This window comes from Streptomyces sp. NPDC008139 (assembly GCF_042957025.1).
Taxonomy (GTDB): domain Bacteria; phylum Actinomycetota; class Actinomycetes; order Streptomycetales; family Streptomycetaceae; genus Actinacidiphila.
Genome location: NZ_JBIBHM010000006.1, coordinates 430,992 through 487,931, shown reverse-complemented (window position 1 = coordinate 487,931; position 56,940 = coordinate 430,992). Strand labels below are relative to the sequence as shown.

At 71.9% G+C, this 56,940-nt stretch carries 51 protein-coding genes and 1 pseudogene (1 of these 52 cut by a window edge); 21 read left to right on the top strand and 31 right to left on the bottom strand.

The annotated features are described in order from the left end of the window. The 9 genes and pseudogenes from ACFZBB_RS15690 to ACFZBB_RS15650 all read right to left on the bottom strand — a co-directional run. Positions 1-896 carry the 5' portion of a hypothetical protein gene (locus ACFZBB_RS15690; RefSeq protein ID WP_391122152.1) on the bottom strand. The gene continues 166 nt to the left of window position 1, outside the view, so 896 of the gene's 1,062 nt are visible here — the first part of the coding sequence; the start codon lies at positions 894-896; the stop codon falls past the left edge of the window. A 114-nt stretch (positions 897-1,010) separates the two neighbouring features. Next, entirely contained in the window at positions 1,011-3,140 is a 2,130-nt protein-coding gene (locus tag ACFZBB_RS15685; protein WP_391122149.1) for a hypothetical protein, read from the bottom strand. Further along, positions 3,133-3,906, bottom strand: a complete 774-nt coding sequence (locus ACFZBB_RS15680; RefSeq protein ID WP_391122146.1) for a hypothetical protein — start codon at positions 3,904-3,906, stop codon at positions 3,133-3,135. The genes ACFZBB_RS15685 and ACFZBB_RS15680 overlap by 8 nt, the downstream gene beginning before the upstream one ends. Before the next feature lie 80 nt (positions 3,907-3,986). Further along, positions 3,987-4,613, bottom strand: coding sequence for a cyclic nucleotide-binding domain-containing protein (locus ACFZBB_RS15675; protein WP_391122143.1), 627 nt, complete (start codon positions 4,611-4,613; stop codon positions 3,987-3,989). A gap of 285 nt (positions 4,614-4,898) precedes the next feature. After that, the gene (locus ACFZBB_RS15670) at positions 4,899-5,651 is read right to left on the bottom strand and encodes a helix-turn-helix domain-containing protein (protein ID WP_391122140.1); all 753 of its coding nucleotides are present in this window, start codon (positions 5,649-5,651) and stop codon (positions 4,899-4,901) included. A 220-nt stretch (positions 5,652-5,871) separates the two neighbouring features. Beyond that, positions 5,872-7,236 carry a pyridoxal-phosphate dependent enzyme gene (locus ACFZBB_RS15665; RefSeq protein ID WP_391122137.1) on the bottom strand — a complete coding sequence of 455 codons (1,365 nt, stop codon included), beginning with the start codon at positions 7,234-7,236 and terminating at the stop codon, positions 5,872-5,874. 115 nt (positions 7,237-7,351) lie between these two features. Next, a pseudogene (locus ACFZBB_RS15660) lies at positions 7,352-8,468 on the bottom strand (LLM class flavin-dependent oxidoreductase). A gap of 97 nt (positions 8,469-8,565) precedes the next feature. Next, complete coding sequence (locus ACFZBB_RS15655; RefSeq protein WP_391122134.1) at positions 8,566-9,855, bottom strand: NtaA/DmoA family FMN-dependent monooxygenase; 1,290 nt, start codon at positions 9,853-9,855, stop codon at positions 8,566-8,568. A gap of 658 nt (positions 9,856-10,513) precedes the next feature. Then, complete coding sequence (locus ACFZBB_RS15650; protein ID WP_391122131.1) at positions 10,514-11,671, bottom strand: beta-propeller fold lactonase family protein; 1,158 nt, start codon at positions 11,669-11,671, stop codon at positions 10,514-10,516. A 267-nt stretch (positions 11,672-11,938) separates the two neighbouring features. On the opposite strand from ACFZBB_RS15650, the gene ACFZBB_RS15645 reads away from it, so the two are divergent. Next, a complete protein-coding gene (locus ACFZBB_RS15645) occupies positions 11,939-12,568 on the top strand; it encodes a methyltransferase domain-containing protein (protein ID WP_391122128.1) in 630 nt (209 codons plus the stop codon). A gap of 130 nt (positions 12,569-12,698) precedes the next feature. Here the strand turns inward: ACFZBB_RS15645 and ACFZBB_RS15640 are convergent, their stop codons facing one another. Together ACFZBB_RS15640 and ACFZBB_RS15635 are read right to left on the bottom strand one after the other, a co-directional pair. Next, positions 12,699-14,186, bottom strand: coding sequence for a hypothetical protein (locus ACFZBB_RS15640; RefSeq protein WP_391122125.1), 1,488 nt, complete (start codon positions 14,184-14,186; stop codon positions 12,699-12,701). Positions 14,187-14,327: 141 nt separating this feature from the next. Beyond that, positions 14,328-14,753 (bottom strand): hypothetical protein, encoded by a 426-nt coding sequence (locus tag ACFZBB_RS15635; protein ID WP_391122122.1) that lies wholly within the window; start codon positions 14,751-14,753, stop codon positions 14,328-14,330. A gap of 198 nt (positions 14,754-14,951) precedes the next feature. Here ACFZBB_RS15635 and ACFZBB_RS15630 point away from each other — a divergent pair, with 198 nt between their 5' ends. The 3 genes from ACFZBB_RS15630 to ACFZBB_RS15620 are packed head-to-tail and all read left to right on the top strand — an operon-like array spanning position 14,952 to position 20,863. Continuing rightward, positions 14,952-16,355, top strand: a complete 1,404-nt coding sequence (locus ACFZBB_RS15630) for a hypothetical protein (protein ID WP_391122119.1) — start codon at positions 14,952-14,954, stop codon at positions 16,353-16,355. After that, entirely contained in the window at positions 16,355-17,818 is a 1,464-nt protein-coding gene (locus ACFZBB_RS15625) for a hypothetical protein (protein ID WP_391122116.1), read from the top strand. Before ACFZBB_RS15630 ends, ACFZBB_RS15625 begins: the two co-directional genes overlap by 1 nt. Positions 17,819-17,821: 3 nt before the next feature. After that, positions 17,822-20,863: a hypothetical protein gene (locus ACFZBB_RS15620; protein ID WP_391122113.1), complete on the top strand. Its 3,042-nt coding sequence runs from the start codon at positions 17,822-17,824 to the stop codon at positions 20,861-20,863. Between the two features lie 38 nt (positions 20,864-20,901). Here the strand turns inward: ACFZBB_RS15620 and ACFZBB_RS15615 are convergent, their stop codons facing one another. Then, positions 20,902-21,270, bottom strand: a complete 369-nt coding sequence (locus ACFZBB_RS15615) for a metalloregulator ArsR/SmtB family transcription factor (protein ID WP_391122111.1) — start codon at positions 21,268-21,270, stop codon at positions 20,902-20,904. A gap of 198 nt (positions 21,271-21,468) precedes the next feature. Here ACFZBB_RS15615 and ACFZBB_RS15610 point away from each other — a divergent pair, with 198 nt between their 5' ends. Then, positions 21,469-22,863 carry an NAD(P)-binding domain-containing protein gene (locus ACFZBB_RS15610; protein WP_391122108.1) on the top strand — a complete coding sequence of 465 codons (1,395 nt, stop codon included), beginning with the start codon at positions 21,469-21,471 and terminating at the stop codon, positions 22,861-22,863. A gap of 158 nt (positions 22,864-23,021) precedes the next feature. After that, a complete protein-coding gene (locus ACFZBB_RS15605; protein ID WP_391122105.1) occupies positions 23,022-24,242 on the top strand; it encodes an MFS transporter in 1,221 nt (406 codons plus the stop codon). Positions 24,243-24,264: 22 nt separating this feature from the next. On the opposite strand, the gene ACFZBB_RS15600 is transcribed toward ACFZBB_RS15605, so the two are convergent. Further along, positions 24,265-25,050 carry a helix-turn-helix domain-containing protein gene (locus ACFZBB_RS15600; protein WP_391122103.1) on the bottom strand — a complete coding sequence of 262 codons (786 nt, stop codon included), beginning with the start codon at positions 25,048-25,050 and terminating at the stop codon, positions 24,265-24,267. A gap of 100 nt (positions 25,051-25,150) precedes the next feature. Then, on the bottom strand, positions 25,151-26,386 hold the full coding sequence (locus ACFZBB_RS15595) for an acyltransferase family protein (RefSeq protein ID WP_391122100.1): 1,236 nt from the start codon (positions 26,384-26,386) through the stop codon (positions 25,151-25,153). Between the two features lie 317 nt (positions 26,387-26,703). Here ACFZBB_RS15595 and ACFZBB_RS15590 point away from each other — a divergent pair, with 317 nt between their 5' ends. Continuing rightward, positions 26,704-27,135 (top strand): anti-sigma factor antagonist, encoded by a 432-nt coding sequence (locus tag ACFZBB_RS15590; protein ID WP_391122097.1) that lies wholly within the window; start codon positions 26,704-26,706, stop codon positions 27,133-27,135. A 99-nt stretch (positions 27,136-27,234) separates the two neighbouring features. Beyond that, positions 27,235-28,116 carry a SigB/SigF/SigG family RNA polymerase sigma factor gene (locus ACFZBB_RS15585; protein WP_391122094.1) on the top strand — a complete coding sequence of 294 codons (882 nt, stop codon included), beginning with the start codon at positions 27,235-27,237 and terminating at the stop codon, positions 28,114-28,116. A 138-nt stretch (positions 28,117-28,254) separates the two neighbouring features. Here the strand turns inward: ACFZBB_RS15585 and ACFZBB_RS15580 are convergent, their stop codons facing one another. Then, positions 28,255-28,875 (bottom strand): sigma factor, encoded by a 621-nt coding sequence (locus ACFZBB_RS15580; protein WP_391122091.1) that lies wholly within the window; start codon positions 28,873-28,875, stop codon positions 28,255-28,257. A gap of 269 nt (positions 28,876-29,144) precedes the next feature. Between ACFZBB_RS15580 and ACFZBB_RS15575 the strand changes: the two genes are divergently transcribed. The 3 genes from ACFZBB_RS15575 to ACFZBB_RS15565 all read left to right on the top strand — a co-directional run bounded on the left by ACFZBB_RS15575 (position 29,145) and on the right by ACFZBB_RS15565 (position 32,422). Next, positions 29,145-30,491: a SpoIIE family protein phosphatase gene (locus tag ACFZBB_RS15575; RefSeq protein ID WP_391122088.1), complete on the top strand. Its 1,347-nt coding sequence runs from the start codon at positions 29,145-29,147 to the stop codon at positions 30,489-30,491. Positions 30,492-30,788: 297 nt separating this feature from the next. Next, positions 30,789-31,658 carry a GAF domain-containing protein gene (locus tag ACFZBB_RS15570; protein WP_391122085.1) on the top strand — a complete coding sequence of 290 codons (870 nt, stop codon included), beginning with the start codon at positions 30,789-30,791 and terminating at the stop codon, positions 31,656-31,658. A gap of 5 nt (positions 31,659-31,663) precedes the next feature. Beyond that, a complete protein-coding gene (locus ACFZBB_RS15565) occupies positions 31,664-32,422 on the top strand; it encodes a GAF domain-containing protein (protein ID WP_391122082.1) in 759 nt (252 codons plus the stop codon). Between the two features lie 61 nt (positions 32,423-32,483). Here the strand turns inward: ACFZBB_RS15565 and ACFZBB_RS15560 are convergent, their stop codons facing one another. The 6 genes from ACFZBB_RS15560 to ACFZBB_RS15535 form a co-directional block, all read right to left on the bottom strand. After that, positions 32,484-33,398 (bottom strand): PIG-L family deacetylase, encoded by a 915-nt coding sequence (locus tag ACFZBB_RS15560; protein ID WP_391122078.1) that lies wholly within the window; start codon positions 33,396-33,398, stop codon positions 32,484-32,486. Then, positions 33,398-34,186, bottom strand: coding sequence for an ANTAR domain-containing protein (locus tag ACFZBB_RS15555; protein WP_391122075.1), 789 nt, complete (start codon positions 34,184-34,186; stop codon positions 33,398-33,400). The genes ACFZBB_RS15560 and ACFZBB_RS15555 overlap by 1 nt, the downstream gene beginning before the upstream one ends. A gap of 4 nt (positions 34,187-34,190) precedes the next feature. Next, positions 34,191-34,973: a GAF domain-containing protein gene (locus tag ACFZBB_RS15550; protein ID WP_391122072.1), complete on the bottom strand. Its 783-nt coding sequence runs from the start codon at positions 34,971-34,973 to the stop codon at positions 34,191-34,193. 260 nt (positions 34,974-35,233) lie between these two features. Beyond that, positions 35,234-35,437 carry a hypothetical protein gene (locus ACFZBB_RS15545; RefSeq protein WP_391122069.1) on the bottom strand — a complete coding sequence of 68 codons (204 nt, stop codon included), beginning with the start codon at positions 35,435-35,437 and terminating at the stop codon, positions 35,234-35,236. After that, a complete protein-coding gene (locus ACFZBB_RS15540) occupies positions 35,434-35,646 on the bottom strand; it encodes a hypothetical protein (RefSeq protein WP_391122066.1) in 213 nt (70 codons plus the stop codon). Before ACFZBB_RS15540 ends, ACFZBB_RS15545 begins: the two co-directional genes overlap by 4 nt. A 176-nt stretch (positions 35,647-35,822) precedes the next feature. Then, positions 35,823-36,860, bottom strand: a complete 1,038-nt coding sequence (locus tag ACFZBB_RS15535; RefSeq protein WP_391122283.1) for a family 43 glycosylhydrolase — start codon at positions 36,858-36,860, stop codon at positions 35,823-35,825. Between the two features lie 581 nt (positions 36,861-37,441). Here ACFZBB_RS15535 and ACFZBB_RS15530 point away from each other — a divergent pair. Next, positions 37,442-39,505 carry a phosphocholine-specific phospholipase C gene (locus ACFZBB_RS15530; RefSeq protein WP_391122063.1) on the top strand — a complete coding sequence of 688 codons (2,064 nt, stop codon included), beginning with the start codon at positions 37,442-37,444 and terminating at the stop codon, positions 39,503-39,505. A 100-nt stretch (positions 39,506-39,605) separates the two neighbouring features. Here ACFZBB_RS15530 and ACFZBB_RS15525 read toward each other — a convergent pair whose 3' ends face one another. The 3 genes from ACFZBB_RS15525 to ACFZBB_RS15515 form a co-directional block, all read right to left on the bottom strand. After that, entirely contained in the window at positions 39,606-40,676 is a 1,071-nt protein-coding gene (locus ACFZBB_RS15525; protein ID WP_391122060.1) for a hypothetical protein, read from the bottom strand. Next, positions 40,673-41,347, bottom strand: coding sequence for a hypothetical protein (locus tag ACFZBB_RS15520; RefSeq protein ID WP_391122057.1), 675 nt, complete (start codon positions 41,345-41,347; stop codon positions 40,673-40,675). The genes ACFZBB_RS15525 and ACFZBB_RS15520 overlap by 4 nt, the downstream gene beginning before the upstream one ends. A gap of 207 nt (positions 41,348-41,554) precedes the next feature. Beyond that, on the bottom strand, positions 41,555-41,950 hold the full coding sequence (locus ACFZBB_RS15515; RefSeq protein WP_391122054.1) for a GNAT family N-acetyltransferase: 396 nt from the start codon (positions 41,948-41,950) through the stop codon (positions 41,555-41,557). A 59-nt stretch (positions 41,951-42,009) separates the two neighbouring features. Here ACFZBB_RS15515 and ACFZBB_RS15510 point away from each other — a divergent pair, with 59 nt between their 5' ends. The 3 genes from ACFZBB_RS15510 (at position 42,010) to ACFZBB_RS15500 (ending at position 44,458) form a co-directional block, all read left to right on the top strand. Then, entirely contained in the window at positions 42,010-42,534 is a 525-nt protein-coding gene (locus tag ACFZBB_RS15510; protein ID WP_391122280.1) for an ATP-binding cassette domain-containing protein, read from the top strand. 9 nt (positions 42,535-42,543) lie between these two features. Next, complete coding sequence (locus tag ACFZBB_RS15505; RefSeq protein WP_391122051.1) at positions 42,544-42,900, top strand: Imm51 family immunity protein; 357 nt, start codon at positions 42,544-42,546, stop codon at positions 42,898-42,900. Positions 42,901-43,159: 259 nt separating this feature from the next. Further along, positions 43,160-44,458: an SLC13 family permease gene (locus ACFZBB_RS15500; RefSeq protein WP_391122048.1), complete on the top strand. Its 1,299-nt coding sequence runs from the start codon at positions 43,160-43,162 to the stop codon at positions 44,456-44,458. A gap of 48 nt (positions 44,459-44,506) precedes the next feature. On the opposite strand, the gene ACFZBB_RS15495 is transcribed toward ACFZBB_RS15500, so the two are convergent. Next, positions 44,507-46,600, bottom strand: coding sequence for a cellulose binding domain-containing protein (locus ACFZBB_RS15495; protein ID WP_391122045.1), 2,094 nt, complete (start codon positions 46,598-46,600; stop codon positions 44,507-44,509). 740 nt (positions 46,601-47,340) lie between these two features. Between ACFZBB_RS15495 and ACFZBB_RS15490 the strand changes: the two genes are divergently transcribed. The 6 genes from ACFZBB_RS15490 (at position 47,341) to ACFZBB_RS15465 (ending at position 50,442) form a co-directional block, all read left to right on the top strand. Next, positions 47,341-47,607 (top strand): GlsB/YeaQ/YmgE family stress response membrane protein, encoded by a 267-nt coding sequence (locus ACFZBB_RS15490; protein ID WP_355339983.1) that lies wholly within the window; start codon positions 47,341-47,343, stop codon positions 47,605-47,607. Between the two features lie 73 nt (positions 47,608-47,680). Next, entirely contained in the window at positions 47,681-47,851 is a 171-nt protein-coding gene (locus ACFZBB_RS15485; protein WP_355339981.1) for a hydrophobic protein, read from the top strand. Positions 47,852-47,930: 79 nt separating this feature from the next. Continuing rightward, a complete protein-coding gene (locus tag ACFZBB_RS15480; RefSeq protein WP_391122042.1) occupies positions 47,931-48,131 on the top strand; it encodes a CsbD family protein in 201 nt (66 codons plus the stop codon). A gap of 417 nt (positions 48,132-48,548) precedes the next feature. After that, a complete protein-coding gene (locus tag ACFZBB_RS15475) occupies positions 48,549-49,550 on the top strand; it encodes a trypsin-like serine peptidase (RefSeq protein WP_391122039.1) in 1,002 nt (333 codons plus the stop codon). Between the two features lie 64 nt (positions 49,551-49,614). Next, complete coding sequence (locus ACFZBB_RS15470; protein ID WP_391122036.1) at positions 49,615-49,758, top strand: hypothetical protein; 144 nt, start codon at positions 49,615-49,617, stop codon at positions 49,756-49,758. A gap of 264 nt (positions 49,759-50,022) precedes the next feature. After that, a complete protein-coding gene (locus ACFZBB_RS15465; RefSeq protein ID WP_391122033.1) occupies positions 50,023-50,442 on the top strand; it encodes a hypothetical protein in 420 nt (139 codons plus the stop codon). A gap of 399 nt (positions 50,443-50,841) precedes the next feature. Here the strand turns inward: ACFZBB_RS15465 and ACFZBB_RS15460 are convergent, their stop codons facing one another. From ACFZBB_RS15460 to ACFZBB_RS15435, 6 genes are all read right to left on the bottom strand, one after another. Further along, a complete protein-coding gene (locus ACFZBB_RS15460) occupies positions 50,842-51,555 on the bottom strand; it encodes a type I-E CRISPR-associated protein Cas6/Cse3/CasE (protein WP_391122030.1) in 714 nt (237 codons plus the stop codon). 23 nt (positions 51,556-51,578) lie between these two features. After that, positions 51,579-52,478: a type I-E CRISPR-associated protein Cas5/CasD gene (cas5e, locus tag ACFZBB_RS15455; RefSeq protein ID WP_391122027.1), complete on the bottom strand. Its 900-nt coding sequence runs from the start codon at positions 52,476-52,478 to the stop codon at positions 51,579-51,581. Next, positions 52,475-53,818 (bottom strand): type I-E CRISPR-associated protein Cas7/Cse4/CasC, encoded by a 1,344-nt coding sequence (locus ACFZBB_RS15450; RefSeq protein WP_391122024.1) that lies wholly within the window; start codon positions 53,816-53,818, stop codon positions 52,475-52,477. The genes cas5e and ACFZBB_RS15450 overlap by 4 nt, the downstream gene beginning before the upstream one ends. Next, positions 53,815-54,399 (bottom strand): type I-E CRISPR-associated protein Cse2/CasB, encoded by a 585-nt coding sequence (gene casB / locus ACFZBB_RS15445; protein WP_391122021.1) that lies wholly within the window; start codon positions 54,397-54,399, stop codon positions 53,815-53,817. Before casB ends, ACFZBB_RS15450 begins: the two co-directional genes overlap by 4 nt. Beyond that, positions 54,392-55,921, bottom strand: coding sequence for a type I-E CRISPR-associated protein Cse1/CasA (locus ACFZBB_RS15440; protein WP_391122018.1), 1,530 nt, complete (start codon positions 55,919-55,921; stop codon positions 54,392-54,394). Before ACFZBB_RS15440 ends, casB begins: the two co-directional genes overlap by 8 nt. 335 nt (positions 55,922-56,256) lie before the next feature. After that, positions 56,257-56,436 (bottom strand): hypothetical protein, encoded by a 180-nt coding sequence (locus ACFZBB_RS15435; protein WP_391122015.1) that lies wholly within the window; start codon positions 56,434-56,436, stop codon positions 56,257-56,259. Between the last annotated feature and the right edge of the window lie 504 nt (positions 56,437-56,940).

Sequence of the window (56,940 nt, the reverse complement as noted above, 5' to 3'; positions counted from 1 at the left end):
AGCAGCGGCTGGGGATCGGACAGAGTGCCTTCCGCACCCATTTGCCGCACCAGCTCGAGGATCAGGTCCCGCTGGGTCTGCGCCGAGAGCATCTCCCTGGCCTCGGCGTGTGCGCGCTTCTCCTCGTCGATCCTGGCCGCGCGGGCCTCCCGGGCGGCGGCGAGGCCGTGGATGCGCGCGGCCGCGTCGGCGACATCGACGCGTTCGCGCACGATGCCGATCGCGTCGGCGTAGTCGGACCCCTGGGCCAGCAACTCGGCTATTCGCTGGGCGTCGTAGGACTCGAAGTCGTTCTGGCCCCGCAGCAGTTCGTGTGAGCGGCGCTGCTCGCGCAGTTTCTGCTCCCACGCACGGAGTTCGTCGGCCACGTACACCTCGACGCCGACGAACTCCACGCTCATTCCCGAGACACGGGGAGGTACGACGGTGCTGTACGCGGTCATCCAGCGAGCCGCCTCCGCTCGGACGGCGTTGACCTCTTCGACGCGATAGCCGGCGCTCACTCGGGGGAGGTCGTCCTCCCCCGCCAGGTAGGCGCGGAGCGGCACCGTCACATCGACCACGCCCTGGCGGGCGATCAGGGCCGGGTCGGTTACCTGGCACGAGAAGGACACGCTGACGGTGAACTGGTCCGCCTCGCTCACCGAGGGCACTGTCCGACGGACATCGACGACGCGCACTCTGGTGTCGATCAGGCTGACGGACGAGGCGTCGAGCACATCCGCGTGACCCGGGTCGAAGACCAGACCTTCCGGGTACTGGCGGTACTCTCCGCCGACGCGGAAGACATGGACGGTGCCGGGAAGAAGCGGCGGCACGTCCTCACGTCGGCGGCGGGACCACAAGCGGCTGCTGACCACGCCAAGGACGTGCTCGGACACAACGGGATAATTCACTTGCCTCGATCTCCTTGATGTACGAGTTGAGGTGCGACTTGAGGCGCGCCTTGATGTACGGCTTGAGGTGCGCCTCGGCCTGCGAGCGGAACAGCGACCTGTGCCGAGGAACGGCTAGACCCCCAGCGTCCCGAGGAGCACGTGGGCCATCTGACGGGTGCTCGGCGTGGCGAGGTCGGGGTGGCGGAGCACCGCGAGCAACCGGGAGCTCAGCGCCTGCCATTGGGCCGGCGTCATCTCCTCGCGCATCGCCTCGCCCAGGGTCCGTACGGCGTCGGCGACGGACGGTTCGTCGCGGACGTCGACGAGGGTGTCGCAGAGCGCCTCGAACGCGGTACGGCGACTCCGGCTGAGCAGCAGCCCGGCCCAGAGCTTCCCCAATTGCCGGGCGTTCTCCCGGCGCTGTCGGAGCAGGGCTCCGGGCAGGGTGCCCGGCTGGTTCCCTAGCCTGGGCGCCACGAGCACCTGGGCGGCGATCAGCGTAGTTCGACGGTGATCCCAGGTACCCGCGCGGGCGTTGGCCATCCGCGTACGTATGTAGCGCAGTGTGAACAGCGCCCGCTCGGGTTCCTGCTCGGCCGTCTGCAACAGGAGCACGACAGAGCGACGTGCGGCGGCCGCCATACGCTCTCCCCGACCGGTGAGGCGCCACAACCAGTTGAGCACCTCAAGGCGGTAGACGGAGCCGAGCGTTCCCGACAGCGCCATCGCCATCGTGATCGCCCGGGCCTGTCCCCTGTTGCTGGCCCAGCCCAGGGCGATGCTCAGGGCCGCCGGGGCCAACCGGTCCGTCTCGGCCATGTGCTGAAGGGTGAGGGCCGCGGTCACTCGCTGGTTGGTCAGGCCGTCCGCCCACTCCTGGAGGAGCAGGTCATCGACCTCTGCCAGGGAGTGGCCGGCGAACAGGGCGGTGCCCCGGGCGACTTCGGTGCGGACCGCGAGGTCCGGGTGCTGCGCCAGGTCGTGCAGCCAACGGCGCAGCGGGTACCACAGTTCGTATCCGTAGAGGGTGTGGAGTTCCCCGATGACCAGTTCGCGGATGCCCGGTGAGATGAAGACCATCCGGCGTTCGCTCCGGTCCGCGCCCAGCCCCGGCTCGGGCCGTCGATCGACGCGGACGAGTCCGGTCGCCCGCTTGCGCCACAGGGCCCGGCTCTGGCGGAACACCGTCGTGCCGGCGCCAGGTACCGGCACGGCGTCGCGCTCACCGGGAGCGGACTCACCGCTGAGCTCCCAGTCACGTACGAGTCCCTCCAGCGTGGCCAGGTGCTCCTCGAAGCTGCGTTCCGGGATGCCCTCCAAGAAGGCCAGGGCGGCCAGCGGCAGCAGGTCCTCCAGCAGCGGCACCTTGCGGAACCACGTCCGGACGGCATCCGCATCGCTGCCGCTCATCGTCTTCATCGCCGTGGGCGTCCCCCCGGCGGAGAACCCGGTCGCGGCGGCGACCACATCGGCGGGCCGGCGCTGTTCGCCGACCCGTTCCATGAGTGCCGAGGGCAGTTCGGCCGCTGGGAGCGGATCCAGGCAAGCCCGGAACAGCTCCTGCGGGTCGGGAGCCCGCCATGGCACGCAGTAGCCGTCGAAGGCCAGTCTCCGCAGGCTGCCCTCGGTCGCGGTGATCACCAGATAGCTGTCCTTGCGGCGCAGTTCCTCCGCCAACCGTCCGACGTCGTACGACTGCACGGGATCGGCGTTCGTCTCTCCGACGTAGTCCAGGATGACGAACGCCTGGCGCTCCTTGAGTGCGTTCGGCGCCGTCAGCCCTGCCAGGGAGTTCGCGGGCGAAAGGCTTCTGAGGCCGACACCCGGCCCGGTCAGTTCCCGCAGCAGCGCGAAGGCCCCGGCGCGGCGACCGGTGTCCTCGTGGCCGGAGAGCACCACCAGGTGATCACGGCGGATTTTGGCGAGCGCCTCGCTGAAGCACGGCTGAGGGCGCAAGTAGTGCCGCAGCGCGTGGCCGACCTCTTCCGGACGCACATTGCCCGGGGCGAGTCCGGGCGCCCGTGGAGCGCCGAATCCGAACGTGGCCCCGGAAGCCTCGACGGTCGAGTGGAAGTGGTTGTGCACCTGTTGCCCGAAAGCACGGTGGAGCTCCGCGAATCCCTGGGCGTCGCCCTCCTTCTCCGCGGAGTCGGATACGACGTGCACCTCCGGTGTTCCGCCCGCGGCGAGCGGTTCTTGCGGAACTCCCTCAGGCGGCGCCGCTTCGGCCTCGTCGGTCGGAGTCTCACCGTCGTCAGCCATTGGAGCCGCCAAAGCCCACGGTGCCTCCTCGCAGATCAACCGGACCCGCGAAGTTGTTCACATTCAGGCGATCGGCCCGGTAATGATGGCCGGAAGCGCTCTCGGTGGCCGAACCGTGGGATCGGCTCGGCGACACGGACGAAGCCGTCGCCGTATCAGCGGGACGGGGCCCGGGGCCGAAACCGTTGCCGCCGGGTATCCGCAGCCAGGCGACGGACTCGTATTCCTTGACCTGTACGGCAACTTCCCGGAAGTCCTCCCGCGACAAGGTGGTGTGACCGCTTCCCACCGTCGACCGGTACACGTGGTCGGACAGCAGGACGGCGAGGTCCGCCGGCTCGTGCTGACGCAGTGCCTCATAGAGATGGGCCGAGTTGAGCAGCCGGGAGACCGACACCACGGTCGCGCCCGCGAAACCGTTGGGCGCCACCTCCACGGGCCCGTGGTCGACGGCGAGCCTCAGCCGTAGCCGGGACGCGGAGATCCTGCTCCGGTTGTATTCCCCTAGTTCCCAGACCAGATGGCGTACAAAATCGTCGACCAGGCGTGGCTCCGTCCCGTCCATCGGGTAGACGGCCAGTTCCTCGTCGCCTTTGGGCTGGAGGTGCCACTGGGAACGGTTCAATCCCGCACCGTCGGCCGCGCGGGAGAGAAGTCGTGGGAGGTCGTGCTGAATCTCGGACTGTCTGCGGTCGTCATTGCGGCTGTACGCCTGGGCATCGACGGCAATACACGTACAGGGATGGAACCCGGACCATGCGGCCATGTGACCATTCCTCTCTGGCCTGGAACGGAGTAGATGCTGCGTTTTCCTGGACAGTAGGCGGACTCCGGCGGACGGACTCCCTACCAATACGGGATCTCGTCGCCGACTTTCGCGAACTCGACCAGGCTCGGCATATCGCAGAGCGTTATGCGGCGGTAACTACGCTCGACCATCCCCTTTCGAGAAAGGGAGGCGAGGGCTTTCTCCGTCGTCGGGAGGGCCAATCCGCACAGCGACGCCAACTCGGACTGGCTTATCGTCACGCCGAGAACCTTGCGCACCGCGATGCCCTCGGGCGGCGTACGGCCGTGTGCGCGGCCGAGTTCCACCAGTACCCGCGCCAGACGGACCGGCGCGTCGTAGGACCGAGAGTCGATACGCCGCTGGTTCGCCCAGCGCAGACGAGCGCTCAACGTGGCGACCAACGCCTTGATCGCCTCGGGGTGGCGGGTAAGGAAGCCCTCCAGAACCTCCAGAGGGATGATCCGCGCCGAGACCTCGCCGCACGCAAAGACAGACCCGGACCGCGGCTTCTCCTCGAACACGGCCATCTCACCGACCAGTTCACCTGCCACGCGAATCCCGAGCAGTACGTCCATCCCGTTCTCCGAAGAGGCGAGGACTTTCACGACCCCGCGGGTGAGCAGCAAGAGGTGCTTCCCGCCGTCTCCCTGCCTCAGGAGCATCCGGTGCTTGGGATACAGCATCGGTGTGCCCTCCTCCAGGAGGAGATCCCTGGTGGTCCGGGGCAGCCTGCCCAGAAGGGTCGACGCCGGCCAGTCACGCGGAGCAGGCGCGCTCGCACGGACAGGGGGGACGGGAGGGGCGGCTAGATCGCCGGAACGACCGGACGGGCTGGACTGCGTGACCACGCGACGCTCCATGAAGTGCTGCGAACCGGCACATGAGGCCCGGCATCGTGAGGGTTGGGGCGAGCAGTATGTCCAGCCGCCGGTAATCGCCCACAGACTCCCGCCAATTGGCGGGATCGCTCACTCAGAGTTCGCGAGAGCTCGCAGTCCCTCCATGTCATGGATGGTGATGCGCTTCATTCCCGACCCTATGAGCTTGTTGTCCCGCAGGGTCGCGATCGCCCGCTCGGCGGTCCGTTTGCTCACCCCGATGAGGCTGCCCCACTCGAGGCGGGTGACATCGATGCCGATCACCACGTTGTCGCGGTACGTCGTGGCGCCATGGTCGTCAGCCATTTCCACCAGCACGCGGGCAAGCCGAACCGACGCGTGCCCCCCTTGGTGGTCAATGCGCCGCTGCGTCGCGCTGCGCAGCTTGCGGGCCACGGACTCGGACAGGCCGAGCATCGCCTTCGGCGACGTGGAGAGCGCGCGGAGGAAGAGTTCGGCGTCGATACGCAGAGTGTCCACCGGCTCGACGCCACAGGCGATGACCGTCCCGGTCCGCCGCCCGTTGTCCAAGGCCGCCAACTCCCCTACGAGGTCACCGCCGACGCGCACCGCGAGCAGCGCCCGTGATCCGTTCGGGAGCAGCGTGGTGACCTTGACGTATGAAGTGAGCAGGAGGAACACATCGGACCCGACGGCCCCTTCGGCCACCAGCACGTCGTCACGGTCGAAACGCACGGATTCGGAGGAGTCCACCAGCGCGGCGAGAATGTCCTCCTCAAGCCCTGCCAGGAAGCTGGTCTGCGGCCATCGGGAACGCAACGACCAGACCTTGCTCTTGAGCTTCGCCCTGTCACCTGTGCCGGCATCCCGTGCAGAGCTCACGCTCTCCCCCATCGACCACGCGGAAGTTCCTGTGCACATCGCCCACCATCGTCACCTCCCACCACGCTGGCATGCGGTGAAATCGCTCAACCTACGACATCCGGTGTAGCGGCGGCCAAGTGCGACGGCGCTCGCCGGGGACGGTGCGAAACGAGGTGCGGAACGCCGCGACAGTACGGACCCGATGCGACTGGGTACTCCGGCGGGAGAGGAGCTGGGGTCAGGGGTGGAGGGCCGGCCAGGGGACGGTGTGGGTGGCGCGGCCTTGGGTGAGGACGGGGGCGATGTGGGCGGCGGAGGGGGGCCAGGTGGTGACGGCGGGGGCGGTGAGGGGGAGGGCGGCGCCGAGGCGGGGGGCGAGGGGTTGGGCGGATTCGGCGACGGTCGTGGCGGTGCGGAGGCGGGCGGGGGTGGTCCAGCCGAGGAGGTCGGTGGGGTGGGGGGCGAGCAGGCGGCGGTCGCGGCGGTACGCGACCAGCACCACGTCGTCGTCGCCGAGGCCGTCTGCGGTGAGCCGCCGTACGGCGTCGGCCGGGTCCTCGTCCCGCTCCACCACCGGCGCCGGGGTGGCGTGGTCGCCGACGGTCGGGCCGTCGGCCGGGGCCGGTCCTAGGAAGCCGTTGGCGGTGAGCCAGTCGTCGTTGAAGTACGTCGACAGGTAGGCCCGGCCCGAGTCCGGCAGCAGGGCCACCACGGTGTCGTCCTCGGTGAGGTGTTCGGCCACCCGCAGGGCCGCCGCGAGCGCGACGCCCGACGAGCCGCCCGCGAGGATGCCCTCGGTGCGGGCCAGCCGCCGCACGGCGTCGATCGCGTCCTGGTCCTCGACGGCGAGGTAGCGGTCGATCACGGCGGAGTCCAGGGCGAGCGGCCAGACGTCGGCCGTGGCCTCGGGGTGCAGGAAGTGGCCCGCGCCCTCGATGTACTTCTGGCTGCCGTCGCCGCCCGCGTACATCGAGGTGACGGGGTCCGCGCCGACCACCCGGACCCGGCCTCCGCTCACCTCCCTGAGGTAACGCCCGGTCCCGGAGATCGTGCCGCCGGTGCCGACGGTGGCGACGAAGTGGGTGACCGCGCCCTCGGTGTCCGTCCAGATCTCGGGGCCGGTGGTGGCGTAATGCGCGGCCGGATTGGCCGGGTTGTCGTACTGGTCGACGAACCAGGCACCGGGCGTCTCGGCGGCGAACCGCGTGCCCTGCGCGCGCATGCTGTCCGGGTGGTCGCGCGGGACGAAGGCGTCGACCAGCCGCACCTCGGCTCCGTAGGCGGCGAGTTGGTCCCGCTTCTCGCGCGAGGTCGCGGAGCCGGTGAAGACCACCGTCCGGTAGCCGAGGTGGGCGGCGGCCAGCGCCAGGCCGATGCCGGTGTTGCCGCTGGTCACCTCGACCACGGTGCCTCCCGGACGCAACGAGCCGTCGGCCTCCGCCCTGCGGAGCATGGACAGCGCGGCCCGGTCCTTCACGCTGCCACCGGGGTTGTGCCACTCCGGTTTGACGTACACGCGCGGGCGCAGTCCCTCGGCGGCGCGGGTGAGGCGGATCAACGGTGTCCCGCCGATGGCGTCGAGCACCGACTCGTATCTGGCCATGCGATCTCCTTGAGTGGTGGGCGCCGGGCGGGCGGGAGCGGGGTCAGCGGTACGGCCCGCGCACCCGTACGCCGATCCGCCGATACGCCCGGTGCCTGCCGTCACCGCCCCGCCGTCACCGCGCCGCCGGCACCGGCCCCGCCGCCCGCTCGGCGTCGCGCCGGGCGACCTCCGCCCGTACCAGCGGAATGACGTGGCGGCCGAAGTCGATGGCGTCGCCCAGCAGGTCGTAGCCGCGAGCGGAGATGATATCGACGCCGAGGTCGATGTAGTCGAGCAGCGCCTGCGCGACGGTCTCCGGCGTGCCGACCAGGGCGTTGGAGTTGCCCGCTCCCCCGGTGACCGCCGCGGTGCGGGTCCACAGGGCGCGGTCGTAGCGCTCGCCCTGCTCCGCGATGCCGATCAGCCGCTGCGAACCGGTGTTCTGCGGGGCGTCGCCGCCGCGCCGTCGCCACGCGCCCGCCGCCCGGCGCTGCTCGATGGCGGCGACCGTGCGGTGCGCCTTCTCCCAGGCCAGTTCCTCGGTGGGCGCGATGATCGGCCGGAAGGCGACCTGGATACGCGGCGGGGTGCCGCGGCCGGCGGCCAGCGCGGCGGCCTTCACCGCCTCGATCTGCTGGGCGGTCTCGGCCAGCGGCTCGCCCCACAGCGCGTAGATGTCGGCGACGGCGCCCACCTGCGGCGTACGCGGCGGGTGACGAACCGCCGAAGGAGACGTCCGGGTGCGGCTGCCGCACCGGGAACACGTCGGAGACGTAGTCGCGGAAGCGGTAGTGCGCGCCCTCGTGGTCGAACGCCTCGTGCTCGGTCCACACGCGTTTGACGATCTCGATGTACTCACGGGTGCGCGCGTACCGCTCGTCCTTGCTCAGGACGTCGCCCTCGCGCTGCTGCTCGTGGTCGCTGCCCCCGGTGATGAAGTGCACGGCGAGCCGGCCGTCGCTGATCGCGTCGAGGGTCGCGAACTCCCGTGCGGCGAAGGTCGGATACGACACGTTGGGGCGGTGCGCGAGCAGGATCTCCAGGCGCTCTGTGCGCGCGGCGATGTACGCCGCGGCCGTACCGGGCTCCGGCGAGGCGGAGCTGTACGCGAACAGCACCCGGTCCCAGCCGTGGTCCTCGTGGGCGCGGGCGAGTCGCAGCGTGTAGTCCTTGTCGAAGGACGCGCCGCTGCGCGGTGTGGTCTCGGAGCCGTCGTTCGTGGCGGCGATACCGAGGAATTCGACGGGCACGGCAGGGCCTTTCGTCGGGGTGGACGGGCGGTGGCAGGTGGTGACATTCAGTGACAAGCGGTGACAGGTAGGGGGAGCGGAAGCCGAACCGGGCGTCTCACGAGGGCAGTTCGAGCCCCAAGTTCTCGCGCAGCGTCCTCCCGGCGTAGTCCTCGGCGACGACCTTCCGCTTGCGCAGCTCGTGCAGCAGGCCGTTGACGACGAAGTCGTGCTCGCGCGGGTCGGCGAGGCCGCCGAGCGTGATGACGTCCAGCACTCCGGCCCGGAAGCGCTCCTCCACCGCGTCGGCCAGTTGCTCCGGCGTGCCCGCGGCGGCCCAGTGGCCGGTGTCCTGCGCGGCGACGATCAACTCCCGCAGCGTGTAGCCCTGTCGGGCGTATCCGACGAAGATGTCGACCCGGCCGCGCCGCCGGTTCACCGACGTGACGTCCGGCAGCAGGCTGTCCGGCAGCTTCGCGTCCAGCGGCAGCTCCGAGAGGTCGACGCCGCCGCCGAGCATGTCGGCCACCTGCACCCGGCCGCGATCGAAGTCGATCGACTCGCGCCGCTCGCGCACCAGTCGGCGCGCTTCCTCCTCCGTCGCGCCAAAGGTGGCGTGGAAGGAGCTGAAGATCAGCGGCAGTCCGCCGGGGCGGCCGAACTCCGCCGCCTGGGCGCGAATCCGGCGGGTGAAGTCCAGCGCGACGTCCAGCGTGGGCAGCGAGGTGAACACCACCTCGGCGTACCGCGCGCCCAGTGCCCGGCCCGCTTCGGACTGCCCGGCCTGGAACTGCACCGGGCGGCGCTGCGGCAGCGGCGGGATGTTCAGCGGACCGGCCACCGAGAAGTACGGGCCGCGGTGGTCGACGGGGCGGATCTTGGCGGGGTCCAGCACCGCCGCGCCGTCCGGCCCGCGCGTCAGCGCGCCCGGTTTCCAGCTGTCCCACAGCGCGTTGACGACCTCGAGCGTCTCCGCGGCGCGCGCGTAACGCTCCTCGGGGCTGGGCAGCGCGCCGGGTCCGAAGTTCTCCTCGCCGAGCGAGGACGTCACCAGATTCCACGCGGCCCGCCCGTTGCTGACGTGGTCGAGCGTGCCGAACAGGCGCGCCAGGTTGTACGGGTGGTGGAAGGTGCTCGACACGGTCGCGATCAGGCCGATCCGCGACGTGACCTGGCTCAGGGCCGACACGAACACCAGCGGCTCCTGCGAGCCGATCGCGCCCTGCGCGCCGAAGCTCAGCAGGTCGGCGGTGAACAGCGCGTCGATCCGCGCCGCCTCGGCGAGCGCCGCGACCCGCACGGCGGTGTCCAGGGTGGACCGCTCCGGGTCGACGGCCAGGTCGTACGTCTCCGACACACCGCCGGCCCCGGTCACGGTCTTCAGCGTCCTCGGAGGCTGCGCGCTCACAGGTCGTCCCTTCTCACCGGCGGCGACGGCACCGGTGCGTCATGTGGCTGAGGATCGGTGTCTTCTCCGGCGCGGGCCGACGGGCCGCGCGGGTGCCCGCCCCTGTGCGCGGACGCGCTGCCGCAGGGTGCGGAGGCGCGCGAAAACGCGCGGCGGTACCCGGAGAAGAGGGGGAGAAAGCCGTCGTGGACGGCGGATCGTCAGCGACAGAGCGTGGTGTGAATCCGGCACAGATCGACGTGCCGACGCTTCGTCCGGCCGGGCCGCAGAAGGGCGGACCCAACCGATACGGCGCGCGATCCCTTCACGACGACTCCGATCGGCCCGGCCGCGAAAGCCGGGCACAGCGACGCGGCCGGGAGAACGCTCCGGCCGCGTGATGCGGGTTGACGGTGCGGAATGAACGTACGTGCCAGGCGGCGGGCCTTGTCAAGACCCCCCGGGCGGCGGCGGGCGGTCGTCACCGCCGAGAACGCCGTGGGGCCCGCCGAAAAGTCGCTTCGGCGGGCCCGATGCCGCGCGCCGCGCGGCGTGCTCCGGTCGGGTGCCGCCCGGCGATGACTCTCCGGGCGGTCCCAGGCTTCACAGGCGGTCCCGGGCTCTACAGCCGGTCCCGGGCTCTACAGCCGGTCCCGGGCTCTACAAGCGGTCCCGGGCTTTACAGGGCGACGATTCCCTCGCCGCCGACGGCGTCCGGGACGATGACGGTGCCGACCTTGTGGAGCGAGCCGTTCCGCTCGACGCGGAAGGCGTCGACACCGCCCGTACCGCCGGTCTGGACGTACAGGAAGTGCTCGTCGGGGGTGACGGCGGAGTCCGTGGAACCCGGGCCGGTCGCGGTGTTGCCGAGCGGTTCGAGCGTCGCCCGGCGGGTCTGCCGGAAGCCGGAGACCGTGTTGCTGCCGGCGTTGGAGGCGTAGAAGCGGTCCCCGGCGCGGGAGATCCAGCAGGTGGCCTGCTCGCCGGTGAGCACCTTGTCGAGCCGGACGACGCGGCCGTCCTCGCGGACCGCGAAGGTCAGCACGGCGTTGGTCCCGGCGTCGGTGACGACCAGGCGGCCGTGGCCGTCGAAGGTGAAGCCGAAGGGAACCGCTCCGTTCTCCACGTTCACGACGGGACGGGCGGACAGGGCGCCGGACGGGCGCACGCCGAAGACGTCGACGCTGCTGCCGCCGGCCTTCGTGGTGACGATCAGTTGGGACCCGTCGGGGGTGAAGGACACCTGGCCGGGGGTGTGGGTGAACTCCGGTGCCGTCGTGGTGTCGAGGTGGAGCTCCCGCCTCCACCCGCCGACGCGCTCCAGCTTCTTGCCCCCGGCGATCCGGTAGCCCTGGACGGAGCCGCCGTCGCGGGCGTTGAGGACGTAGACCCGGTCGTTGTGGACGGTGAGGCTGACGGGGAAACGTCCGCCGGAGGTGATGACCTGCTCGCGGTGGAGCCTGTCTCCGTCGACCGAGAAGACGGTGACGGTGTCGCTGCCCGCGTTGACGGCGAAGAGGAGGTGATGGGCGCAGTCGTGGACGAGCGAGCCCTGCGAGGCGAGGTGGTCGACGACCGAGCCGTCGAGGACTCCGCCCTTGCCGCCGGTGGCGAAGGTGCCGCGTCGGCTGAGGGAGCCGTCGGGGGCGCGGTGGTAGGCGACGATCTCGTTGTGGGCGGTGTTGTCCGTCTGGACGAACACCGGACCCTCGGACCGGCTCGGGTACGGGGCGGGTGACGCCGCCGCCGACGCGGACGGGAGGGCGAACACCGCCATGGAGCCCGCCACAGCTGCGGCGGTCCAGGCGGCGTGAGTGAGCGTGAGAATGCGCTTCATCGTTCCCCTTCGGGAGATGGGTCGGCGAGATGGTCCCCTGCCCACGGTCTGGGCAGATGCGGTCCGCCGCCAGGATCGGGCCGGTGGCGGACACGAACCGTGACCGACGGGGCCAAGTTCGGCCGTTGTGGTGAGCGGCCCAGCCGAACGGCCCCAGGCCCGTAAAAGTCCAGGTGGACGGGGTGGGGCGGGGCGGTCCGTGAGCGCCGGGCGGGGCTCCGACACGGGGGCGGCTGCCGCGGAGGCGGAGGTGTTAGCTTCCTTCGCGTGGTGGAACACCAGGACGGGACCAGGGCGGCCTACGACGGGGTCGTCGAGCTGTACGCGTCGCTGTTCGCCGACCGGCTGGAGACGCAGCCGTTCGCGCGGGGCATGCTCGGCACCTTCGCCGAGTTGGTGCGCGGGACGGGGAACGTGCGGACGGCCGACCTCGGGTGCGGGCCAGGGCACATGACGGCCATGCTGCACGACCTGGGGCTGGACGCCTTCGGGCTCGACCTCTCGCCCGGCATGGTCGGCCACGCCCGGCGCGCTCATCCGGCGCTGCGGTTCGACGAGGCGCGGATGGAGGCGCTGCCGGTCGAGGACGGGGCCCTGGGCGGCGTGCTGGCGCACTACTCGATGATCCACACCCCGCCGGAGGAAGTGCCCGCGCTCCTCGCGGAACAGGTACGCGTCCTGGCCCCGGGCGGCCTGCTCATGGCCTCCTTCTTCGCCACCGAAGGGCCGGAGCCGGTCCGCTTCGACCACAAGGTCACGCCCGCCTACAGCTGGCCGGTGGACCGCTTCGCCGAACTCCTGGCCGGGGCAGGGCTGTTCAACCTCGCCCGCCTGGTCCACGACCCGGCCACCGAACGGGGTTTCCTCGACGCCCACTTGCTGGGACGCCGCCTCTAACGGCTGTTGTCGGCGTCGGCGGTTGCCCCGGCGGAGGCGGCGCGGTGGGAAGCCCGCACCGACTTCGCCCGCCCTCTCGACCCCGACCGCCGGCGCGGGCCGGACACTCGGCGGATCTCGGCTGCCGGGGTCAGCGGGGAGGTGCCGAGTCCAGGATCCGCAGGGCGAACGGCGCGATGGGGGCCATACGGCGGCGGCGGAGGTCGAGGGTCGGGGTGGGGGCGGACAGGCCGTGGGCGGCGAGGAGGGTCATCAGGGGCCAGATGAGGTCGGGGCGGCCGGTGAGGGGGAGTTCGGCCGAGTCGGGGGTGATGACCTTGGCGGGGGTGACGCCCGCGAGGAGGTTGGTGCGGGGCCAGTCGACGACGTAGGACGTGCCGCGCGGGGCGACGCACAGGACGACGTCCCGGGTGCGGTGGAGGACGGCGAGGTAGTTCATCGGGAGCGTCAGACGGCGGGCGGCGTCGAACGGGGGTGTGCCGTCCTCCGGTTGCACGCGGACGACGGTGTCGAGGACCGGGCCGTGGTCCTGGAAGGTGGTCGTGCCGCGCAGTTCGACGAAGCGGGCACGGATCAGGTGGCCGCCGCGACGGGACCAGCGGCGGCCCGAGGAGCCGAACTCGCCCGTGGCGCCGGGCAGTTCGTCCACGATCCAGCGGGACTCCTCCCCCGGTTCCGTGACCGGTGCGCGGTCCTCGGGGTGGGCGCGGATCCGCTCGGCCAGGGCGGTGTAACGCCCGGCCGTGTGCGGGTCCAGTCGCCGGAGGTCGATGGTGTCGCCGGTCATCACGACTCCTCCGGCCGCCCGCGAGATCCGCATCTGCTCCAGCAGGCGGCCGGGGCGCCGGGTGACGTCGGTGCGATGGCGGTCGAGGTCGAGCAGCCGACTGGTCCTCGTCCCCGCGAGCAGCAGGCTGCGCGGCCATTGGGCGGTGACCTCGCCGGGGGTGGCCGGGGCAGCGTCGGAGGCTGCGTCCGGGGCGGCGTCCGAGGAGCCGGACGGTCCGGCGGCAGGTCTGGCGGCAGGTCCGGTGGACGGTCCGGCGGCAGGTCCGGTGGAAGGGGCCGGGTGGACGAGGACGACCAGGCGCCCGGCCGTGACGGCGGACAGGCACATGGACGGCACCCGCCACTCCCGCGTGACCTCGAACGAGTCGGCGCCCTCGACCCCGTGCACCCGCAGCCTCAGCCGGATCAGCGGCGTGAACTCGTCGGGCGTGTAGTCGCCGAAGTGCGTCGTGAAGGTGGCCTCGCCGTCGGGGCTGTAGCGCACCAACGACGCCTCAAGGACGTCGGCCCGCGCCAGCCACGCCCGCGCCGGGCCCTTGGGGGACTCCGGCGTCAGCATCACGAGAGTGTCGTCGTCGTAGCGGACACGCGCGTCCTTCGCCCGGTCCCGGCGCGTGATCCGGGGGAACCCCTGCCGCGTGGACGTGTAGGCCGCGACGGGAATCGTGACCGTGCCGGCCAGGCCGACGCCGAGGCAGACCAGTGCGGCGCCCCGGTCCGTCCCGCCGTGCCACATCTGGAGCCCCATCAGCAGGAAGAACGGGCCCGCGACGCAGCAGATCGCGGTGAAGACGAGATTGCCGACGAACGCACCGGCATAGCTCCGCATGTGACCCTCCCCGGAGAGTTTCCTACACGGACACGGACACGGACGCGGACGCGGAGACAGACGAGGACGCGGACGCTCGCGCGGGCACGAACGCGGACGTCGGCGTCGGGACCGGGCACCCCGCCCGAGTACGGGCGGCCCTCACGGCGTGACCCCGTCCCCGGCGTACAGGTAGCCGCCGGGCCGGGCGGGGTCCGCCACCAGCAGCACCTGGTCCCCGGCGCGCGGAATCCGCAGCTTGGAGACGATGGTCTGGAGCGCGATCCGGTCGGCGGTCCCGGTCGGCTGGAGGACCAGGTCGACCACCGGGTCGAAGTTGACGAGCTTGCCGGTGTCGCTGATCGACACGACCACGGCGGGGGTGGTCGGCGCCCCGGCCGCGAGCAACTGCTGTACGTCCAGGCCGGAGTTGTACGCCCCGATGGACTGCTGGACCCGGCTGAAGTCCTCGTCGCCGAGGAACGCGCGGGTGGTACGGCCGTAGAAGCCCTTGCCGCTGGCCACCTTGCCGGCGATCTCGGCCGCCCGCTCCTCGCGGCTCTGGCGGCGCTTCCTGAAGATTCCCATGACGGCTGCTCCTTCTGGTGATGCCCGGTCCCGTGCCGCCCGGTGCACGTCCTGTGCACGTCCTGTGCACGCCCGACGCGCACCCGGTGCGGTACGGAGACGGGGGTCAACGAGCTGACGACAGGGACGCTAGGGGGCCGGGAACACCTACCGATCCCAGGTTCGCCAGCCCGATTCCGTACGACGTACGCTCCTCACATGCCGCCTGCCAGCCAGCCGACCGGCGCCCCGGCCCGAGCGCGCGCCATGGTCATCGACCGGGCGTGGCGTGCCCTCGGGCCCGGGCTGGAATCGCTGAGCGGCCCCGGCGGGGCGCCGTTGACCAGGACGGTCAAGCTGATCGTGCTGCCGCTGATCGTCCGGCCGGCGCTGAACCCCGATTTCGCGGCGGACTTCCTCGTGCCGGAGCAGGCCGCGCGGCTGGAGGCGCTGATCCAGGAGTCCGGCGGGCGGCTGGAGGCGACGGCGCGGTGGTTCACGCTGCTCAAGAGGACTCGCAGGGCGCTGGGCATCGTGGCCGGCAACCCCCAGGACCTGTACTTCCAGCGCTGCTTCGAACTGGCCACGGAACACGGACCGCCCTCGGCCGGTGCGGACGCGGTGGCCAGGGACGTCGTGGAGGACGTGGCCGACACGGCCGGCGGACGCACGGTGGAGGCGCTGAAGGAACATCTGGCGGACGGCGTCCGACGCGCCCGGCTCGAAAGGGAGTTGGCCGCCCGCTGGAAGAGCCGTCAACCGGTCCCCGCCGCAGACGCGTTCACGGCCGCCGTCGCGGCGGCCGAGGTGCTGGAGTCCTGCGGAGGCGGCAACGACAGCAGCAACGCGCAGGACCGGTCGCGGAATTCGGCGCGGTACGCGGCCATGGTCGAGGCGGGTCACGGCGCGTCCTTCGGCCGGGCGCTGTGGGCGGCGGACGCGGGCACCGGGGTGTGGGGCCGGGGCGATCTGCCGCCTCATCTGGGGCTCACCGCACGGCAGTCGCCGCCGTGTCCCGAGGTCGGACGGGGCGCTTCGACGGCCACGCTTCCCGCGCCGCTGGACCGTACGCTCTTCGAACGGCTCTTCGTCGTCCTCCAGTCGTCGGCCCGGCGCGACGAACTGCCCACCGTGCCGGACCTCGTGGACCGCGAGGCCGGCCGCGGTTGCGCCCCGCTCGGTCTGGACGACGAGAGCCTGCGGGTCGCCGCGGTCCTCGGCGGACGGCTCGCCGTCGGCCTCGACCCGCTGGGCAGCGGCGAATCCGCGCTGGGGCGGACGGCCGCGCACCGGGCCGTCAACAGCCGCTGGCGGCGCGAGGCTTCGGTCCTGCGCGCCCGCAGGATGACGGTCTCCCCGCGGCCCGATCCGGACGGCGGGGTCCTGGACGCCCTCGCGCACGACCTCCGCGCGCCGTGGGCCGCGTACATGCGGCGGCTGTGGGTACGGCTGCACGGCCGGGACGTCCACGGGGCGCCGCTTGCGGACGTCGGGGCGGCCTGGGCGGTGCTCGACGGGGTCGCGCGCTCGGTGATGATGGACCACCGCGCGAGGGTGAGGTCGGCGCTGCGGAGCCTGTCGGCGGGCGCCGCCGCGGAAGCGGCCGAGCCGAGGAGCGCGTGATGGCGGGCGCGGACCTCTACGTCACGCGGGGCGAGGACGGGGCGGTACGGATCACCGCCGGTCCCGGCTCTCCCCTCGGCCCTCCCGACGACTCCCCTGCCGGTAACGGCGGCGACCCGCTCGGCCCAGACCCAGACCCAGACCCCGGCTCCGGCTCCGGCTCCGGCTTCACGGAAGCCGTCCTCGACGTCGCGGGCGCGGTCCTGCTCTGGCCCGTCCTCGGGGGCCCGGTCCTGCCGGTGGCCGAGGTGTACGACGTGGAGCGCGCGCAGCAGTGGCTGTGGGCGGTGTACGGCGAGCGCGCCGCCGCTGCCGTGCGGTCCTGCGCAGGCGGACAGGGGGCCGGGGAGACGACAGGAGAGGCGGCCGGGGACACGGCCGCGGGCCCGACACAAGCGCGGGTGACCGGCGACGGGACCGCTCTCGCGGACGCCGCCGCCCGCCTCGCCTTCGGGCACTGGGCCTCCCGGTGGTGGCCGGCCTCGTACGCGGACGGGATTCCGGCGCTCGAACCGGACGTCCTCGGGCTGGAGTTGGCCGCGCTCACCCACCGGTGCCAGGAGCTGTTCGACGACCGCGGGGACCAGCCGGACGACTGCGTGGCCGAACTGATCGAGGACCATCAGGCCGCTCTCGACCCGCTCGTCCGGTGGTGGCGCGCGGAGCCGCGGTCCGGGCGCACCGCACGTCACCTGGAGAGCGTGCTGCGGCTGATCGACGGCGCGGCCGACGCCGCCGGTCTCGACGGACCGGAGCTGCGCCGCCTCCGCGCGGAGCTGGACGCGGACCAGGACGCGGACACGGGCCCGGACCAGGACGCGAACCCGGGCCCGGACCAGGACGCGAACCCGGACCGTACGGCACCCGCACCCCTCACCCCTGGCGCACTCTTCGCCTCCCGCCTCGGCTACACCCTCGCGGCGGGCGAACCCCTCGCCGTCGGCGGCCGGGTGATCGCCCGTGGCACCGGGACCAACGACTGGCGCCGCTACCCGCCCGGGTTCGTGGACGCCGCCGAGTCGGCGGTGTCCTGGACGGCGCGCGCGCTCGGCGGGCGGCGCCGGATCGAGGTCGAGGTCGTCGCGCACATCGCGGCGCCCGTCGGCGGCGCGCCCCTCGTCGCGGAGGTACGGGTCAACGACGGGCTCCCGGTCCGCGCGCCCCTCATCCGGCGGGACGACGTGTGGACCGGCCGCGCGGATCTGGAACCGGGCCTGTCCGCAGCGGAGTTGACGCCGCGCTTCGAGGTCGCCGTACTGCTGCCCGGCTTCGACCCCGGTCCCGGGCCGGAAGGCCACGACGACCGTGAGGCGGTCCGCGCGCTGGTCCGGGACCGCCTCGCGAGCGCGGCGGCCCAACCGGCCGAGGGCACGGCGCCGTACGACGCGTCGGCCCGCGCCACGCCCTCGGCCCCCTTCCTCGCCGAGATCGTCGCCGCCACCACCACGGGTGAGGACTACTGACGGATGACGACAGGTGACGAGGGGAGCGCCGGGCCGGACGCGCCGGTGAGACAGCTCTACGGGGAGCCGTTCGACTCCGGCTTCGCCCTGGCGCAGGAGCACCAACTGGCCGCGGATCACGGGGCCGCGTCCGCCGTGTACGAGCAACTGCTCGCGCTGGCCGATTCCGTCGAGGACTCGCCCGATGTGAGGTTCCTCCGGGCCCACCTGCTCTCCGACCTCGCGAGCGTCCGGCTCACCGCCCCCGACCTGGCCGGTGCGGAGGACGCCGTCGAACGGTCCCGCCGCCTCCTGGACGGCATCGCGTCCGAGCCGATGGGACCGCGCGGCCGTCAACTGTGGCTGGAGGTGCTGCTGAAGACGCTGCTCTCCGGGGCCGACCTGCTGCGCAGGTCCGGGCGTCTGGACGAGGCGCTGGCGTGTCTGGACGAAGCGGCGCTCCGGCTGCCCGAATTCGAGGACGTCGAGGGGCTGCGCGCGTCCGAACTCGGCCTGAACCGGGTCCACTTGCTGATGGAACGCGGCGAGTGGGGAAGGGCCGAGGAGCACGCCTCGGCCCTGCTGTCCACGATGTCGGAGGCCGTGGCGGAGGCCGCGAAGGAATCCGGGCCGGAGACCGCGCAGGAACCCGGAGCGCAGGCCACCGCACGTCCCGTACTGGAAACCGTGCCCCGCCTCCTGACCGCCCTCGGTCTGATCTGCTCCTCGACCGGGCGGTACGACCTGGCCGAGGACTACTTCACCCGCGCGGAGGACGGTTTCCGCGCGCTGGGGGACGTCGGTGAGCAGCGAACGCTGGTCGTCCACCGCGCGTACACCGCGATGCACCGGGGCGAACCGGACCTCGCGGAGCGGCTGTTCGCCGAGGCGGCGGCGGTCTTCGCACAACAGGAGCGCTTCGGTGACCTGGCGGTCTGCGAACAGGCCCGCGGGTACCTCGCCGGTCTGCGGGGCGACGTCACCCGCGCCGCCGACCTGCTGGGGTCGAGCCTGGCGCGCTTCGAACGCCTCGGCGCCGTCATCGCCGCCGCGGACACCATGCTGCTGGGTGCCCAACAGGCGTACGACCGGGGCGACATCGCCGAGATGAAGCGGCTGGCCCAGCAGGCCCGCGACGCGTACCAGGCGCGGGAGGTGTACGAGCGGTGCGCGCAGGTCGATCTCCTGCTCGCGAAGACCCTGGAGCACAATCTGAACGTCACGGACCACGGCGACCGCGAGCCGGAGTCCGTCAGCACCGCGCTCTCCCTCGCGCTGCCCGCCGCACTGGCCCTGGAGGCCGCGCGCTACGACTTCGCCACCGCCCACGCCCGCAGCCAGTGGCTCCAACTCGCCGATGACGCGATGGCGTTGGCCTTCCGGCTCGCCGTACGACGCCAGGACCAGGGGCTCCTGTTCGAGCTGGTGGAGCACCGCTGCGCGGGCGCCTCCCTGGCCCTGGACCGTGCGGCGGCGTCGGCCGCGCGCACCGGGCCCGTCGGGCCCGCCGTCTTCCCCGGCGCGGCCGTGAAGGTCTACGGGCCCGGCGGGCGCGACGGCTCCGCGCCCACGCTCGGCGGTGTGGCGGCGGACGCCGCCGCCTCCGCGGGACTGCGTGTCGCGCCGCCGCCGAAGGTGCGGATGTCGGCGGAGTCCGGCCGCGTCGCGCTCCAGGAGTACGTCGCGGCGGCCGAGTTCCGCTATCACCGGCGGATCGTGGACGAGGAAGAGGTGCCGTTCTGGGTCACCGACGACCTGACGGCCCGCCCGGTGGTCCAGATCCGGCTGGCCGACGCCGACGACCTGTTCATGGCCTGGACGTGGGCCGGCGGAGCGCGCGGTTTCGGCACAGGACACGGGCCCGCCGACGAAGTCGACCGCGCGGTGGGCGCGTTGGCCGCCGCGCTGCCGGGGGCGGGCGACGGGGCGGAGGGGATGCGGCGCGCCTTCGCCACGGGCGCGCTGACCGATCGCGAGGCCGAGCGCCGGCTCGCGCGGGAGCTGGCCCGGGCGCTGTGGCCCGAGGGGCTGACGGAGCAGATCCGGCAGGTCGCGGCGCGGGCGGGCCGTCCGCTGATCCGTATCCAGCCGTCGCCCCGGGTGGCGCAGGTCCCCTGGGAACTGCTCGCCGTCGACGACACCGGCGACGTACGGCTCATCGAGCTGGCGGACGTCGTGACGACCGCACCGGCGTCGTTGCGGCGCACGCGGGTCACCGACGCGAGCACCGACGTGGGCACCGACACTCGGGAAGCCGACGCCCCCGTCACCGTGCCCCACGGCGAAACCGACGCCGTCGTCCTCGTCCTCGACCCCCGCGTGCCCGGCTTCCGGGCCGACTCCCCGCTCGGCTCGGTCCTCGGACCGCCCGGCTCCGACCCGGAGTTGCTGTCCCTCGTCCGGCGCCGCCTCGACGCGGGCGCGGTCGTACCGTCCGTGGCCGCGCCCGCCGAGGCGTTCCGCCGTACCGACCTCGACCGGGACTGGCTGAGCGGGGCGCTGCGGAAGCGGCCACGGCGGCTGATGTACGTCGGGCACGTGAGCGGCGCGCCGGTCGAGGGCGGGCAGAGCGAGGACGGCACCCTGCATCTGTGCTGCGGGCCCGGCACCGACGGCCTGGCCGAGCCGGTCCGCACCCACCGGCCGCTGTCCGCCAAGGACCTGCTGCTCGGCACGCTCCCCCTGCGCGCGGACGGCGAGCCGGGCGCCCGTATCTGGCCCGCGCCGCCGCGCGTCGCCCTCATCGGCTGCGAGAGCGGCGGCGACCTGCGCTTCGCCGAGTCGTTCGGGCTGGCGACCGCGATGCTCCACAACGGCGCGGAGCTGGTCACCGCCGCCCGCTGGCCGCTCCCGACCAGCTTCGCCTTCCACCGCCTCGGCGGCCTGCCCGAGTCCGTACGCCCCCTGACCGACGCGGTCCTCGCCGTGGACGCCGCCCACGAAGACCCCGACCCCGTACGCCACTTCACCGGCTGGCAGCGCGAACGGCTCACCCGCTGGCGTGCCACCGGCCGCGTCGAGCACTCGCCCCTGCTGTGGGCCGCCATGACCTCCATCGTCGTCTGACCGCCGCTGCGGCCCGGCGCGGGCCGCGGCCGTAGCCCTTACCGGCGCGTGGCACCGGGCGGCCCGAGGAGATTCCCCATGCCCGCCACGACGGACGGCGCGACCTTGTAGTAGACCCAGGTCCCGCGCCGCTCGGAGGTCAGCAGTCCGGCCTCGCGGAGCTTCTTGAGGTGGTGGGAGACCGTGGGCTGGGAGACGCCGACGTCGGAGATGTCGCACACGCACGCCTCGCCGCCGTCGTGCGAGGCGATGAGCGAGAAGAGCCGCAGCCGTACGGGGTCGCCGAGCGCCTTGAACATCGCCGCGGTCCGCTCGGCCTCCTCGGCCGTCAGGGCGCGCTCGCTCAGCGGCGGGCAGCAGGGCGCGGTGTCCGCCGCCGGCACGGGGAGCGACTCGGTTTTCGACATGCGTCTATGTTGACACATGTCGAATCAGAGCGGCGGCCCGGACGTCCGGAGCGAGGGATTCGACCGACATCTAATTTGACGGTCATCGATTCAGGTGCCACTCTGGCGGCACAGGACATCGACAGATGTCGAATCAGAGAGTCCGAGCGTCCGAGAGTCCGAGACTCCGAGAGCCAGAGACCTCAGAGGGGAAGCACCGTGAGCGCGTCCACCACCGCCCCGCCCGCCGTCGTGATCGGAGCCGGTCCGACCGGCCTCGCCGCCGCCGCCCACCTGACCGCGCGCGGCCGGGCCGTCCTGGTACTGGAGACCGGGCCGCGCGCCGCCCACGCCGTACGCGGCTGGGCGCACGTACGGCTCTTCTCCACCTGGGCCGAGCTGACCGACCCCGCCGCCGAGAAGCTGCTCGCTCCCACCGGCTGGACCAGGCCCGACCCGGCGGCCTACCCGACCGGCGGCGACTGGGTCGAGCGCTACCTCCAGCCGCTCGCCGACGTCCTCGGCGACGCCGTCCGCTACGGCGCCACGGTGACCGGCGTGTCCCGCGTCGGCCGGGACCGGATCGTGGACGCCGACCGCGAGCGGCAGCCCTTCACCGTCGACTACGTCCGCGCCGACGGACGTGAGGAGCGCGTCCTCGCCTCCGCCGTCATCGACGCCTCCGGCACCTGGACCCTGCCCTCCCCCGCGGGCGCCAACGGGCTCCCGGCCCTCGGCGAGCGCGCGGCGGCCGACCGTATCGCCTACCGCGTCCCGGACCTCAACGACCCTTCCGCACGGGCCCGTTACGCAGGCAAACGCACTGCCGTCATCGGCTCCGGCGCCTCCGCCTTCACCGCCCTCGCCGAGCTGGCCCACCTGGCCGAGGCCGACGACGGTACGGGCACGCACGCGGTGTGGGTGCTGCGCCGCGGCCTGTCCGGTTCGACCTTCGGCGGCGGGACCGCAGACCAGCTCCCCGCGCGCGGCGCCCTCGGCCTCGCCGCGAAGGCCGCCGTGGACGACGGGCACGCGGACGCCGTCACCGGCTTCCGCACCGACGCCGTCGAGCGCGCCGCCGACGGCCGCGTCGTCCTGGTCGGTGACGACGGCCGCCGCCTGGACCCGGTCGACGAGGTCGTCGTGCTCACCGGCCTGCGCCCCGACCTGTCGTTCCTGTCCGAACTCCGCCTCGGCCTGGACGAACGCCTCCAGGCCCCGGTCGCCCTCGCCCCGCTCATCGACCCCAACCAGCACTCCTGCGGCACGATCTACCCCCACGGGCACCGCGAACTGACCCACCCCGAGAGCGGCGTCTACCTCGTCGGCATGAAGTCCTACGGCCGCGCGCCCACCTTCCTCGCCATGACCGGCTACGAGCAGGTCCGCTCGGTGGCCGCCGCCGTCGCCGGAGACCTCGAAGCGGCCGACCGCGTCGAACTCACCCTCCCCGACACCGGAGTCTGCGGCGGCGCGGGCCTCTACGACGAAGCCGACGCCGACGCCAACGCCGGGCAGGGCGGCGGTTGTTGCACCCCGACGCCGCGACTCGTCCAGCTCGGCGTCGGCGCACCGGCGGCAGTGGCGCAGGAGGGCCCGGCGGGCTGCTGCTGAGCGGGCCGCGCCACGAGTCCGGTCGCGGGGGTCCGGCAACCGGGGCCCGGCCACGGGGGTCCGGCAACCGGGGTCCGGCCACGGGGGTCCGGCCGCGCCATCAAGGAGTGCGGCCGAACGGTCAAGCCGCGGCGGGCGGCGCCCGTGAGACTGGGCGCATGACCTCAGAGAGCTATGCGACCAGTACCGAGCTGGCGGCGGTCCGCGACACGGACGACCCGTCCGTGGAGGCCGCCGCAGCCGCCGGACCCGGCGCGGCCTCCTGGGCCCCGGTCGCGGCGCTCACGCTGGGGATCGGGGCCCTGGTGGGCAGCGAATTCCTGCCCGCGAGCGTGCTGCCCGCCATGGCGTCGGACGTCGGCGTCAGCGAGGGCACGGCGGGGCTGGCCGTCGCGGCGACGGCGATCGCGGGCGCGCTCACCGCGCCCACCATCGCCGTGCTGCTGCCGCGCACCGACCGCAGGACCGTACTGATCGGCCTGCTCGCCGCCGCCGTGCTGTCCAACGCGGTGGTGGCCGTGACGCCGAACTTCCCGCTGCTGCTCGCGGGCCGCCTGCTGCTGGGCGTGGCCATCGCGGGCTTCTGGTCGTTCGCGCTCGGGGCGGGGACGAGCGCGGCGCCGGGGCGCGACCACGTCGTGTCCACCAGCCTGGCGCTGGGCGTGAGCGCGGCCACCATCGTCGGCGTACCGCTCTCCTCGGTCCTCGGCGACGCGGTGGGATGGCGGCCGGTGTTCTGGGCCGCCGCGGGCCTGAGCCTGCTGGCGCTGGCCGCCGTGGTGGCGACGCTGCCGCCGGTGCCCGCCCAGCCGGGGGCGGGGCTCGGCATGCTCCGGCAGGCGCTGGCCAACCGGCGGCTGATGGCCGGGGTGGGCTGCATCGTACTGCTGGCCTTCGGCAACTTCGCCGCCTACCCGTACATCCGGCTCGCGATCGAACGGGTCACGTCGGGTACGACGGTCTGGCTGCTGCTCGGCTGGGGTGTGGGCGGCCTCGCGGGCAACCTCGCCGCCGGAGCGCTCTCCCGCCGCCTCGGACTCGCCGTCGTCGTCGCGCCCGCCCTGCTCGGCGCGAGCCTGCTCGTGCTGGGCACGACCTCCGGGCTCCCCGTCGCGGTCGTGGCGATCGTCGTCTGGGGCTTCGGCTTCAACATGGTCCCGGTCGCCACCCAGTTGTGGGTCACCCGCGCGGAGCCGAAGCGCGTCGAATCCGCCCTCTCCTTGCAGGTCACCGCCTTTCAGGTGGCCATCACAGCCGGCTCCGCGATCGGCGGCGCCGTGGTCGACAACGGCGGCGTACGCGGCGCCCTGCTGGTCGGAGCCGCCGCCGCACTCGCGGGCAGCATCGGCTTCGGCCTCCTCGCCAGGCCCCGGGCCTAAACAGCCGGTACGCGGCCCCGCACTACTCGACGGAGCCGCCGCAGGCAGCATCGGCTTCGGCCTCCCGCGCGGACCCCGGGTGTGAGCGCCAGGACTGGGGCGGTCTGCCGTGGTCGGCGGAGAAGGCGCGGCTGAAGGCGGCGGCGGAGCCGTAGCCCACGGTGAGGGCGATCCGTTCGACCGGCTTGTCCGTACCGGCGAGGAGTTCGCGGGCGTGCCGCATGCGTACCTCGCGGAGCACCTGCGCGGGGCTGCGGCCCAGCTCGCGGCGGAAGCGCTCGGTCAGGGACGAGCGGGACAGGTGCGCGAAGCGCGCCATGCTGTCCACCGTCCAGGCCCGCCCGGGATGCGCGTCGAGCGCCGACACCAGCGCGGTCAGGCGCGGGTCCGAGCGCTGCCGCGCGCTCTCCTCGACGGCCTGCACCATGGCGGCCTGGATCAGGCCGCCGTAGCTCGCGGCGAAGAGCGGCTGCCCGTGCCTCGGGTCCAGCGGACACATCCGCACCAGTTCCACGATTCCGCGGTTGCGCCCCGCGAAGTCCCGCGCCACCAGCGGACTCGGCATCGGCGGCACCGCCCGCAGGGTGCCGACGGCCACCTCCGCGCGGGTCGGCGCGACGAGCCGGTACGTGGTCCTGGCGTCCACGTGGAAGGCGTCCCCGGCACGCAGCGCCTCGGCGCCCGCCGCCGTCTCCAACCGCGCGTCGCCGTCCAGGACCAGTGCCCAGATCGCGCCGTCGCCGCCGTCCAGCCGCTCTCCCGGGCCCAGTCGGCGGACCGTCACGGCCACCATGTCCCACGTCGGCACACCGCGCACACCACCGAGGGGCGCGGCCGACCCATCCACCAGCGTCATGCACCGGCAAGCGCTCGGGCCGTCCGCCCTATTCCTCGGCGGCCCGGTACGGCTACGGGGTCCGGCGGACCGGCGGCGGTCCGAGGCGGGCGAAGGAGCGGGTGAGGCCGCGCTTGAGGAGCGTGGACAGCGGGCGTTCCACCAGCCGGTGCACGAGGTAGCTCAGCAGCAGCATCGCGCCGATGAGCGCGGCGACCAGCAGGCGAGGGTCGGTGCGGTCGCGCAGGTAGTGGATGGCGGTGGTGCCCGCGGCGTAGTGGACCAGGTAGAAGGGATAGGTCAGGGAACCCGCCGTGGCGAGCCACTTCCACTGGAGGCGGTCGGTGAGACCGACGGCGACGCCGACCATGAGGAGCAGGAAGACGGTGTAGAGCAGGAGCGCGCCGCGCCAACTGGAGACGTGCTCGACGGTGTCGACCCGCTGGGCGATCTCGCTCTGGGCCATCAGCCAGGACATCCCGAGGATGCCCCACAGCAGCAGGTCCTGGCCGAAGCGGTGCATCAGGTACAGGGCGAGGCCCGCGATGAAGTACCAGGCGGCGTCCGGGTTGGCGAGCAGCGTCAGCGCGGGCGTCCCGGCGACGGGGGCGAGGGCGGCGGCGACGCCCCACACGCAGCAGAAGACGACGACCTTGCGGTAGGTCAGGCCGGTGGCCACGACGAGCAGGAAGATCAGGTAGAAGCGCAGCTCCGACCAGAGGGTCCAGTAGACGCCGTCGACGTCGGCGATGCGCGAACCCTGTTGCAGCATCGAGAGGTTGAAGAGCGTGTCGCGCGCGGAGGCGGGCGCCTTGAAGACCGCGGGCCACAGCGTGAGCACGGCGGCGGTGAACAGCACGCCGAACCAGTACGCGGGGTAGAGCCGGATCACCCGGGAGACGAAGAAGTCCCGCGGTCCGCGCCCCCAGCACGACATGCAGATCACGAATCCGCTGATGACGAAGAAGATCTCGACGCCGATCCAGCCGTAGGACGACACGCGGAAGACGGCCGGGAAGATATGGGAGGCCGGGCGGTCCCAGATCGGATTGTGCGGCTGGTTCACGCGGTTGGTGCCCACGTAGTGGTGGAGCGCGACCATCAGCGCGGCGCACAGCCGCAGCGCGTCGATCACGTACAGCCGGGGGCGGCGCGCGGGCGGGGCCGGTACGGCCAGGGGTCCCGGCGCGGTCGGCGCGGGCAGCGCCTCGACGGCGGGGCGTTCCTCGGTCCGCAGCGCCCCGCCGCCCGCCGGGCCGCCGCGGCCCCCCGGCCAGTCGTCGCCGGAGCCGCCGCCCGCATGTCTCATGTGCTGATTCCGCCAGTTCAGGTCCGTGGTCCAGGGCGTCCCGTCCGCGCCTTCCCGCGCGCTCCGGAGCACTTCAACGTAGGGCGGTCGCTCGGCGCGAAACCAGGCCCGCAGGCCGGGATCGGGAACGGTTCAGCAGGTTGTCATCCACCGCTGGGCAACCCGCAAGGAAATGACCGTATGAAATTCACCCTGGGTGCATCAGGGCCCCTCGGCCGACACCTGCGCCGCCGTCACCCCATCGGATGAACACCAATCCGCCGGCCCCTCGGCTCCGAACTACCTCATGTATGAGGCCAGTCCGCGAGAGGAGTGCCATGGGACTCCTGACCGTCGACGTCCGCCCCACCCCCGGGGGTGCGGTCGTCGAACTCGCCGGAGCGCTCGACTACTCCACCGCGCCGCAGGTCCGCGAAACCGTCGAACGCCTCGCCCTCGCGCCCGGCCGACAGCTCGTCGTGGACATGGGCGGGCTGGACTTCATCGACTCCAGCGGTCTCAGCACGCTGCTCGCCGCCCACCACCGGGCGGAAGAGGCCCACGCCCACACCGTCCTGGCCGCGGTCCCCGAGCGGTTCGACCGGGTCTTCCGCGTCACGGGACTCGACCAGGTCTTCACCGCGGCGCCGAGCGCGGACGCGGCGGTCGAGGCGTGGGCGGCGGACCGGGGCACCGCGGGTGACGGGTGGGCGGCGGAGCGCGGTACCGCGGGTGACGGGTGGGCGGCGGACCGGGGGCACGGTGAGTGACGGGTGGAGGCCGGAAAAGGAATTCCTGAGTCTTCGTGCGTGCGACGCGTGAGAGGGGGTACGTGCCTGGGGTCACAGCCGACGACGTTGGGCGAACACATGACGGCGATCACGCACGAGGCGGGAACCACCGCACTGCCGACCGGAGTCGGCCGGAGCGTTCCGGCCGTGGGTGAGCTGCCGCTGGTCGCGGACCCGGCGAAGGTCTCGCCGAAGGACGCCCGCGAGCTGTCGAAGCTGTACTTCGACCGCCTCCAGTCGCTGGAGGAGGGCACCGAGGAGTACAGCCGCGCGCGCGGCACGCTGATCGAGATGAACATGTCCCTCGTCCGCTTCTCCGCCCGGCGGTTCCGCAGCCGCGGCCCGCAGGAGTGGGAGGACATCGTCCAGGTCGGCACGATCGGCCTGATCAAGGCGATAGACCGGTTCGACCTGTCGCGCGAGACGGAGTTCACCACCTTCGCCATCCCGTACATCGTCGGCGAGATGAAGCGGTTCTTCCGCGACACCTCCTGGGCCGTCCACGTACCCCGCCGCCTCCAGGAGCTGCGGGTCGAGCTGGCCAAGGCCCGCGACCACCTGACCGCCGTCCTGGACGCGCCGCCGACCCTCGCCGAGCTGGCCGCCTACCTGGAGATCACCGAGGACGAGGTCGTCGAGGGCCTGGTCGCCGCCAACGGCTACACCGCCGGCTCCATCGACCTGCCCGCCGGTGACGACGGCGAGGACGCCGGACGCTCGTACGCCGACACCATCGGCGCGGCCGACCCGGCGATGGAACTCGTCGAGGACTTCCAGGCGCTGGCGCCGCTGCTGGCGAAGCTGGACGACCGCGAGCGCAGCATCCTGCGGATGCGCTTCGGCCAGGAGCTGACCCAGGCCGACATCGGCGCGGAGCTCGGCTACTCCCAGATGCACGTGTCCCGGCTGCTCAGCCGGACCCTGGCCAAGCTGCGGGCCGGGATGCTCACCGACAAGTAGCCGTCAACCGGCCAGCAGGGCAGTCCGCCGAGCAAACCACCGGGCAGCCCGCCGAGCCCACCGCGACAAGAGAGCACGACGGCCGCCGACCGGACAGCGATCCGCTCGGCGGCCGAGCTGTGCGCGGCTCGGCGGGGCTCAGCGCCCGGGCAGCCGGTCCCGCAGCCGGATCAGGCCGTCGCGCAGATCGACCGGCCGTCTCGTGGCCGCCGGATCGGCGTGGTCGACGGCCGGCGCGGGACAGGCGTGTCCGCCGAGGGCCGCCAGGACCACCGCCTCGCGCTGCCGGGGCGTCAGCCGCTTGAGGTCCGTCCGTACCCGCGGGTCGGCGTGGATCTCCCGCAGCCGCCCGAGGATCGCGTCCAGGGTCGGGCCGACGTCGGTCCGTACGGCCTCCGCGTCCCGCCCGGACCTGAGCAGCCCGACCAGGCTTCGGTGGACGCGGGTGACCGCCCAGGTCAGGGCGTCGGCGTGGGCGGGGTCGAAGCGGGGCGCCGTGCGCCAGACGTCGACCAGCGCCTCGCGGGACAGCTCCTCGGCCCGCGCCGCGTCGCCCGTCATGCAGTGCGCCAGGCCGTAGGCGGCGGGGGCCAGCAGCGGATAGAGCCGGTCGAAGGCGTCGCGGTCGCCCTTGCCCGCGCGGATGAGGAGATCCCCCACGTCCGCGCCTTGACCCGGGTCACCGCTCGTATCGCTGCCCGTACCGCCGACCGCGCTGCCGCTCGTACCGCCGCTCGTACCGCCGCTCGTACCGTCCATAAATGGTGAGCTTCCCTCGCAGACCGTTCCCATACGCGGCCAAGGCTCCCACGCCACCGCAGACCGCACCCACGAAAGCCGACGGGACCCGGTCGTCGGCGCCGAACGGGCCGTTCGCCCGCGCGACCCGGGGGGCAGGCCCTCATACTGGATCAGGGACAGGTGTTCGGATCGTTGCGGCGGGAAGCTGGCAGGGGTCCGGAACGCGTGGTTGGCTGGCGCGCGAAAAACGCCGTCTGACGGAACGGGCAAGGGTTGTGGCGGGAGCGATGGAGTACCCGGGCGGCGTACGGGCGGACGGGTTGCCGGCCGTACTGTCCGACCCCGGCCGGCTGGCGGCGCTCGACGCCAGCGGCATGGTCGGCTCCGCTCCGGAGCGGGTCTTCGACGATCTGACCAGGCTGGCGGTGTCGGTGACCGGCGCCGCGATCTCCGCGATCACCTTTGTCGGCGAGTCCCGTACGTACTGGAAGTCCGTACCGCACCTGTCCTACGGGGACGTCGAGAGCTGGCAGAACGCGGTGGGCGACAGCTTCTGCTACTTCGCCGTCGGTGAGAACGGGCCGTTCGTAGTGGAGGACGCGGAGAAGGACCCGCGGACGGCGGGGCATCCGGCGATCGGACCGTGGGGCGTGGGCGCGTGGGCCGGATTCCCGATCGTGACCACGGACGGGCACCCGATCGGCACGATGTGCGTGATCGACGCCGACCCCCGCGTGTGGACACCGCAGGAGCTGGAGACGATGTCGGTCCTGGCGCGGGCGGTGTCCAACGAGATCAACGTGCGGATGTCGCTCGACCGCGTGCACACCGCGCTCCAGACCGCCGAGAACGCGCTGTCGACCGCGCAGGGCGCGCTGGCCGCCTCCCGCGAACTGGCCCGCAGCCTCCAGGACAGCCTGCTGCCCCCGGCCCTGCGCCCCGTGCCGGGTGTGGACGCCGCCGCCCTGTACATCCCGGCGAGCGGCGACATCAGCGTGGTGGGCGACTTCTACGACCTGTTCCAGGCCCGCGGGGCCTGGTGGACCGCGGTCATGGGCGATGTGTGCGGCAAGGGGACCGAGGCGGCCAAGGTGACCGCGCTCGCCCGCTACACCCTGCGCGCGGACGCCGGTGAGCACCTGTCGCCCGCGGCGGTGCTCGACCGGCTGAACACCGCCATGCTCGCGCAGCGCGCCCCCCGTTTCCTGACCGCCGTCCAGACCACCTTCCGCGCCAGCGGGTCCGGGGTGTCGGGCCGGCTGTGCCTGGCGGGACACCCGCCCGCCCTGATCCGCCGCGCCGACGGGCGCGTCCGGCAGGCCGGCACCCCCGGCACCCTCCTCGGCGTGGTCGACCCGGTACACCTCTCCGACGTCCGCTTCCGGCTGACCCCCGGCGATCTGCTGCTGCTCTACACCGACGGCGCCTGCGAGGCGCGGCCCGACCCGCGCGGCGCGGGGCCGCGCCGGCCGATGTTCGACGAGGCCGCCCTCGCCCGTACCCTCGGCGACACCCACGCCATGGGCGCCGCCGAGACCATCGAGTACATCGCCGACACGCTCAGCGACTACCACGGCGGCTGGGCCAGCGACGACACCGCGCTGCTCGCGCTGCGGGTCCCGCCGCGCGCCTGACCCGGCCCGGTCCTCTCCCCCGCGTCCGCGTTCCCGAGCGGTGACGTTCCTGGGCGGTGACGTTCCTGGGCGGTTTCCACAGCCTGTGGACCGGCCGCGGCGGGGTTCGGGGAAGCCGGGACGCGGTGCGGGGTGTGCGTACGGGGAAGCGCGGGGCAGCCGTGGGGGTGTGCGTACGATGATGCTGTTCCGGTGCGACGTCCGGGCGGCCGTCTGCTGGGAGGGCGAGATCGACCTCTACGCGGTTCCCCCTGCCCGTGCGGCGCCGGTCGTACGACGGCCGTCGAACGGCGCCGCGTGATCAGCGACCGCATGGCGGAGATCCTGCGGGCGCTCCGGACCTCGGACTGGCCGGACGTCGCCGGTGGAGTCGCCGAGACGCTCGGCGTGGACGGCATCGCGATCAGCGCGGGCAGCCGGCCCGGCGCGTCGGAGGTCCTGTGGTCCTCCGGTGCCGGCGCGCGCGCCTTCGAGGATCTCCAGCTCACGGTCGGTCAGGGCCCGGGACCCGACTGCCTGGCCGGCGGCACCGCGGTACGCGTCCCCGACCTGGGGCTCACGCCGACCGGCCGCTGGCCCGCCCTGCTGCGGGAGACGCACGCGCTCACCGTACGGGCGGTGTTCTGTTTCGCGTTGCGCGTCGGCGCGATCACGCTGGGCGTGCTGACGCTGGTCAGGGACGCGCCGGGCCGCCTGACCCCCGAACAGGACGCCGACGCGGGTGTCCTCGCGAGCCTGCTGACCCGGCGCTTCCTCGGCCCCGGCGACGCGTTGACGCCGTCGGGCGGCCGTCCCGGTCTGCCGGCTCCCGGGCTGTCCGCCTCGGGTCTGCCCGCCCCCGCCCTTCACCAGGCCGTGCTGCACCAGGCGACCGGCATGGTCAGCGTCCAGCTCGCCGTGCCGCTGGCGGAAGCGCTGCTGCGGCTGCGCGCCTACGCGTACGGCAACGACCGTCCCCTGACCGACGTCGCCCGGGACGTCGTGGCCAGACGACTGAGGATGGTCCCCGATCCGAGCCCCGGTACAAGCACCGATCCGAGCCCCGGTACAAGCACGGAACCGAGCCCCGGTACAAGCACGGAGCCGAGCCCCGGTACAAGCGCGGAGCCGAGCCGCAGCCCGAGCCCCGATCCCAACCCGCCGACACCCGCAGCAGACAAGGACTGATCTCCATGACGACCCGCGAACAGCAAGTCACCGAGGTCTTCGTCGAGGTGGCCGACTTCCTGATCGACGACTTCGACGTGATCGACTTCCTTCAGAAGCTGTCGGTGCGCTGCATGGAGCTGCTGGACGTCGCCGCCGTCGGCGTCCTGCTCGCCGACGAGAACGGTGTCCTGCACGTACTCGCGGCCTCCGACGAACACACCCGGCTGCTGGAGCTGTTCGCGCTCCAGCACGACCAGGGTCCCTGCGTCGACTGCTACCACGACGGCGAGCCGCGGACCAACGTCGACCTCGCGGCTCCCGAAGTGGCCGGCGCCTGGCCCGAGTTCACCGCCGGGGCCGAGGCCACCGGATTCGTCGCCACCAACGCGCTGCCGCTGCGGCTGCGCGGCCGGGTGATCGGCGCGCTCAGCCTCTTCCAGACCGACCCGGAGCCGCTGACGGACCAGGACGTGACCCTCGCCCAGGCCCTCGCCGACGTCGCCACCATCGCGATCCTCCAACAGCGCACGCTCGCCCACGCCGAGGCCGAACGCGACCAGCTCCGGTACGCCCTCAACGCCCGCATCACCATCGAACAGGTCAAGGGCATCCTCGCCGAGCGCTGGCACCTGGGCGTCGACGAGGCGTTCAGCGTCTTCCGCGCCTACGCCCACGCCCACGGCCGCAAACTCTCCGACCTGGCCCGCGAGATCGCCGACGGCACGCAGGCCACGGAGACCATCCGCACCTTTCCGACGCGCGCGCGGCGGACGGGCGCGTAGGAGCGGGACGCTCAGGCACCGGGACGCTCAGGCACTGGGAACACTCAGGCACTGGGAACACTCAGGCCGGTGTGAACACGACCTCGAAGTCCCGGACGTGGTGGGCGATTTCGCCGGGCGGCAGGACCGCCGCGTCATCCGGCGAGCTGCCGAGCGACCTGGCCTGGCTGACGAACCGCTGGACGGCGGCCCGCTTACGGGCGGCCACCTCTTCCGGCAGCCGGACGAGGGACGCCGACGCCCACGGCACGCGGGGGTCGTCGGGGCGGGCCCAGTGCCACATCCACACGGGGTAGAGCAGGCAGGGCACGGACGCCTTACGGGCGGCGGTCAGCGCCGCGCGGCCCGTGGCCTCGTGGTCGCTGTGGACGTCACCGGTCCACGGCGCCAGGCACAGGTCGGCGTCGGACAGCAGCGGCACCAGGGCCGCGGCGACCTCGTCCTCATGGCCCGCCACCTCGGTGTCCGCCACTCTCAGCCGGACGATGTCCTGCGCGTCGGCGCCGAGTTCGGCCAGCGCCTCGCGCAGCTCCGCGGCCCGGATGCCGACAAGCTGGTGGGAGGTGATGGCCGTGCTGTCGGCGTGGGACAGCTCGCCGTCGGTCACCGACACGACGGTGACCGCCACACCGGCCGCGGCGAGCAGCGCGATGCTGCCGCCCACCCCCAGCACCTCGTCGTCGGGGTGCGCGGCCACGACCACCACCCGTCCGGCGGTGGGCAGTTCGGTGTCGGCCAGGTGCGCCCAGCCGTCCCAGGCGCGCCAGTGCTCCTCGTCGGTGCCGGGCGCCTGGAGCGGATCGGCGTGCTCGGTACTTTCGTTGTGCGGGTCGTCGGTGTGCGGGGTGTCGGTGCGCTGCTCGTCGGCGTGCGGGGTGTCGGTGCGCTGCTCGTCGGCGTGCGGGGTGTCGGTGCGCTGCTCGTCGGCGTGCGGGGTGTCGTGCTCGGGGTGGTGCGGGGTGTCGTGCTGGTCCATCAGGATGTCTCCCTACCGGCCACGGGGCCGCCCGGTTCCGCGCGATTGGTTTCCTTGACGCCGTGCGCGATGGCGTCGGTGTCGAAGCCGCCCTCGGTGATCAGGCGAGCCAGGTGCGAGATCTTGTGCCGGCGCGCTCGGGCGAAGGAGCGCAAGGTGGCGAAGGCCTGGTCGAGGGACATGTTCCAGCGCTCGGCGAGGATGCCCTTGGCCTGCTCGACGATGATCCGGCTGTTGAGCGCGTACTGGAGCTGGTCGCGTTCCGCCTCGGCGTGCGCGAGGGTCCGCTGCTGGAGGATCGCGATGGTGGCCACGTCGGCGAGGGCCTGGCCGAGGACGATGTCCTCCGGTCCCAGGGGCGCGGGGTCGGTCCTGAACAGGCTCAGCGCGCCGATCACCCGGCCGCGCAGCCGCAGCGGCAGCGCGCTGGTGGCGGCGAACCCGCTCTCGTGGGCGCCGCGGCCGAACAGCGGCCAGCGCTCGACGGCCTCGTCCCCCGTGAGGTCGACGTTCGTACGGGGCCGCCCGTCGCGGTAGCAGTCGACGCACGGGCCCTGGTCGTACTGGAGGGCGAAAAGCTCCAGCAGCCGGGTGCGTTCGTCGGAGGCGGCCAGCAGGTGCAGGGCGTCGTACTGGTCGGCGAGCAGGACGCCGACCGCGGACACGTCCAGCAGATCCAGGCAACGTACGGACAGCTTCTGGAGGAAGTCGATGACGTCGAAGTCGGCGGTCAGGGAGTCGGCCGCCTCGACGAAGACCTCGATGACCTGCTGTTCTCGGGTGGGCATGGCGTCAGTCCTTGTCTGCGGCGGGCGGGAGGGGTTCGGCGTCGGAGGCCAGCCGCAGTCGCCTGGCCACGACGTCCTGGGACACGTCCGTCACGGTGCGCCCGCTGCCGTACGCGTGGGCCCGCAGCCGCAGCAGGGCGTCGGCGAGGGAGACGGCGAGCTGGACGCTGACCATGCCGGTCGCCTGGTGGACCACGGCGTGGTGGAGGAAGGGGAGGGGGTCCGGCGGGTCCGCGGGGTCCGGCAGGTTCACAGGGTCCGGCAGGGTCACAGGGTCCTGAGGACGCATAGGACCCCGCTCTTGGCGTGCCGGACCGGCACCCTCCAGGAAGTACCTGGTCAGGGCGGCGGCCAGGATCGCCGCGTCGGCGCTCTGCCCGCTGGTCAACGGCCCCGGCGCGCGCCGTACCGCGGTCAGCACCCCGAGTCCGATCCCGCCCATGCGCAGCGGGAAGCAGAAGACCGCGCGCGCCGCCAGGCCGGGCGCCTCCATGACCAGCTCGGGCCAGCGGTCGTGGCGGACGCGCGCCAGATCCGGCACCCGTACCGTCGTACCGCCCACCATGCAGTCGGGTCCCGGGCCCTGCCCCAGCGTGAGCTGGAGGTCTTCGAAGCCGCGCGACACGTCGTCGGAACACCACAGCACCTCGGTCCTGCCCGGCTCGTTCCCCAGCGAGACGGCGACGCCGTCCACGTCCAGGGCCGCGGCGCCCGCCACGGCCACCGCGGGCGACCCCTGGCCGTCCTGGAGCAGGCGCAGTGCCTCCGCCAGGCGCTCAGCCGCCACCGGGCACCACCGCATACGGCCTCACATGGCCTCGATTCCCCAAGCGCGGAAAGAACGACGGACGGAGACCGGTCACGCGGTCATCGCGTTCGCGTAAGGGTGAACGGTCATCCGTTCAGCGGTTGTGGGTTCCGCCCGTCACGGCGAGGTGATCCGCGGGAGATCCGCGGCCCCGGTGGCGGCATCGCACTCAACCGACTGCGCCAGGGGCAGGGACGCTTCTTCCACCCTACCTCCGGGGTGTCCGCGGGCCCCTGACGTCACACCGTGCGGCCGACCGGGAGGTCGGCGGCGCGGCGCAGTACCGACCGCAGATCCCTGGCCGCCGCGGGTGCCGGCACCCCGGTGAGCGCCGCGGCCCGCCCGTATGTGTGGCCGCCGAACATGACCAGGCCCACCAGGGCGTCCCCCCGCCCCGCCTCGGTCAGCTGCCGCGGCACGCCCGGCTCTCCCGGCACGCTCACGTACCTGCACCACAGGTCGGCCGCGAGCCGGCGCCGCTCCTTGTCCGGCGGCGCGTCGGCCCCCCCCGATACGACAGCGCCACCGCCGCCGCCACCGCGTCGGCCCCCCGATACGACAGCGCCGCCGCCACCGCGTCGACCGCCCGCTCCGGATCGCGGCACAGCGACAGCGCCAGCCAGAACAGCGCGTCCGCGTGCCGTTCGTACACGCCCAGCTCGTACGCGCCCGGCGCGCCGCCCGCCGGATTCCGCCCATGGGGGTGTGCGTCAAAGCCCTCACCTGCTCACACCGTGCGTTCGGACAACCGCCGGGGGCAGGGGCGCACCCCCGTACGCTGTCCCCCTCCCCACCCCCGCCAGCACCCCGATCCGGGACCGGTGGGGGTTATTCGAAGAACTTCAGGCTGAAGCCGGTGTCGGAGGTGGGGCCGGGGACGTTGGCGCGGGAGTAGGTGGTGTTGCCCCACCAGCAGAAGGTGCCGGTGAACCAGTAGCGGTTGGACCAGGAGTAGGGGGTGCCCTTGGGGACGGCGGTGAACATGAGCGGGAAGCGGGGGCCGGCGGGCGGGCTGGTGCCGATGTCGCCGTTGAGGAGAACGAAGCTGTGGGAGCCGGGGCCGTTGACGTAGAGGGTGGGGTCCCAGCCGGACATCATGGTGGCGGCGTGCGCGCCGAACAGGCAGCCGTTGGACTTGTACCAGTCCCAGACGTACGTCGGGTCACCGCCGGAGCGCAGCCGCAGATCGGCCATGCAGTACTGGTCGCTCCAGCTCCCGTTGGCCGAATAGACGATGTGGAGCCGGCCGTTGGGGTCCTTGATGGCGGCGGGCGCCTCGTTGATGTACGGGTTGCCGACGACGCGCTCCCAGCTCTCGCGCGGCTGGGAGATGATGTAGCGCGCGCCGGTCGGCGTGGTGGGGCTGCTCATCCGGACGATGTACAGGTTCTGTTCGACGTTCGTGTCGCCCGACCAGCCCGACCAGACGAACCAGCGCTGCCCGTTGAAGGTGAAGAGATTCCCGTCGATGGCCCATTTGTCGTTGGGCAGGGCGAGTTGGGTCTCGGCGCCGTAGCCGCTGTCGGCGGTCGCCGAGCTGATGACGTACATCCGGTGCGCGGCTCCGGCGCCCGAGGTGAAGTAGATGTAGTAACGGCCGCCGTCCACCACGATCTCCGGGGCCCACACCTCACCGCGGCCCTTGGTGTCCGACCAGACCTTGTGGGAGGCCGCCGCGCCGAGGGCGTCGGGCGACGACGCCTTCCGTACGGCGATGCCGCCGCCCGACGTCTCGGCCGAGATGTACGTGCTGCCGACCCGGATCACGCTCGGGTCGGCGTTGTGGATGGTGGTCTGGGACGCCTGGGCGGGCGCGGAACACAGCACGGCCAGCAGGGCGAGTACTGCCACGAGGGCTGCGCACACTGTGCCGGCCAGGGCACCCCGGCCGGTGCCGGACGAACCGCCCGGGTCACCGCCGGACGAGCCGCCCAGACCGGTGCCGGACGAACCGCCCCGGCCGCCGACTGCCAAGGCACTGTGGAGACTTCGCAGAAGCTTCATAGTCCCGTTCCATGGTCGGGCCTCCGCTTCGACGCCGGGCGGGCGGTGGAGCGCCCGCCGAGGGACGACGTCCGGTCAGAACCGCATCGGAGGGGGGAACTTGGCGCTCTGACCGCTTGAATCCCACCGTTTCCACCGCTCCCGCACAAGGGTCAACACCGGTGGTAGCACGTTCCCACAGCATCGCGAGTGAACGTGGGCATGTCAATCACCCAAGGCGGTGCGACTCCCCCCGTCAACCCGCACTCCCCCGCGCCCCATTGACACCATCCGCCCCGGATCACCATCATGTGCACGCCACACGTGTTCGCGTATGCCGCAAATGCCCCCTCCGCACGCACCGCCGCGCAGCCGGACCCGCCCTGCCGGGGCACCGTCAGAGCATGCCCAGAGCGCCACCGGCAGCACGGCCCGCCCCCCACCGGACCGTCAGGAGAAGCCCCGTGCCCAACGTCGACCGCCGAAGGTTCCTGCAACTCGCCGGAGCCACCGCCGCCGCGTCCGTCCTCACCGGCGGCATCGCCAAGGCCGCCTCGATCCCGGCCGCCGCGGGAACCGGCACCCTCAAGGACGTCGAGCACATCGTCGTCCTGATGCAGGAGAACCGCTCCTTCGACCACTACTTCGGCACCCTGCGCGGCGTGCGCGGCTTCGGCGACCCCCGCCCGGCCACCCTCCCCAGCGGCAAGTCCGTCTTCCACCAGGCGGACTCCGCCGGGCACGAGACGCTCCCCTTCCGGCCGAACATCGACAACCTCGGCCTCCAGTTCCTCCGCGACCTCGACCACAGTTGGTACGGCACCCACCAGGCGTGGAACGGCGGCAACTACGACCGCTGGATCCCGGCCAAGTCCACCACGACGATGGCGCACCTCACCCGCCAGGACATCCCGTACCACTACGCGCTCGCCGACGCGTTCACCATCTGCGACGCCTACCACTGCTCGATGCTCAGCTCCACCGACCCCAACCGGTACTACATGTACACGGGTTACTCGGGCAACGACGGCAAGGGCGGCGGCCCGGTGCTGGGCAACGAGGAAGCCGGATACGGCTGGACCACCTTCCCCGAGATCCTGGAGCAGGCGGGCGTCTCCTGGAAGGTCTACCAGGACACCGGCACCGGCCTGAACTCCGGCGGCGGCTGGGGCTGGACGAGCGACCCCTTCATCGGCAACTACGGCGACAACTCCCTGCTGTACTTCAACCAGTACCGCAACGCCCAGTCCGGCAGCGCCCTGTACGACAAGGCCCGCACCGGCACCTCGGCCCGCAACGGCGACGGCTACTTCGACCGGCTCAGGGCCGACGTGGTGGGCGGAAAACTCCCCCAGGTCTCCTGGATCGCCGCCCCCGAGGCGTTCTGCGAACACCCCAACTGGCCCGCCAATTACGGTGCTTGGTACATCTCCCAGGTGCTGGACGCGCTCACCGCCGACCCCGACGTGTGGAGCCGTACCGCCGTCTTCCTCACGTACGACGAGAACGACGGCTTCTTCGACCACGTCGTGCCGCCCTTCCCGCCCGCCTCCGCCGCGCGCGGACTGTCCACCGCCGACGTCACCCAGGACCTCTACACCGGCGGGCTCTCCGGTTACGCGGCCGGGCCGTACGGGCTCGGGCCGCGCGTGCCGATGCTGGTGCTCTCGCCCTGGAGCACGGGCGGCTGGGTCTGCTCGCAGACCTTCGACCACACCTCGATCGTGCAGTTCATCGAGAAGCGCTTCGGCGTGCGCAACCCGAACGTCTCGCCCTGGCGCCGCGCGGTCTGCGGCGACCTCACCGCCGCCTTCGACTTCACCCGCAGCAACGCCGCCGCGCCCGCGCTCCCCGGCACCGGCGGCTACGTACCACCGAACCACAACAACCCCGGCGACTACGTGCCCACCCCGCCCGCCACCGGCGCCGTCCCGCGCCAGGAACCGGGCCTGCGCAACGCCCGCCCGCTGCCGTACGACCTGGCCGCCGACACCCAACCCGCGGGCGGGCGCTTCCAGTTCACCTTCCGCAACTTCGGCACGGCGGGCGCCGCCTTCCTCGTCACCTCCGCGGTCCGCTCCGACGGCCCCTGGCCGTACACCGTCGAGGCGGGCAAATCCCTCGTCGACACCTGGCTGATGCCCGCCGCCTCCGACCGCTACGACTTCTCCGTCTACGGCCCCAACGGCTTCCTGCGCCGCATGGCCGGCACCGCGGGCTCCGTCGGCCCCGAGGTGACCGCCCGCCACACCCCCGCCACCGGCCAGGTCACCCTCGTCTTCAGCAACCCCACCGGCGCCCCCGTCACCTTCAACGCCACCGACGCCTACGCCCCCACCGCCCACTACACCTACACCGTCGCCGCCGGCGCCTCCCGCACCGTCCCCGCCTGGGGCGTCCCCGCCGGCAACCACTGGTACGACATCACCGTCACCACCACCACCGACCCCGCCTACCTCCGCCGCTTCGCCGCCCACGTAGAAACCGGCACCCCCAGCACCAGCGACCCGGCAACATCAACAACCTGAGGACCACGCGGCCGCGCGAGTCCGTCCAGATCCAGCACACCCCAGTCCGCCGGACGAGCCATGGTCTGGTCCGCCCAGTTGAACCGCCCGCTGCGGACGGTCAGTTGTTGATGGTCTGGATCTCCCGGACCGTCACCTCTCGCGGGTCGCCGACCCTGCCGTCGGGCAGGGCGTAGGAACCGCCGTTCGAACCGGTCCAGCTCACCTGCCAGTTGACGGAGACATCAAGCTGATATGGCGGGGTGTTCTGCGTCGAGCGCAGGTACGTCACACCGCAGGGAGGGGCTGCCTTCGGGTCGCCGTTGTAGGCGGCGCCGACCTTGCCGTCGGGTCCGATCGGGCAGTCGCCGGAGGACGGGAAGACGATGGCGTCGGAGGTGCCGGGGGTGATGTGCACGGCGGACGGCTCCGCGGTGGTCTCGGCCCAGATCTCCCGGCCGCCGCCCAGGTCCACCGACGCCCGCACCTTCACCGGCGTGTACACCTGTCGCAGGGTCACCCAGGTGGGGATGTTGACCGTCTGCGGGCCCGCGGGATTGGTCACGATCTTCACGCCGGGTACGCGGGTGTGGGCGAAGGCGAGCCTGGAGAGCATTTCCGGGGTGATCACATGCCCGGTCCCGGCAGGCGGCATCTGGCCGTTGGGCACCCACCTCGGCGTCTGGTCGTTACAGCCCATCTGTGCCGACGGGTCGGCGTCCGGATTGACAGTCACCAGCCACCACATTCCCTTGCCGGCCTCGGCGCTGTTGAAGTCCTTGTAGCCCTTGTCCCCGCCGGGGTAGTCCAGCCCGTTCTGGTAGTGGTCCCGGTCCATCCCCATGGCGGTACGGAAAGTGCCGTGCACTTGCGGCAGTTCGTCGTTGAAGTTCTTCGTGTACTCCGCCTTGAACTGCTCGGGGGTGTACTTCGGCCCGAACCAGCAAGGCGGCGGCGTCCAGTTGACGTTGACCGACGCCAACGGGCGGCTCGCGCCGCTCGGCCTGCCCGTGGGATACGTCAGCCGGTACCCCTGGGCGATGGCCTCCAGGTTTCCGCTGCTGTCACCCGATCCCTTTCCACCCGACGGCGGCAAACCGGTGTCGTCGAAGGCGTAACCCGGTGCCGCCGCGAGTAACACGATGAGCGCCGCGAGGGGCAGCGCGCGGCGGAGTGACCCCGTACCCGTCATTGCTTGCACTCCAACGCCCTTTCCTTAGTGGTGATCGACTGTGCTCGCCAGAGCTGCGTGCCGGGCCGGAACAGGCTGAGCACCAGTTGGTACGACACGTAGTTGCGGTCGTCAGCGCCGGTGACGTGCACCTTCCCGGTCCCGATCTCCTTGCTGAACAGCTTCGACTGGTCCTCGCAGAAGGTGACTTCGGCCGCCGAGTTCTTGGCGAGGAGCTTGACGGCGGGCCGGAAGAAGCGGTCGGTACCGGTCACCGTCTTCTTCGCGTCGATGTGCATCTGGACGTACTGCTTCGCGTAGCTGTACGCGTCGCCTTCCGCGTACGTGTTCAGGGCGCCGCCCTTCACGCTCTGCTCGACCACGCCGTGCGTCATCGACTGCATGAAGTCGGCCGACGCGGTCAGAACCCCGGCCTCGGCGTCGTCCGCCGGAAGCCGCCAGTCGAAGTCGAGCTTCAGGTCCGCAGGGAGCGCGAGCGCCGGGTCGACGGTCAACACCGCACCCGTCGCCGTCGGTTGCGCCGATGTCGCGGTCGCCGTCGCCGTGGCCGGTGGCGCCGTGGTCGGGGAAATCTTGCTGTCGCCGCCACCTGAGCCGCCGCCGCAAGCGGAGAGCGTCAACGCGGCGGTCGCCGCGAGAGCCGCGACGGGAAATGCTGAGCGGGCTCGCATGGTCGAAGTCTCCCGATCGGTTGTCCGTGGGCACCGTTCGGGGCGTCGGCAAACAGGGCCCCTCGGACCCCGCACGCCTGACCCCCCGTATCCGCCACCCACGGTAGCGAAGAGAACGCGTGAGGTTCGAGAGTGCTCCCGCGCTCAGCGCGTCACGATCGCATCACTGCGCGGGGAACACGACGGCGGCGGTGCCGGCATCCGGCGTCACAGGGCGATCAGGCCCGCTGGGGTGGGGCGGAAGCCGCAGGTGTCGAGGTAGAAGGGGCGGAGGTGGGGCTCGAAGTCGACGTGGAGCCATTCGCAGTGGGCGGCGCGGGCGTGGTGGGCGGCGGTGGCGACGAGGTGGGCGCCGACGCCCTTCGTGCGGTGGGGCCGGGAGACGACGGTGTCCAGGATGACGGCGTGGGCGCCGCCGTCCCAGATGACGTTGACGAAGCCGATGAGGCGGGTGTCGTCGTGGGCGCAGACCCAGCCGAGGCTGTGGCGTTCGAGGCGGGCGCGCCAGTCGGTGCGGGCGGGCGGTCCGCCGAAGCCGTCGGCGTGGAGGGAGTTGAGGGCGTCGTTGTCGACGTGACCGCGCCACTCGTAGGTGATCGTCACGCCGCGATCGTACGGGGCCGGAGGGGACTCCGGGCGGCGGCGGCAGGCCGGGGCTCACGCTGAACGGCGTCCGCTTCGACGGGCGGGACATCGCGTCCATCGGTCCCGGCCGCTACCGCAACAAGCACGCCGCCACGGTCTTCCAGCAGTACAACCTGCGGCCGTACATGACGGCCCTTCAGAAGGTCGTCACCGCGATGGCGATCACCGGCACCAGGCCCGCCAGCGGGCGGCGCAAAGCCCGCGCGCTCGACATCCTGGCCGGTGTCGGCCTCGACCCCGACGCCGCGCACCGCGATGTGCTCAAGCTCTCCGGCGGGCAGCAGCAGCGCGTCGCCGTCGCCAGGGCCCTGGCCTGCGACGTCGACATCCTCTTCGCCGACGAACCCACGGGAAACTCGACGAGGACACCGCCGACAGCATCATCGACATCTTCCGCGACCTGGCGCACATCCGGCACAAGTGCGTCATCGTCGTCACCCACAGCCAGACCCTCGCCGCCCGCTCCGACCGCACCCTCATTCTCCGCAAGGGCAAAGTCACGACGACGCGGGCCGCCTGAGCCTGTCAGTGGCCCCTTATAGCGTCAGCCCATGACCGAAACCTCAACGCTGGACCCGTTCACGTTCTTCGAGTACGACCACGACCCCGGCAATTACTGCCTGCTGCTCAGCGACACCCACATGGTCCCCGTCATGGACGTCTTCGAGGAGTGCGAGCAGTACGGCAGCGGCTACGGCTGGACGGGCGTCGCCCGCTCGGCCATCCGCTCCCGCGCGCCCGAACTCCTCGACCGCCTCTCCTTCGACCCGGAAGCGGGCATGTTCGTCGCCTACGGCACGGACCCCGAAGCGCTCCAGGCCCTGGGCGCGCTGCTCAAGGAGGCCCTGACCGACAAGGCGGTCCTCAAGCACCTGATAGAGACCGGCGATCCGGACTGGTTCGACTGAACTCGGCCGCGACGAAGCCCCGTTCCCCCGCCCCTCCGCCCACCGACCCCGCCCTCCGCCCGCGACGGACCCCCGAACCCCCAGACCCCCGGCCCCCCGGAATCACCGCATCCGCGTCAAGAAGTCGTATGAGACGTGTAAATTGGTCGCTGGTGTGCCGGGAAGTCTGGTCGGCGAATACGAGAGAACTCTCTTCGCTGATCGGGGGCACCGTCCGTGGTAGTCGTGACGTGGATGCGGGCGAAACACGCGGTGCCGGATGAGTGACTGGCACGCGTGGGCGGCCGTCGCCGTCTTCTTCGGGACATACGCGCTGATCATCAGCGAACGCGTCCACCGAGTCGCGGCGGCGCTCGGCGGCGCCGGACTGATGCTCGCGATCGGCGCGACCGACGACGTCTCCGCCTTCTACTCCGAAGACTCCGGCATCGACTGGAACGTCATCTTCCTGCTGCTGGGCATGATGATGATCGTCGGCGTGCTCAAGCGCACCGGCCTCTTCGAGTACCTGGCGATCTGGTCGGTGAAGCGGGCGCGGGCCAAGCCGTTCCGCGTGATGGTGATGCTCATCGTCGTCACCGCCACCGCCTCCGCGCTGCTGGACAACGTGACGACGGTGCTGCTCGTCGCGCCCGTCACCCTGCTGGTCTGCGAACGCCTCGCCCTGCCGTCCGCGCCGTTCCTGATCGCGGAGGTGTTCGCCTCCAACATCGGCGGGGTCGCCACGCTCGTCGGCGACCCGCCCAACATCATCATCGCCAGCCGCGCGGGACTGTCCTTCAACGACTTCCTCGTCCATCTGGCCCCGCTGGCAGTGGTGTTGGTGCTCGTGCTGATCGGCCTGTCACGCGTGATGTTCCGCTCGGCGTTCGACGGGGACGCAGACCGCGCGCTGGCGGTCATGGAGTTGGACGAGCGCGAGGCGATACGCGACCCGCGGATGCTCAAGCAGGGCCTGGCCGTACTCGCCCTCGTCATCGCCGGTTTCGTCCTGCACCCGGTGCTGCACCTCGAACCGAGCATCGTGGCCCTGCTCGGCGCGGGACTGCTCGTCGCGGTGTCCCGGGCGAACACCGGCGAGGTGCTGACCGAGGTCGAGTGGCCCACCCTCGCCTTCTTCGCCGGGCTGTTCGTCATGATCGGCGGCCTGATCGACACCGGCGTCATCGGCCAGGTCTCCGACGCCCTCGCCAACGCCGTCGGCGACCGGGAACTCGGCGGCTCCATGCTGATGCTCGGCGCCTCCGCCGTCCTGTCCGGCGTCGTCGACAACATCCCGTACGTCGCCACGATGGCGCCCGTCGCCGCCGACCTCGTCCGTCACCTGGGCGGCGACCCCGACCACGTCATGTGGTGGGCGCTGACCCTCGGCGCCGACCTCGGCGGCAATGCCACCGCGATCGGCGCCTCGGCCAACGTCGTCGTGCTCGGCATCGCCGAACGCGCCCGACAGCCCATCTCCTTCTGGCAGTTCACCCGCTACGGCCTCGTCGTCACCGCCGCCACCGTCGCCGTATCGGCCCTCTATCTGTGGCTGCGCTACTTCGCGCTGGCGTGAGCGGAAGCCGTACCGAAGCCGTACCGGAAGCCGTACGGGCCCGGGAGCTCACGTTGTCGTGCAGACCGTGCCGTTGAGGGTGAAGACGGTCGGCGGGGGCGCCGCGCCGTCGTTGGCTCCGGTGAAGCCGAAGGAGGCGGAGTTGCCGCCGTTGGCGGCGAGCGTCGCGTTCCAGTCGACCGGGGTGGCCACGACCTGCTTGCCGGTCTGCGTGACCTGGGAGTTCCAGAAGCCGGACACGGACTCGCCCGCGCTGGGGAAGGCGAAGGCGAGCGTCCAGCCGGTGATCGGGCTCGGGCCGGTGTTGGTGACGGTCACCTCGGCGTTGAAGCCGTTGCCCCAGCCCGCGGTGGTGCGGTAGCCGACCTGGCAGGTCGAGTGCGCGGGGGTGCCGGTGCGTACGGTCACCGGGTCGGACGGCGGCGACAGCCGGCCGTTGGCGTCCCGCGCCAGGACGTTCCAGGTGAAGGTCGTACCGGGCGTGAGATTGTGGACGGTCGCGGAGGTGCCCGTGCTGTCGGCCAGCAGCTCGCTGACCGTGCCGACCTGCCGGTAGACCTCGTAACGGGTCACCGCGCCGCCGGTCGACGGCGTCCAGCTCACGGTGGCGGTGGTGTCCCCGGCCGCGGTCACCTTCGGCGCGCCGGGCGCGGTCAGGGCCGAGCCCGTACCGGCCTTGGGGTGCAGGGTGACGGTGGTCAACGAGTAGGGCGGCAGCGTCTGCTGGGCGCTGTAGGCCGACGTGACGGTGTCGATCGCGGCGGCCTGGTCGCGGTAGGTGTCCACGGTCACCCCTGCCGATGTGTCGGGGGTGAAGCCGGTGTAGTGCAGGGCCACGGTCCGCGCCGCCGAGGGGTCCTTGTTGATCAGCAGCACGCTCAGGTCGCCGTTCGCACGGCGCACGGCGTGTGCCGCGACCGTCGCGGCACTGCTGCCCGCGCCGACCATCCGGTCCCCCGGCCGCCCGAGCCGGCTCAGCATCTGGATCGCGTAGTACGGCGGGAACGGCGTGTTGAGCGCGGGCTCGCACACCGTGCCGACGCAGTTCGCACTGGACAGCACACCCCAATCGCCGTAGTCGGTCGCGCCGTTGGGTGACGTCGAGATCTGCTGGGCGCCGTTGTGCGTGTCCCACCAGTCGACGGTGAACACCCCGCTCTGGAGGGCGGTCAGATACGCGTCGGCGCCGAACAGCGCGTTCGGCTGCGTGTCGACGTCCCGGCCGCCGTTGACCTCGGTGAGCGCGATCGGGGTGTCGCCCGCGCCCGCCGCGTTCAACTGGTCCTTCAACTGGCCGAGTTCACCGGCGAGCTGCGAGGGCGTGTTGAGCATCTGCGCGGTGTCCGACGTGCTCGGGTACCAGTGCACGATCACGAAGTCGGCCTTGCCCGCGATCAGCGGGATGACCGTGTGGTTCCAGTCGGCGCTCTCGCCGTCGGCCATCACTCCGTCCGGCCAGTTGCCCGGCATGGTCAGCACCGCGCCGACCTTCACCGTCGGGTCCACGGCCTTCATCGCCGACACGTACTGGAGCACGTTGTTCGCGTACGCGGCGGGCGACTTGTCGGCGTGGTCGTCCTGCTCCCAGCCGGAGCCGTAATGCCCGTTCCCGTACAGCTCGTTGCCTACCTCCCAGAACTTCGCGCCGTACCCCTTGGTGACGTTGGCGTACCGCACCCAGTCCGCGGCCTCCTGCGGGGTGCCGGAGCCGTAGTTGGCGATGAGCATCGGCTGGGCGCCGATCTTCTTGACCGTGCCCATGAACGCGTCGAAGTCCGTGCCGGGCGCCACGTATCCGCCGGGCGCGGTGTTCGTCCGCCAGTGGTAGATGTCGCCGTACGAGCCGCCGGGGTAGCGCAGCATGCCGACGTCGGCCGCCTGGAGCAGGTCCTGGACCTGCGGCTCGTTCATCTGCGCGTCCCACACGGCGCTGTTGAGGCCGTACGCCGTGCCGGGGATCGTCCCCAGGCCCTCGTTGGCGTTGACGGTGACGTCCGCGGGCGCCGCGGGCGGGTCGTCGGCCCGCGCGGTGGCGCCACCAAGGAGCAGCGTGCCGAGGAGCGCGGCGGCGGAGGCCGCGGCCACGAGCGGGCGGCGGCGCCCGCGCAAGGGCTGGGGGCCGGGGGGCATGACAAGACGCACGGCGTACTCACCTTCGGGAGGCGGGATGTGGGGGGGTCGTGCCGCGTACGCGTGGGAGCGCTCCCACAATGCGGGCGACCGCCCCCACTGTCAATGGTTGGCACGCCCCCATCCGGGGCGGCGGGCGGGCGCGACGCGGGTCGCGCGGCGGTCGCCCGCAAGGCCGTCGCGCCCCAGCAGACGTACCGGGCGGAGAGCGCCGTCCTGTCGGGTGCGGTGGTCGGCAGCGACAACTCCGGCTATACGGGCACCGGTTACGCGGACTACGTGAACGCGAGCGGCGACTACGTACAGTGGACGATCCAGGCGCCCGCGGCCGGTTCGTACACGCTGACCTTCCGCAGCGACGACGGCACCGTCCGCGCCACGGTCGCCTTCGCGCCGGCCGAGGCGCCCGTCACCCTCCACGGCTACGCCCCCCGCAAGCCCCCCGCAAGCCCGCCGTGGCCGTCACCACCGGCTCCGTCAGCTACGACACCGGCACCAAGCTCGTCCGCTTCACCGCCACCGCCGACCCCAGCGCGTCGGGCGGCAACCGCGCGGTCCTCTCCATCACGCCCTGATTCCCGGGGACCGACCCGCGCGGACAACGCGTATTCAGCGGGGCCGACCGGCCGGTCGGCCCCGCTCTCGCGTCCGCGCGCGAGATCTTCCGTGGGTACGCATGTTTGAAAGGCGCGGGCCGGTAAAGGCGGTTGTCGACAGGGACTTTCCGGGGGACAGAAGGGGAAGAGGGCGTCGTGGGAATTCTCGCATGGATCATCATCGGATTGCTGGCCGGGGCTATCGCCAAGGCGCTGATGCCGGGGCGCGACCCGGGCGGTGTCATCGTGACGATGGTCATCGGCATTCTCGGAGGACTGCTCGGCGGCTGGCTGGGCAAGGTCATCTTCCACGTCCACTCGATCAAGGGCTTCTTCCATCTGTCCACGTGGATCGCGGCCATCGTCGGCTCGCTGATCCTGCTGGTGATCTACCGCGTCGTGACGGATCGACGCCGCGCCTGAGCCCCAGGCGCTCGCGGCCCGCTGATTGGCCGCTGAATCCGGGGGCAGAAGACACTTCAGGAGGTTGATCGTCATGGCAGCGTTGCTCATCGTTCTTCTACTGGCGCTGGTTCTTATCGGCGCAGGCTTCGCCGTGAAACTGCTTTTGTGGATCGGTATCGTGGTACTGGTCCTGTGGGCGCTGGGATTCCTGCTGCGCTCGACCGGCCCGAGCGGCACTCGTGGCCGCTGGTACCGCTGGTAAACGGCCAGGAAGCCAAGCGAAACAGGAAAAGCACCGAGAAAAAACGGCACGGCACAGAGCCAGGAAAGAGGAATTCATCATGAGCGACAGCGACAAGGCGAAGGCCAAGGTCGACCAGGTGAAGGGCAAGGCCAAGGAGACCGTCGGTCACGCCGTCGGCAACGAGAGCCTTGAGGCCGAGGGCCGTGCCGACCAGGCCAAGGGCGATGTCCGTCAGGCCGGCGAGAAGGCCAAGGACGCCGCCAAGGACGTCTTCCACAGCAACAAGAGCGACGACTGAGGGCGGAAGCCCCCCGCCTCGTCCCCCGCGCCCCCCAGGAGGATCACCTCCCGGGGGGCGCGGGCGTGTCCGCGTACGCCCGTCCGAGTACACCCACCCGTGGGGTCTCCGTACGCGCGGGGGCGGGTCGGCGACCCCCCTCGCAGCTCCCCGCGCTTACTCCCTCGCCTGGCCCCGCACGCGCTCCCGCGCACGGTCACGGCCCGTCGCCCCACGTGCACCACCAGCCACTCACATTCGGCTGAAGATGCCATGGACACGACACTCCCGCGGAGTTAGCGTGGCACCCGCTCACGGTTCGACGACGTTGCGCAGGCGTAGTTGGACAACGTTGTCGAGGCGGGATTCGGGTCGATTCCAGCACCACCGGCCCACCACGCACTCCCCCTTCCCCCAAAAGGACTTGGAGTTGTCGCTATGAAGCGATCGGCTGCTCTCCTCGGCGCGTTAGCACTCGCCGCGACCGCCTGGACGGCGGGCACGGCGCATGCCGCACCGGCCTCGCCCGCGGGCGTCCGTCAGACGTCCGTCTCCGCCGCGCAGCAGAGCGCGGCGGAACGTTTCTGGACACCCGAGCGCCTGCGCGGCGCGAAGGACGTGACCGATCTGCCCGCTGCGACGGGCACGGCCGCCGCCCGTACGACGGCGGCGCCCGCCGCCTCGGGTCCCCGCGTGGCGGTCCCGCCGGTCGCGGGGCCGCGCACGACGGCGGGCGGCCAGGTCACGCCGATGTCCTCGCCCACCGCGTGGAACGGCGGCGGCCTGATCAGCACGACCGCGGGCAAGGTGTTCTTCCAGAACTCCTCGGGCGGCACCTTCGCCTGTTCCGCGACCGTCGCCAACGCCGACAACAAGTCGGTGGTCCTCACCGCGGGCCACTGCATCGTGAACGCGGGCACCGGCGAGTCCTACCAGAACTGGGTCTTCATCCCCGGCTACAGCCACGGCAACCGCCCGTTCGGCACCTTCTCCGCCCGCGTCCTGTACTGGTGGTCCGGCTATGTCTCGACGGCGGGCAACGCCAACTGGGACTTCGCCTACGCGGTGGTGAACACCGTCAACGGCCGTTCGCTGGTGGACACCGTCGGCGCCGAGGGCATCGCCTTCAACTCGCCGACCGGCCAGCACGTCCACTCCTTCGGCTACGGCGGCTCGGACGCCGAGGGCAACGGCGAGCAGCTCAACCACTGCGAGGGCACGGAGTATCCGGACGCCGGACGCGGCGACTCCACGATGTGGGGCATCGACTGCGTGCAGAGCGGCGGCTCCAGCGGCGGCGGCTTCCTGTCCAACTTCGACACGGGCGCGGGGACGGGGTACCTGGTCGGCAACATCAGCGTCAGCTCGGGCAACAACGAGTACCACCCGTACCTGGGCGACGAGGCCCTGACGACGTATCAGGCGGCGGGCGCGGCGTGACGCTGACGCCGGCCGGACCCTCTACCTCTCCAACGACGACGACTTCGGCGTCGACACCATCGCCGTGGACCCCGACGGCACTTGGACCGTCCACCAGAAGGTCCTCCCGCCCACGTCCGAGCCCGACAACGGCGAGATCCTGAAGGTCGACACCACCAAGCTCCCCCCGGTCCTCAAGACCGTGACGGTGACCATCCGCGGGCGCTGACCCGCACCGGCGTACGCCGCCGGGCCGCCCGCTCGGGCAGAGCGGGCGGCCCGGCGGTCGGACGAACGGCCCGGCAGTCGGACGAACGGCCCGGCAGTCGGACGAACGGCCCGGCAGTCGGACGAACGGCCCGGCGGTCGGACGAACGGGCCGGCGCTCGGACGAACGGGCCAAGCGGAGCCCGGCGTTCTCCCTTGGCCGAACGGAACGCGGCGATACGATGACGGTCCGTGAGGCGGCCGGGGTCGGTGGGGGGCGGGCGGGGTGGATCCGTTGGTGTTGGCGGCGGGAACGACGCTGGTGAGCGCGATGGCCAGTGACGCCTGGGAGGACGCGCGGGCGACCGCGCTGGCGCTGTGGCGGCGCGTGCACCCCGAGCGAGTGGCCACCGTGGAGGCGGAGTTGGCCGAGGTCCGGACGGATGTGCTGGCCGCGCGGGACAGCGGGGACGCCGAGACGGAGACGCAGCTCGCCGCGGACTGGCAACGCAGATTGCAGCGCATGCTGGACGCGGACCCGGCGCTGGCCGCCGAACTGCGCCGGGTGCTGGACGAGTTGAGCCCGGCCGCGGCCCCGACGACGCCCGGGACGACGGTCACCCAGCGCGCCACCGTCTCCGGCCGAGGCAACCGCGTCTTCCAGGCGGGCGGCAGCATCCACCTCACCGATGCCCCCGACGCCTGACCCGGCCGGACCGGCCGGCACTCCCGCCGCCGGCGGCCCAGCGGACGCCCGTTCGCTGGAGCAGACCGCGACGGCCGCACCCTCATCACCTCCTCCGTCGCCGGCACCCTCCGCCTCTGGCCCCTCGCCCCCGACACCGCCCGCGTCTGCGCCGCCGCCGCCAACGTCCTCACCGACGCGGTGTGGACCGCCCGCTTCCCCGGAGTTCCCTACCAACGGCCCTGCTCCTGAAGCTCGTTCAGGGACCCGTTGCCCGCGGCGACGCAGGGCGGCTCGGTGTGGGCGACCGCGGTGTCCCACAGGTGGTCGCCGGAGGTGCAGGTCCCGGCAGCGGCCGGTCGACGCCCAGTCCCATGAGGGCGGTTCGGGAGGCGTACGGGGTGCGGTGCCCGATCGTCTTCAGCGGACCAGGATCAGTCCGCAACTGTAGGCGCGGGCGTGGCCGATGCCGCGGGTGAGTGCGGTGACGAAGACCTGGGGATCGGTGACGGTGAAGGTCCCCTTGATCTCGGCGCGGGCGATGCGGAGGCCCTTGTGGGCTGCCGTGCTGGAGACCTTCGGGAGGATGCGCAGGGACAGGCGGTCGGTGTCGGTGTCGGCGCCGATCCTGGCCACGCCGTCGGGGGCGAGGGCTGGTTCACCGGTCGGCTGGAGGCGACGGGCGAACCACGCCTTCACGTGTTCGGGTCGGGTGTGGGCGACGCGGGTGCCACGCGTCTTCTCGGGTGCCCCAGAGGCGGGCGGACGACTGCGGACGGGATTGACGACCGTACGGAAAGCGACGTGCTCGCCGACCCGGAAGGTGCGGTCGATGGTGAGGGTGTGCGGTGGCTCGGCCAGCGCGCCGCGGGGGATGCGGCCCCAGTCGCCGGCGATGCCCGACTGCACCACGAGGGAGAGCTGGGCGGCGCGGAGGTCGACGGTCCAGGTCGACAGGATGCCCATCCGGGAACGGGCGTCGAGGCTGCCGTTCTCCACCCATCCCCTGAAACCGCTCATGACGGTCCTGTGCATGTCCTGCGCGTCGATCAGCGACTTGGCGGTGAAGGGATGCCGGGCGTCCAGCGTCAGGAGGGTGTGCGAGGTGACGAAACGGGCAGCCGTGCCTGGCACGGCGGGAACGTCGGGCTCGGTGTTCACGGGATGATGTCCCATTCGCTGGCGTGCGGGGCGATGGTGATGCGGTGGCGGGTCTCCCACCGAAGGCCGTGGACAGGGCCGTCCGAGTCGAACCGTACGGGCTGGTCGTGGACGGGCGCGACGCCCGGAAGGGGGTGCGGACTCTCGATCCACGCCCAGGTGCGTTCACCGGTCGCCGACGCGGTCGCATCACCGGACGGAGGAAGCAGGGATGTTGTCCCGAAGACCCCCTTCAGGTCGCCGAGGACGATGCCCAACGCCAGATCCCCAGAAGGCGGGCAGGATTTGCGGCCGAGCCACAGCAGACGCTTCGGGTGTTCCAAGGCGTGCCCGACCCGCTCCAGCAACGCGCGGTCGTCGTGCTCCAGACCTACGAGGAAGGCCGCGTCGGCGAGGTACCAGCGCTCGGTGATCATGGCGTTGCGGCGGACCTGCCCCGGCACGAGAGCGCCCGAGACCGGGTCCGCGGCGATCAACTTCGGTGCCCCGTACCAGCTTTCCAGTCCGTGACGTCCGAAGGGCTCGGGGGTCCGGGCCTCGGCGGCCGTGATCGTACCCTCGGCGGTCCCCGTAGCCGCTTCCCTGGCCGCCTCCACAGCCGCCGCCCGGCGGTGGTCGGTCGCGAGGTCGCGCGGACGGATCGGGAACGTTCCTCCGCCGACCGTGTGGTAATCGCGGAGCGGCGTGCCGGGGCGGTCCGCGCGGACGCCGAAGAGGACCGTGGCGAGTTCGCCGAGAGGCTCTCCCCGCTCCAGGCCGAGGGCTGCCGCGCAGAGCCCGATGACACCGGACTTGGTGGGCCGGGTGTGGGTGTCACGACGCGCGAACCTGCTGGACAGGCCCCAGGACTGCAAGGGCGCGGCCAGCCGGATGAGCAGGACGTGCGGCTGCGTCATCGAGTGAGGTCCTCGATCTTCTCCACCACGGTCGCGGACACCGCCGGATCCCGCCTCGCCAGCAGATCGTCGATCTGGGGATCGTAGGTGAGGACCCGCGCGGTGCGCAGGTCGTCGCGGCGACGGCTGACGAAGGCGTGGTGCCGCAGGAGTCGCCGGACCGCCGCGGGACCTGCCGGGCCTTCGCCACCGGCGCTCTCGGGTGATTCGTCGACGGGCAGTTGGAAGGCCGCCGCGTAGTTGTAGGGACGCTCGCCCTCGAACGCGAGGACCAGCGCCGGAAGCGAGCCGGTGGACGCGGTGGAGTTCTTCTTGGCCTCGGGAAACGCCTCCACGAAGGCGTTCACGAATTCCTTCTCGGCGTCGACCGCCGCTTCCTCCGCCTCGCCCTCCGTCATCCCCGCCACCCGCAGATTGAGCCGGAGTTGGGTGCGGTCGAGGACCGCGTGCCGGTAGAAGGTGCCGGAGATCAGCGACTGGTACCCGGTCATACCGGCGCCCGCGTCGTCCGCCGCGTCGAGGAAGCTCAGGGCGTTCCGCTTACGGTCGAGCTTCGCGTCGTCGGCCGCCGCGTAGAAGTCCTCGATCTGCTCCGCCTCGTGAACGGTGAAGGCGTGGCCGCTCTGCACTGCCCCGTCGACATTCGGTGAGTCCGCGATCTCGGCGAGGAAACGTCCGTAGAGGGCGATGTCCACCGCGTCGCGAGGAGCGATGGCGAGCAGGACGGCGTCGCGGGTCGGTTTGGGGAGGGGCGGAAGCGAGTGGGCCACGGGCTCGGCCGCGGACTGTTCCTCGGCGGGCGGAGTGTCGGCCTGCTGCTTGGCTCCCCGGCGGGGCTTCTTGGCCGTCGCCTGCTGGGCCAGCAGGTAACTGTCGCGCCACGCCCGGAGATCGTCCGCGTTGTCGGCGATGTGGGCGGCGATCCGCGTATCGGCGTCGGCGGGAGCGAAGATCAGGACCCTCGTCAGGTTGGCCACGGTCTTCTTGCCGAGGTCACCGAACTTCAGCCCGCTCGCCTCGATGATCGCGCGCGCCGTGACCAGAGCCTCCTGCTTCTCCCAGCCGTGCTCGGACTCCAGCACCCGGCCGGTGAGGATCGCCCACTCCCGCGTCCGGATACCCATGCTCCGGCCGGCGAGCGCACCGAGGCCGGCGTTGGCACGGTTGCGGGCGTGGACGCGCTCGGCACGCCTGCGGGCCTGGCTGGTGATCATGTGCCGTTCGGCCCCGCCGTAGACCAGACTCTTGGGTTGTCCGTTCTCGTCCCTTACGGGCAGAACTGCGACGAGCGTCTCGAGGAGGTGCAGGGAGAGGAACTGGCTTCGAGCGTCCTCGGTCACGTGGTCGCGTCCTTCCGCGTCGTCTGCTTGCTCTGCTGCTCCACCCGGCTGCGCGTCGGCGGAGTGTGGAACTCGACCGACCACTGGTAGGCGATACGCGCTGTGCGGTCGTTCCATCGGATCAGGTCCTCGGTGAGCTGGGTCCAGGAGGGCGGGGCCTGTTCACAGGCCCGGAGCCGAGTGACCGCGTGCTGGAGGTGTCGCCATGGGACGCGACGGCTGGCCACGATCCGGTCGAGGAGGCGTTGCGCCCCCGGATTCTCCGGCCCGCGTTCGGCACCGTCGCCGATCCGCCGGGCCGCGGCACCGAGGCTGCCGTAACCGTACGAGGGCGCCTGGCGGCCCTGGTGGTAGATCGCGAAGAGAAAGGCCACCCGCTCGAACAGCTCGCGGTGGTCGTCGCCGCCGTACCAGCCCGCCCTGATATGGGCGTTGGTCGGCTCCTTGGCGCGGCGCAGGTCGGCGAGCGTGCCGTACTCGCGGTTGCGTACGAGGGTGGTCAGCCAGTTGGTGAGGGCCGTGCTGTCGTGCGGGAAGGTGGCCGGGACGGCGAGTTCTTCGAGACCTCTGTCGTCAGTCATGCGCGCTCTCCCCTCGGAGTTCGGCGGGGGCCCTGTCGCCGGTCATGTCGTCCTCGAAGCGCTGCTCGGCGCGCGCCCGCGCGATATGGCCCCGGCGGTTGGGCGGGAGGGAGTCGAGACGGTGGACGAGGAAGTCGCGGGCCGCGTCCAGCAGGGTGTCCGCGTAAACGATCAGGGGCTCAGATACCGGGTCGTCGTCCTCCGCGTTCGCCGCGGCCACCTCCTCCAGGAGGTGATCGAAGGGCTGGGCGGCCGCGGGCCAGAATTCCCACCGGGCGTCGAACCGTGCCAACTGCCCGCTCTCATCGGCCGCGCGCACCGCCGGGAAGGCGTTCTCCAGGGCCACGACAGCCGCGCGCTTCAAACTGAACGCCACGTACTCGGCGATGACCGATCCACGGCGGGACGCGCGGTACAGGTGCCGGGCCATGCCCGGGGCGTAGGGATAGCTGCCCTGTGTCCAGGCCGTCGGCAGCGACTTGTTGGCGAGCAGTCCCACCGCCCACATGTAGTAGGGAGCGCGCCGGCCCGTCTTCTCGTACCGCAGCGAACGCAGACGCGCGTACAGCCCCGTCTCGGCGTCTTTCACCGCGCTGTACAGCGCGTGGGCATCCAGCCAGAGCGCCCTGGTCGGGGACGGCCACAAAGGCTTGACCTCCCCGTTCAAGGCCACGATGGGAACCGCGTCCTGGAGATGGCGCTCCACGTCCAGTTCAAGGACCTCTCCGGCGCCGATGAGGACGCGGTCCACCACGGTTTGACCACCGGGGCCGCGATTCGGGTGCAGGAGGATGGAACGGCCGAGCGCGCTGTGAAGGTCGGCGGAACTCCTCGGCACCCTGGGCTTGGCTTTCTTGTCGAAGCCCCGGCGCTTGATCGCGCTGCCCGTCCACGACATGTTCATGGGCTCGCCCGGGCCCTCGGGCGGATAGAGGTTGAGCCGCAGCGTCTCGCCGAGAGTGCTGCCGAGGGCGACCACGCGGATACGTCCTTGCAGGCGGCCGGTGGACAGGTTGGTGACAGTCGGCCCAAGTCCCTCCCCCTTGCCCGAAATACGACCACGGCCGTACGGGGCGTACGCGTGCTGGGTGAGCATGGCGCGGAACGCCTCAGCGGCAGGGAGGGGATCACCACGTTCGAGGTGGTGGTGATCGAAGAACTGGTTGTAGTCACCGACGCGTTCGATGAGCAACTGGGCGGTTCCCGTACCGCTTTCACTCATGGACGCGGCAAGCATGCTGTTCTGCCCCAACGGCGTCGCCGGACCGAACAGGTCCCATGCGTCGTCCGGTTGCTCCACCAGCCAGTTCGCCGCCTTCGCGAGACTATGCTTCTCGACGATCCACGCACCCCACTCCTCGTCCGAGGCCGGGCAGATGCTCGCGGCGAAGCAGATGGCCATCAAGTACTCGATGACGGCGACGGTTTCGCCCGGCGTGGCGCAGTTGATCGCACTCAGCTCATCGGCCCCGGCCAGCAGAGCGCACAACGAGTGATGAGCGGTGGCACCGTCGAGTGCCACGGCGGGAACGCATGGCTGATACCGAGGGTCCCAACTGAGCCGCGGCTCAGCGGACCCGCTGCTGCGCGCTTCTGACAATGGCCGGCTACCGCTTTCTGGTTCATGGCCAGCGGGGCACGATGGTGACGTTCCGGAACGACAAGGACACTAACAGTTGATCTTTCGAACGGTGGGGGTTTGAGATGGCTCGCCGCCTCCGACGAGGGGAGGGCGGAAACAAGGCGGTGCCCATGCGGACGGACCAAGAGGGCCACGCGTGCCGATTCAGCACGATATGCACCCCCGCGTAAGGGAGTTGAGGTGTCGGGGTCGAAAGGCGTTGAGTTGCCTTGCTGTCACCCATCTCCCCGCCCCCTGACGAGGATTCTGAGGGTGGAGCGGGCGTCGCGGCGGCGTTCCGGGGTGCGGGCGAGGACCGAGGCGAGGGCGACAATGGACAGGACGCTTGCGTAGAGCAGGCCGACCGTGGTGGTCAGGGCGGCGGCGCTGTGGAGTGGTTCGGGGAGCACGGGCATGGCGGCGACCTTCCGTCCGGAGCGGGGGGGCTGGTGTGGCGAGGGGTCCAGCGTCGGACGGCAAGGCAATGCACAGGAAGATCCTGAACTTCGCGATTTCACGATCACCGCAGGTCAGGACAGCCATCTTTTACGGGCACGCAGGGGGCGCAGCGGCAGTGGCGAACCACAGTGGAGCAACTCCGCATGAGCGCTTCGGCGCGATGGTGCAAGAACTGCTGACGGCTTCCGGACTGAGCGAGCGCGAGGCGGTGCGCGTTCAGGGAGGGGAGGCGCCGAGCCCAACCACCCTCAGACAGTGGCGAAAGGGCGAGTCGGCCCCTGCCGCCACGGCGGAGGCAGAAGCCCGTTTCTGGTGCCTGGTGAGGAAGTTGCAGGCGGCAGCCGGTCCCGCTGTCTACAGCGATGCGGACTTGGAGGCTGCGCTCCGTGCAGCCCAGCAGGAAGGTGCCAGGAAACAGCGCGAAGCACATACCCGTGCGGATCGTCCCGCCCCGAAGGGCG

Bases quoted from the DNA above. Each gene is read 5' to 3' on its own strand.
- ACFZBB_RS15685 (WP_391122149.1), bottom strand. From the start codon at position 3,140: ATGGCTGACGACGGTGAGACTCCGACCGACGAGGCCGAAGCGGCGCCG.
- ACFZBB_RS15680 (WP_391122146.1), bottom strand. From the start codon at position 3,906: ATGGCCGCATGGTCCGGGTTCCATCCCTGTACGTGTATTGCCGTCGAT.
- ACFZBB_RS15675 (WP_391122143.1), bottom strand. From the start codon at position 4,613: ATGCTGTATCCCAAGCACCGGATGCTCCTGAGGCAGGGAGACGGCGGG.
- ACFZBB_RS15665 (WP_391122137.1), bottom strand. From the start codon at position 7,236: ATGGCCAGATACGAGTCGGTGCTCGACGCCATCGGCGGGACACCGTTG.
- ACFZBB_RS15650 (WP_391122131.1), bottom strand. From the start codon at position 11,671: ATGAAGCGCATTCTCACGCTCACTCACGCCGCCTGGACCGCCGCAGCT.
- ACFZBB_RS15640 (WP_391122125.1), bottom strand. From the start codon at position 14,186: ATGCGGAGCTATGCCGGTGCGTTCGTCGGCAATCTCGTCTTCACCGCG.
- ACFZBB_RS15635 (WP_391122122.1), bottom strand. From the start codon at position 14,753: ATGGGAATCTTCAGGAAGCGCCGCCAGAGCCGCGAGGAGCGGGCGGCC.
- ACFZBB_RS15630 (WP_391122119.1), top strand. From the start codon at position 14,952: ATGCCGCCTGCCAGCCAGCCGACCGGCGCCCCGGCCCGAGCGCGCGCC.
- ACFZBB_RS15625 (WP_391122116.1), top strand. From the start codon at position 16,355: ATGGCGGGCGCGGACCTCTACGTCACGCGGGGCGAGGACGGGGCGGTA.
- ACFZBB_RS15620 (WP_391122113.1), top strand. From the start codon at position 17,822: ATGACGACAGGTGACGAGGGGAGCGCCGGGCCGGACGCGCCGGTGAGA.
- ACFZBB_RS15615 (WP_391122111.1), bottom strand. From the start codon at position 21,270: ATGTCGAAAACCGAGTCGCTCCCCGTGCCGGCGGCGGACACCGCGCCC.
- ACFZBB_RS15605 (WP_391122105.1), top strand. From the start codon at position 23,022: ATGACCTCAGAGAGCTATGCGACCAGTACCGAGCTGGCGGCGGTCCGC.
- ACFZBB_RS15595 (WP_391122100.1), bottom strand. From the start codon at position 26,386: ATGAGACATGCGGGCGGCGGCTCCGGCGACGACTGGCCGGGGGGCCGC.
- ACFZBB_RS15590 (WP_391122097.1), top strand. From the start codon at position 26,704: ATGGGACTCCTGACCGTCGACGTCCGCCCCACCCCCGGGGGTGCGGTC.
- ACFZBB_RS15585 (WP_391122094.1), top strand. From the start codon at position 27,235: ATGACGGCGATCACGCACGAGGCGGGAACCACCGCACTGCCGACCGGA.
- ACFZBB_RS15580 (WP_391122091.1), bottom strand. From the start codon at position 28,875: ATGGACGGTACGAGCGGCGGTACGAGCGGCGGTACGAGCGGCAGCGCG.
- ACFZBB_RS15575 (WP_391122088.1), top strand. From the start codon at position 29,145: ATGGAGTACCCGGGCGGCGTACGGGCGGACGGGTTGCCGGCCGTACTG.
- ACFZBB_RS15565 (WP_391122082.1), top strand. From the start codon at position 31,664: ATGACGACCCGCGAACAGCAAGTCACCGAGGTCTTCGTCGAGGTGGCC.
- ACFZBB_RS15560 (WP_391122078.1), bottom strand. From the start codon at position 33,398: ATGGACCAGCACGACACCCCGCACCACCCCGAGCACGACACCCCGCAC.
- ACFZBB_RS15555 (WP_391122075.1), bottom strand. From the start codon at position 34,186: ATGCCCACCCGAGAACAGCAGGTCATCGAGGTCTTCGTCGAGGCGGCC.
- ACFZBB_RS15525 (WP_391122060.1), bottom strand. From the start codon at position 40,676: ATGACGGGTACGGGGTCACTCCGCCGCGCGCTGCCCCTCGCGGCGCTC.
- ACFZBB_RS15520 (WP_391122057.1), bottom strand. From the start codon at position 41,347: ATGCGAGCCCGCTCAGCATTTCCCGTCGCGGCTCTCGCGGCGACCGCC.
- ACFZBB_RS15505 (WP_391122051.1), top strand. From the start codon at position 42,544: ATGACCGAAACCTCAACGCTGGACCCGTTCACGTTCTTCGAGTACGAC.
- ACFZBB_RS15500 (WP_391122048.1), top strand. From the start codon at position 43,160: ATGAGTGACTGGCACGCGTGGGCGGCCGTCGCCGTCTTCTTCGGGACA.
- ACFZBB_RS15485 (WP_355339981.1), top strand. From the start codon at position 47,681: ATGGCAGCGTTGCTCATCGTTCTTCTACTGGCGCTGGTTCTTATCGGC.
- ACFZBB_RS15480 (WP_391122042.1), top strand. From the start codon at position 47,931: ATGAGCGACAGCGACAAGGCGAAGGCCAAGGTCGACCAGGTGAAGGGC.
- ACFZBB_RS15475 (WP_391122039.1), top strand. From the start codon at position 48,549: ATGAAGCGATCGGCTGCTCTCCTCGGCGCGTTAGCACTCGCCGCGACC.
- cas5e (WP_391122027.1), bottom strand. From the start codon at position 52,478: ATGACGCAGCCGCACGTCCTGCTCATCCGGCTGGCCGCGCCCTTGCAG.
- casB (WP_391122021.1), bottom strand. From the start codon at position 54,399: ATGACTGACGACAGAGGTCTCGAAGAACTCGCCGTCCCGGCCACCTTC.
- ACFZBB_RS15435 (WP_391122015.1), bottom strand. From the start codon at position 56,436: ATGCCCGTGCTCCCCGAACCACTCCACAGCGCCGCCGCCCTGACCACC.